This is a genomic window from Streptomyces sp. Qhu_M48, assembly GCF_051305195.1.
GTDB lineage: Bacteria > Actinomycetota > Actinomycetes > Streptomycetales > Streptomycetaceae > Streptomyces.
In genome coordinates this window covers 6,807,053-6,862,923 of sequence record NZ_CP195432.1, presented here as the reverse complement: position 1 = coordinate 6,862,923, position 55,871 = coordinate 6,807,053, and the positions used below count along the sequence as shown (strand labels likewise).

Annotated in this window: 53 protein-coding genes and 1 pseudogene (2 of these 54 running past the window's edge); 34 read left to right on the top strand and 20 right to left on the bottom strand. The window is 71.8% G+C overall.

The annotated features are described in order from the left end of the window. From ACRRSS_RS30660 to ACRRSS_RS30615, 10 genes and pseudogenes are all read left to right on the top strand, one after another. Nucleotides 1-70, top strand: partial view of a TadE/TadG family type IV pilus assembly protein gene (locus ACRRSS_RS30660; protein ID WP_435974291.1) — the 3' portion only. The gene continues 320 nt to the left of window position 1, outside the view; only the last 70 of its 390 coding nucleotides appear in the window; the start codon falls outside the window, past its left edge; its stop codon occupies nucleotides 68-70. Then, nucleotides 67-1,413, top strand: a complete 1,347-nt coding sequence (locus tag ACRRSS_RS30655) for a CpaF family protein (protein ID WP_435974290.1) — start codon at nucleotides 67-69, stop codon at nucleotides 1,411-1,413. Before ACRRSS_RS30660 ends, ACRRSS_RS30655 begins: the two co-directional genes overlap by 4 nt. Beyond that, entirely contained in the window at nucleotides 1,410-2,354 is a 945-nt protein-coding gene (locus ACRRSS_RS30650; RefSeq protein WP_435974289.1) for a type II secretion system F family protein, read from the top strand. The genes ACRRSS_RS30655 and ACRRSS_RS30650 overlap by 4 nt, the downstream gene beginning before the upstream one ends. Before the next feature lie 12 nt (nucleotides 2,355-2,366). Then, the gene (locus ACRRSS_RS30645; protein ID WP_435974288.1) at nucleotides 2,367-3,254 is read left to right on the top strand and encodes a DUF5936 domain-containing protein; all 888 of its coding nucleotides are present in this window, start codon (nucleotides 2,367-2,369) and stop codon (nucleotides 3,252-3,254) included. A 240-nt stretch (nucleotides 3,255-3,494) separates the two neighbouring features. Beyond that, a complete protein-coding gene (locus ACRRSS_RS30640; RefSeq protein WP_435974287.1) occupies nucleotides 3,495-4,193 on the top strand; it encodes a response regulator in 699 nt (232 codons plus the stop codon). A gap of 96 nt (nucleotides 4,194-4,289) precedes the next feature. Next, nucleotides 4,290-4,514 (top strand): Flp family type IVb pilin, encoded by a 225-nt coding sequence (locus ACRRSS_RS30635; protein ID WP_435974286.1) that lies wholly within the window; start codon nucleotides 4,290-4,292, stop codon nucleotides 4,512-4,514. 38 nt (nucleotides 4,515-4,552) lie between these two features. Further along, nucleotides 4,553-4,669 (top strand): annotated as a pseudogene (locus ACRRSS_RS30630) (pilus assembly protein TadG-related protein); the annotation flags it as partial. Nucleotides 4,670-4,717: 48 nt separating this feature from the next. After that, the gene (locus ACRRSS_RS30625; protein ID WP_435975531.1) at nucleotides 4,718-5,140 is read left to right on the top strand and encodes a hypothetical protein; all 423 of its coding nucleotides are present in this window, start codon (nucleotides 4,718-4,720) and stop codon (nucleotides 5,138-5,140) included. Between the two features lie 17 nt (nucleotides 5,141-5,157). Further along, nucleotides 5,158-5,730: a hypothetical protein gene (locus ACRRSS_RS30620; protein WP_435974285.1), complete on the top strand. Its 573-nt coding sequence runs from the start codon at nucleotides 5,158-5,160 to the stop codon at nucleotides 5,728-5,730. A 9-nt stretch (nucleotides 5,731-5,739) separates the two neighbouring features. Next, nucleotides 5,740-6,378 (top strand): OmpA family protein, encoded by a 639-nt coding sequence (locus ACRRSS_RS30615; RefSeq protein ID WP_435974284.1) that lies wholly within the window; start codon nucleotides 5,740-5,742, stop codon nucleotides 6,376-6,378. On the opposite strand, the gene ACRRSS_RS30610 is transcribed toward ACRRSS_RS30615, so the two are convergent. Beyond that, entirely contained in the window at nucleotides 6,375-7,316 is a 942-nt protein-coding gene (locus tag ACRRSS_RS30610) for a hypothetical protein (protein ID WP_435974283.1), read from the bottom strand. The genes ACRRSS_RS30615 and ACRRSS_RS30610 overlap by 4 nt on opposite strands. A gap of 122 nt (nucleotides 7,317-7,438) precedes the next feature. Between ACRRSS_RS30610 and ACRRSS_RS30605 the strand changes: the two genes are divergently transcribed. Continuing rightward, nucleotides 7,439-7,825: a hypothetical protein gene (locus tag ACRRSS_RS30605; protein WP_435974282.1), complete on the top strand. Its 387-nt coding sequence runs from the start codon at nucleotides 7,439-7,441 to the stop codon at nucleotides 7,823-7,825. A gap of 31 nt (nucleotides 7,826-7,856) precedes the next feature. Continuing rightward, on the top strand, nucleotides 7,857-8,993 hold the full coding sequence (locus ACRRSS_RS30600) for a mannosyltransferase family protein (protein ID WP_435974281.1): 1,137 nt from the start codon (nucleotides 7,857-7,859) through the stop codon (nucleotides 8,991-8,993). On the opposite strand, the gene ACRRSS_RS30595 is transcribed toward ACRRSS_RS30600, so the two are convergent. Further along, nucleotides 8,965-9,438, bottom strand: a complete 474-nt coding sequence (locus ACRRSS_RS30595) for a DUF192 domain-containing protein (protein WP_435974280.1) — start codon at nucleotides 9,436-9,438, stop codon at nucleotides 8,965-8,967. The genes ACRRSS_RS30600 and ACRRSS_RS30595 overlap by 29 nt on opposite strands. A 41-nt stretch (nucleotides 9,439-9,479) precedes the next feature. Between ACRRSS_RS30595 and ACRRSS_RS30590 the strand changes: the two genes are divergently transcribed. Then, entirely contained in the window at nucleotides 9,480-10,217 is a 738-nt protein-coding gene (locus ACRRSS_RS30590; protein WP_435974279.1) for a prepilin peptidase, read from the top strand. Between the two features lie 274 nt (nucleotides 10,218-10,491). Here the strand turns inward: ACRRSS_RS30590 and mgrA are convergent, their stop codons facing one another. Beyond that, on the bottom strand, nucleotides 10,492-11,529 hold the full coding sequence (gene mgrA / locus ACRRSS_RS30585) for an L-glyceraldehyde 3-phosphate reductase (protein WP_435974278.1): 1,038 nt from the start codon (nucleotides 11,527-11,529) through the stop codon (nucleotides 10,492-10,494). Between the two features lie 127 nt (nucleotides 11,530-11,656). Here mgrA and ACRRSS_RS30580 point away from each other — a divergent pair, with 127 nt between their 5' ends. The 5 genes from ACRRSS_RS30580 to ACRRSS_RS30560 all read left to right on the top strand — a co-directional run bounded on the left by ACRRSS_RS30580 (nucleotide 11,657) and on the right by ACRRSS_RS30560 (nucleotide 17,486). Continuing rightward, complete coding sequence (locus ACRRSS_RS30580) at nucleotides 11,657-12,418, top strand: isoprenyl transferase (protein ID WP_351899558.1); 762 nt, start codon at nucleotides 11,657-11,659, stop codon at nucleotides 12,416-12,418. Nucleotides 12,419-12,744: 326 nt separating this feature from the next. Next, complete coding sequence (locus ACRRSS_RS30575; protein ID WP_435974277.1) at nucleotides 12,745-14,070, top strand: PhoH family protein; 1,326 nt, start codon at nucleotides 12,745-12,747, stop codon at nucleotides 14,068-14,070. 377 nt (nucleotides 14,071-14,447) lie between these two features. Continuing rightward, a complete protein-coding gene (locus tag ACRRSS_RS30570; RefSeq protein ID WP_435974276.1) occupies nucleotides 14,448-15,161 on the top strand; it encodes a transglycosylase SLT domain-containing protein in 714 nt (237 codons plus the stop codon). Between the two features lie 127 nt (nucleotides 15,162-15,288). Then, entirely contained in the window at nucleotides 15,289-16,809 is a 1,521-nt protein-coding gene (locus ACRRSS_RS30565; protein WP_435974275.1) for an AI-2E family transporter, read from the top strand. After that, nucleotides 16,806-17,486 carry a hypothetical protein gene (locus tag ACRRSS_RS30560; protein WP_435974274.1) on the top strand — a complete coding sequence of 227 codons (681 nt, stop codon included), beginning with the start codon at nucleotides 16,806-16,808 and terminating at the stop codon, nucleotides 17,484-17,486. The genes ACRRSS_RS30565 and ACRRSS_RS30560 overlap by 4 nt, the downstream gene beginning before the upstream one ends. A 67-nt stretch (nucleotides 17,487-17,553) precedes the next feature. On the opposite strand, the gene ACRRSS_RS30555 is transcribed toward ACRRSS_RS30560, so the two are convergent. Then, nucleotides 17,554-18,093 (bottom strand): alkyl hydroperoxide reductase, encoded by a 540-nt coding sequence (locus tag ACRRSS_RS30555; RefSeq protein ID WP_435974273.1) that lies wholly within the window; start codon nucleotides 18,091-18,093, stop codon nucleotides 17,554-17,556. 6 nt (nucleotides 18,094-18,099) lie between these two features. Continuing rightward, nucleotides 18,100-18,654, bottom strand: a complete 555-nt coding sequence (locus tag ACRRSS_RS30550) for a peroxiredoxin (protein ID WP_351899544.1) — start codon at nucleotides 18,652-18,654, stop codon at nucleotides 18,100-18,102. A gap of 132 nt (nucleotides 18,655-18,786) precedes the next feature. Between ACRRSS_RS30550 and ACRRSS_RS30545 the strand changes: the two genes are divergently transcribed. Next, nucleotides 18,787-19,761: a LysR substrate-binding domain-containing protein gene (locus ACRRSS_RS30545; protein WP_435974272.1), complete on the top strand. Its 975-nt coding sequence runs from the start codon at nucleotides 18,787-18,789 to the stop codon at nucleotides 19,759-19,761. 116 nt (nucleotides 19,762-19,877) lie between these two features. On the opposite strand, the gene ACRRSS_RS30540 is transcribed toward ACRRSS_RS30545, so the two are convergent. The 3 genes from ACRRSS_RS30540 to ACRRSS_RS30530 are packed head-to-tail and all read right to left on the bottom strand — an operon-like array spanning nucleotide 19,878 to nucleotide 23,451. After that, a complete protein-coding gene (locus ACRRSS_RS30540) occupies nucleotides 19,878-22,250 on the bottom strand; it encodes an FtsX-like permease family protein (RefSeq protein ID WP_435974271.1) in 2,373 nt (790 codons plus the stop codon). Next, nucleotides 22,247-22,930 carry an ABC transporter ATP-binding protein gene (locus ACRRSS_RS30535; protein WP_435974270.1) on the bottom strand — a complete coding sequence of 228 codons (684 nt, stop codon included), beginning with the start codon at nucleotides 22,928-22,930 and terminating at the stop codon, nucleotides 22,247-22,249. The genes ACRRSS_RS30540 and ACRRSS_RS30535 overlap by 4 nt, the downstream gene beginning before the upstream one ends. After that, nucleotides 22,927-23,451 (bottom strand): PadR family transcriptional regulator, encoded by a 525-nt coding sequence (locus ACRRSS_RS30530; protein WP_435974269.1) that lies wholly within the window; start codon nucleotides 23,449-23,451, stop codon nucleotides 22,927-22,929. Before ACRRSS_RS30530 ends, ACRRSS_RS30535 begins: the two co-directional genes overlap by 4 nt. Before the next feature lie 260 nt (nucleotides 23,452-23,711). Between ACRRSS_RS30530 and ACRRSS_RS30525 the strand changes: the two genes are divergently transcribed. Further along, nucleotides 23,712-25,925, top strand: a complete 2,214-nt coding sequence (locus tag ACRRSS_RS30525) for a transglycosylase domain-containing protein (protein WP_435974268.1) — start codon at nucleotides 23,712-23,714, stop codon at nucleotides 25,923-25,925. 164 nt (nucleotides 25,926-26,089) lie between these two features. Here ACRRSS_RS30525 and ACRRSS_RS30520 read toward each other — a convergent pair whose 3' ends face one another. From ACRRSS_RS30520 to ACRRSS_RS30510, 3 genes are all read right to left on the bottom strand, one after another. After that, entirely contained in the window at nucleotides 26,090-28,054 is a 1,965-nt protein-coding gene (locus tag ACRRSS_RS30520) for a SpoIIE family protein phosphatase (protein ID WP_435974267.1), read from the bottom strand. A 311-nt stretch (nucleotides 28,055-28,365) separates the two neighbouring features. Beyond that, the gene (gene fomD / locus ACRRSS_RS30515; RefSeq protein ID WP_435974266.1) at nucleotides 28,366-29,031 is read right to left on the bottom strand and encodes a cytidylyl-2-hydroxypropylphosphonate hydrolase; all 666 of its coding nucleotides are present in this window, start codon (nucleotides 29,029-29,031) and stop codon (nucleotides 28,366-28,368) included. A 176-nt stretch (nucleotides 29,032-29,207) separates the two neighbouring features. Further along, entirely contained in the window at nucleotides 29,208-30,617 is a 1,410-nt protein-coding gene (locus ACRRSS_RS30510) for a class II fumarate hydratase (RefSeq protein WP_435974265.1), read from the bottom strand. A gap of 141 nt (nucleotides 30,618-30,758) precedes the next feature. Between ACRRSS_RS30510 and ACRRSS_RS30505 the strand changes: the two genes are divergently transcribed. After that, nucleotides 30,759-32,297, top strand: coding sequence for a ricin-type beta-trefoil lectin domain protein (locus tag ACRRSS_RS30505; RefSeq protein WP_435974264.1), 1,539 nt, complete (start codon nucleotides 30,759-30,761; stop codon nucleotides 32,295-32,297). Between the two features lie 121 nt (nucleotides 32,298-32,418). Here the strand turns inward: ACRRSS_RS30505 and ACRRSS_RS30500 are convergent, their stop codons facing one another. The 3 genes from ACRRSS_RS30500 to ACRRSS_RS30490 all read right to left on the bottom strand — a co-directional run bounded on the left by ACRRSS_RS30500 (nucleotide 32,419) and on the right by ACRRSS_RS30490 (nucleotide 35,649). Continuing rightward, nucleotides 32,419-33,075 carry a lipoprotein gene (locus ACRRSS_RS30500; protein ID WP_435974263.1) on the bottom strand — a complete coding sequence of 219 codons (657 nt, stop codon included), beginning with the start codon at nucleotides 33,073-33,075 and terminating at the stop codon, nucleotides 32,419-32,421. A gap of 44 nt (nucleotides 33,076-33,119) precedes the next feature. Further along, on the bottom strand, nucleotides 33,120-33,761 hold the full coding sequence (locus ACRRSS_RS30495; RefSeq protein ID WP_435974262.1) for an HAD family acid phosphatase: 642 nt from the start codon (nucleotides 33,759-33,761) through the stop codon (nucleotides 33,120-33,122). 217 nt (nucleotides 33,762-33,978) lie between these two features. Further along, on the bottom strand, nucleotides 33,979-35,649 hold the full coding sequence (locus ACRRSS_RS30490; RefSeq protein WP_435974261.1) for a fumarate hydratase: 1,671 nt from the start codon (nucleotides 35,647-35,649) through the stop codon (nucleotides 33,979-33,981). A gap of 207 nt (nucleotides 35,650-35,856) precedes the next feature. Here ACRRSS_RS30490 and ACRRSS_RS30485 point away from each other — a divergent pair, with 207 nt between their 5' ends. Both ACRRSS_RS30485 and ACRRSS_RS30480 read left to right on the top strand, forming a co-directional pair. Further along, nucleotides 35,857-36,576 carry a DUF1707 SHOCT-like domain-containing protein gene (locus ACRRSS_RS30485; RefSeq protein ID WP_435974260.1) on the top strand — a complete coding sequence of 240 codons (720 nt, stop codon included), beginning with the start codon at nucleotides 35,857-35,859 and terminating at the stop codon, nucleotides 36,574-36,576. A 331-nt stretch (nucleotides 36,577-36,907) separates the two neighbouring features. Continuing rightward, nucleotides 36,908-37,279 (top strand): WhiB family transcriptional regulator, encoded by a 372-nt coding sequence (locus ACRRSS_RS30480; RefSeq protein WP_435974259.1) that lies wholly within the window; start codon nucleotides 36,908-36,910, stop codon nucleotides 37,277-37,279. Between the two features lie 263 nt (nucleotides 37,280-37,542). On the opposite strand, the gene glpX is transcribed toward ACRRSS_RS30480, so the two are convergent. Beyond that, nucleotides 37,543-38,574 (bottom strand): class II fructose-bisphosphatase, encoded by a 1,032-nt coding sequence (gene glpX / locus ACRRSS_RS30475; protein ID WP_435974258.1) that lies wholly within the window; start codon nucleotides 38,572-38,574, stop codon nucleotides 37,543-37,545. A 119-nt stretch (nucleotides 38,575-38,693) separates the two neighbouring features. Between glpX and ACRRSS_RS30470 the strand changes: the two genes are divergently transcribed. Next, nucleotides 38,694-39,227, top strand: coding sequence for a DUF4245 domain-containing protein (locus ACRRSS_RS30470; protein ID WP_435974257.1), 534 nt, complete (start codon nucleotides 38,694-38,696; stop codon nucleotides 39,225-39,227). Between the two features lie 112 nt (nucleotides 39,228-39,339). Here the strand turns inward: ACRRSS_RS30470 and ACRRSS_RS30465 are convergent, their stop codons facing one another. From ACRRSS_RS30465 to ACRRSS_RS30450, 4 genes are all read right to left on the bottom strand, one after another. Continuing rightward, nucleotides 39,340-39,930 (bottom strand): malonic semialdehyde reductase, encoded by a 591-nt coding sequence (locus tag ACRRSS_RS30465; protein WP_351899509.1) that lies wholly within the window; start codon nucleotides 39,928-39,930, stop codon nucleotides 39,340-39,342. 466 nt (nucleotides 39,931-40,396) lie between these two features. After that, nucleotides 40,397-40,660, bottom strand: a complete 264-nt coding sequence (locus ACRRSS_RS30460) for an exodeoxyribonuclease VII small subunit (RefSeq protein WP_435974256.1) — start codon at nucleotides 40,658-40,660, stop codon at nucleotides 40,397-40,399. A gap of 70 nt (nucleotides 40,661-40,730) precedes the next feature. Next, entirely contained in the window at nucleotides 40,731-41,948 is a 1,218-nt protein-coding gene (gene xseA, locus ACRRSS_RS30455; RefSeq protein ID WP_435974255.1) for an exodeoxyribonuclease VII large subunit, read from the bottom strand. A gap of 253 nt (nucleotides 41,949-42,201) precedes the next feature. Beyond that, nucleotides 42,202-43,563: an APC family permease gene (locus ACRRSS_RS30450; RefSeq protein ID WP_435975458.1), complete on the bottom strand. Its 1,362-nt coding sequence runs from the start codon at nucleotides 43,561-43,563 to the stop codon at nucleotides 42,202-42,204. 54 nt (nucleotides 43,564-43,617) lie between these two features. On the opposite strand from ACRRSS_RS30450, the gene ACRRSS_RS30445 reads away from it, so the two are divergent. Continuing rightward, a complete protein-coding gene (locus ACRRSS_RS30445) occupies nucleotides 43,618-44,670 on the top strand; it encodes a 4-hydroxy-3-methylbut-2-enyl diphosphate reductase (RefSeq protein ID WP_435974254.1) in 1,053 nt (350 codons plus the stop codon). Between the two features lie 29 nt (nucleotides 44,671-44,699). Beyond that, on the top strand, nucleotides 44,700-45,443 hold the full coding sequence (gene ppgK, locus ACRRSS_RS30440; protein WP_435974253.1) for a polyphosphate--glucose phosphotransferase: 744 nt from the start codon (nucleotides 44,700-44,702) through the stop codon (nucleotides 45,441-45,443). Between the two features lie 314 nt (nucleotides 45,444-45,757). On the opposite strand, the gene ACRRSS_RS30435 is transcribed toward ppgK, so the two are convergent. Further along, nucleotides 45,758-46,459, bottom strand: coding sequence for a DUF6542 domain-containing protein (locus tag ACRRSS_RS30435; RefSeq protein WP_435974252.1), 702 nt, complete (start codon nucleotides 46,457-46,459; stop codon nucleotides 45,758-45,760). 161 nt (nucleotides 46,460-46,620) lie between these two features. Here ACRRSS_RS30435 and ychF point away from each other — a divergent pair, with 161 nt between their 5' ends. The 8 genes from ychF to ACRRSS_RS30395 all read left to right on the top strand — a co-directional run. Further along, a complete protein-coding gene (ychF, locus tag ACRRSS_RS30430) occupies nucleotides 46,621-47,709 on the top strand; it encodes a redox-regulated ATPase YchF (protein WP_435974251.1) in 1,089 nt (362 codons plus the stop codon). Between the two features lie 363 nt (nucleotides 47,710-48,072). Continuing rightward, nucleotides 48,073-48,849, top strand: coding sequence for a hypothetical protein (locus tag ACRRSS_RS30425; RefSeq protein WP_435974250.1), 777 nt, complete (start codon nucleotides 48,073-48,075; stop codon nucleotides 48,847-48,849). 338 nt (nucleotides 48,850-49,187) lie between these two features. After that, nucleotides 49,188-50,450: a nucleotide disphospho-sugar-binding domain-containing protein gene (locus tag ACRRSS_RS30420; RefSeq protein WP_435974249.1), complete on the top strand. Its 1,263-nt coding sequence runs from the start codon at nucleotides 49,188-49,190 to the stop codon at nucleotides 50,448-50,450. A gap of 5 nt (nucleotides 50,451-50,455) precedes the next feature. Further along, nucleotides 50,456-51,037 carry a dTDP-4-dehydrorhamnose 3,5-epimerase family protein gene (locus ACRRSS_RS30415; RefSeq protein ID WP_435974248.1) on the top strand — a complete coding sequence of 194 codons (582 nt, stop codon included), beginning with the start codon at nucleotides 50,456-50,458 and terminating at the stop codon, nucleotides 51,035-51,037. 85 nt (nucleotides 51,038-51,122) lie between these two features. Next, nucleotides 51,123-52,748: an MFS transporter gene (locus ACRRSS_RS30410; protein ID WP_435974247.1), complete on the top strand. Its 1,626-nt coding sequence runs from the start codon at nucleotides 51,123-51,125 to the stop codon at nucleotides 52,746-52,748. Between the two features lies 1 nt (nucleotide 52,749). Then, the gene (locus ACRRSS_RS30405) at nucleotides 52,750-54,510 is read left to right on the top strand and encodes an FAD-binding oxidoreductase (RefSeq protein WP_435974246.1); all 1,761 of its coding nucleotides are present in this window, start codon (nucleotides 52,750-52,752) and stop codon (nucleotides 54,508-54,510) included. A gap of 17 nt (nucleotides 54,511-54,527) precedes the next feature. Further along, the gene (locus ACRRSS_RS30400; protein ID WP_435974245.1) at nucleotides 54,528-55,643 is read left to right on the top strand and encodes an acyl-CoA dehydrogenase family protein; all 1,116 of its coding nucleotides are present in this window, start codon (nucleotides 54,528-54,530) and stop codon (nucleotides 55,641-55,643) included. A gap of 11 nt (nucleotides 55,644-55,654) precedes the next feature. Beyond that, nucleotides 55,655-55,871: the 5' portion of an SDR family oxidoreductase gene (locus ACRRSS_RS30395; RefSeq protein WP_435974244.1), read on the top strand. It continues 614 nt past the right edge of the window; only the first 217 of its 831 coding nucleotides appear in the window; it begins with the start codon at nucleotides 55,655-55,657; its stop codon lies beyond the right edge, outside the window.

Here is a 55,871-nt window from a genome sequence, read left to right as displayed (position 1 = left end):
CTGGAGCGGCTTCGGCACCGTCGAGAAGACCGCCACCATGCCGATGCCCGACGAGGAGGACCTGCCATGAGCCTGCGCGCCCGGATCAACGCCCCCGAGGACCACGGCGGCAACGCGGCCGCCCGGGAGGACGGGCACCTCGTCGCGGCCTTCCGCGCCAAGCTCCTGGAGGAGATCGACCTCACGGAGATGTCCGCGCTCGCGGCCGCCGAGCGGCGCGCCCGCCTGGAGCGCGTCCTCGGGCACATCATCAGCCGCGAGGGCCCGGTCCTCTCCACCGCCGAGCGCGCCCAGCTGATCCGCCGGGTCGTCGACGAGGCCCTCGGGCTCGGCGTACTCGAACCGCTCCTCGAAGACGCGTCGATCACCGAGATCATGGTCAACGGCCCCGACCAGATCTTCATCGAGCGCAACGGCCGCGTCGAACTCCTGCCGCTCCGCTTCGCCTCCCACGACCAGCTGATGCAGACCATCGAGCGGATCGTCTCCACCGTCAACCGCCGCGTCGACGAGTCGAACCCCATGGTCGACGCCCGGCTCCCGTCCGGTGAGCGCGTCAACGTCATCATCCCGCCGCTCTCGCTGACCGGGGCGACCCTCACCATCCGCCGGTTCCCCCGCGCGTACACGCTCCACGAGATGCTCGGCCTCGGCTCCCTCGACGAGCAGATGCTGCTCCTGCTCTCCGGGCTCGTGCAGGCCAAGTTCAACCTGATCGTCTCCGGCGCCACCGGCACCGGGAAGACCACCCTGCTCAACGCCCTCTCCGGGCTCGTCCCGGACGGCGAGCGGATCATCACCATCGAGGACTCGGCGGAGCTCCAGCTCCAGCAGTCGCACGTCATCCGCCTGGAGGCCCGCCCGCCGAACATCGAGGGCCGCGGAGCCATCTCCATCCGCGACCTCGTCCGCAACTCCCTGCGCATGCGTCCCGACCGGATCATCGTCGGAGAGGTCCGCGGCGGCGAGACCCTCGACATGCTGCAGGCGATGTCCACCGGCCACGACGGCTCCCTCGCCACCGTCCACGCCAACTCGGCGGAGGACGCCCTCATGCGGCTCCAGACTCTCGCCTCCATGTCGGAGGTGAAGGTGCCGTTCGAGGCGCTCAGGGACCAGATCAACAGCGCGGTCGACGTCCTCGTCCAGCTCACCCGCCACCCCGACGGCACCCGCCGCATCACCGAGATCTCCGTCCTCGCCTCGCACGGACGGGAACGGTTCCTGCTCGCCACGGTCTGCCGGTTCCACGCGCAGCCGCTCGCCGCCGACGGACGGGTCCGCGGGCGGTTCACCTACCACCCGCTGCCCCGGCGGGTCGCCGAACGCCTCTACCTGGCGGGCCAGCCCATCCCGCAGGCTTTCGGCGTGGCCGTGACCGACGCCCACCTGGCCACCCGAGAGGCGGAATGATGACCGACCCCTTCTGGCTGACCGCGGGCGTGACGCTGCTCGCCTGCGTTCTCGGCATCGCAGGTGTCCAGCTGTACGCGAGCGGGGCGCGCCGGCACGCGGCGCTCGTCGCCCGGCTCGACGAGACGGTCGCGCCCGAGACCGCCGGCCGTCGCAGGCGCCGCTTCCGGGGCGTCGACCGGCGGGTGCGTCGGACCGCGCTCGGCCGGAAGCTGGAGCTGCGGATCGCGGCCACCGGCCTCGACGTCACCCCCGGCGAGTTCACCGTGGCCCTCACGGCCACCGTGGCGGTCCTGTGGGTCGTCGGTCAGGCGGCCCTCTCGCCGTTCTTCGGCCCGATCTGCGGACTCCTCGGCATCTGGGTGGCGATGGGCTTCCTCAACTGGCAGCGCCAGAAACGGATCGAGAAGTTCATCAACCAGCTCCCCGAACTCTCCCGCATCCTGGCCAACGCCACCCAGGCCGGGCTCGCCCTCCGCATGGCCCTCAGCCTCGCCGCCGACGAGCTGGAGGCCCCGGCGGGAGACGAACTGGAGAAGGTCGCCCAGCAGCTGGCCGTCGGCACCTCGCTCGACGACGCCCTCGGGGAACTCGCCGAACGGCTGCCCTCCCGCGAACTCGTCGTCCTCGTCACCACCCTCGTCCTCGCCAACCGGGCCGGCGGCACCGTCGTCTCCTCCCTGCGCAACCTCACCGAGACCCTGGAGGAGCGCAAGGAGACCCGGCGCGAGGTCCGCACCCAGCTCTCCCAGGTGAGCATGACCGCGTACTCCGTCCCCGTCATCGGCATCGGCTCGCTCCTCCTCATCGACAACATGCAGCCCGGCGCCCTCGACCGCATGACCGGCTCGGGCATCGGACAGTTCGCCGTCGTCGCCGCGTTCGCCCTGTACGGGATCGGCTTCGTCGCCATCCGCCGCTTCTCGAAGATCGACGTGTAGGGACCCGCCGCCGTGGACCTCCTCCTCGCCCTCCTCGCCGGCCTCGCCGTCGCGGGCATCGCCTACGGACTCCGGCTCTACCGTGCCGACGCCCGGCTCCCCGACGACCTCAGACTCGCCCTGGAGGTCGGTGCCACCCGCACCGGCGCCGTCGACTCCGCCGTCGACCGGCTCGGCATGCGCTGGTCCCCGGCGGTGCTCCGCCTGATGGGCCCCAAACGCGTCAGCGCCGTCCGCCGCCGCATCGACCTCGCCGGAAACCCCGGCGGACTCACCATCGACCGGTACGGGGCCCGCCGGGCCGTCTACGGTTTCCTGGGCGCCCTGGGCGGCCTGCTGATGCTGAGCAAGGGCTCGTACCTGACCGCGCTGCTCCTGCTGGCCTTCGGCGCGTTCTGGACGGAGGTCGGCATCTGGTCGGCGGTCCGCATCCGCAAGGACCAGATCGAACGCACCCTGCCGGACTTCCTCGACGTCCTCGCCGTCGTGGTCTCGGCGGGCCTGGGCTTCCGCCAGGCCCTCGAACGCGTCGCGGAGAAGTACGAGGGCCCCTGGTCCGACGAACTCCGCATCACCCTGCGCCAGATGGACATGGGCGTCAGCCGACGCCAGGCCTTCGACGAACTGCGCCGACGCAACGACTCCGAACAGGTCGCCCAGTTCGTCACCGCCCTCCAGCAGGGCGAGGAACTGGGCGCGCCGATCGTCGACACCCTCATCCAGATCGCCAACGACATGCGCCGCACGGACGCGCAGAACGCCCGGCGCAAGGCGGCCAAGGCGGTCCCGAAGGCGACGATGGTGATCACGACGCTGATGGTCCCGGCCACGATGATCCTGCTCGGCGCGGGCCTCTTCCTGGGCACGGGAACCGACTTCGGCTCGGTGACGGGCGAGTGAGCACCCGATGAGGCGCCGAGCGCGCGGGACGGGCCGCGGGGGTCCGGGCGGGCGGGAGGGCTCGGTGGGCCAGGTCGGCTCGGTGTGCCCGGTCGGCCCGGTGGCCCCGATCGGACCCGTCGCCCCTCCGGACCACCGCCCGGTGGACCGGGCGGCGGGCGTCGGCGCACGGCTCCGCATCGGCCGGGGTGACGCGGCGGCAAGCACGGAGGTCCGCCTCGAAGTCCCGCTGGGGGTGCGATGACGGCGCTCACGATCCTGGTGGCGGACGACAACCCGGTGGTACGCGCGGGCCTGCGGTCCCTGCTCGGCGACCACCCGGACCTGCGGGTCGTGGCGGAGGCGGCGGACGGGCGGGCGGCCCTCCGCGAGACGCTCCGGACCCGGCCGCAGGTCGTCCTCCTCGACGTCCGCATGCCGCCGTGGGACGGCCTGGCGGCCCTGCCGCACCTGGCGCGCCTGGCCCGTGTCCTGATGCTCACGCACAGCCGCGAGCCGGAGACGGTCGAGGAGGCGCTGCGACTGGGCGCGGGCGGCTACCTGGTGCACGGCGAGTTCACGACGGAGGAGCTGGTGCGGGCGGTACGGGAGGTGGGGGAGGGGCGGGCGCGGTTCACGGCGACGGCGTCGGAGGTGCTGCTGAGATCACTCCGTGCGACTGCACATGATTCGGAGAGCCCAATTGTCTCAATGTCGGCGTACTTTGAGAATGCGTCTTCGCGCATGCAACGGAATGTGGAACAGTGGGGACTGAGTGTGAGGGAGGTGGAAGTGATGGATCTGATCGCCACAGGCCTGAACAACCGGCAGATCGCCGCGACCTGCTTCATCGCCGAGAAGACGGTGAAGAACCACATCAACCGCATCTTCGCCAAACTCCACACGGACACCCGCGCCGAGGCCATAGCCTCCTGGCTGGGCACCAGGCCCACCCGATGACCCGGGCCCACAGATGGGCCCAGGGGCCCTGTGCACCGACCCGAGGGTCGGCGTACCGTGCCCATGCGCAGGCGTCCGAACGCGGAGGGGACCACGATGAACGACGCGATGCTGAAGGCCCTGACCAGGGCCCGTATGCAGCTCGGCGACTGGACGGAACGACGATCGAGGGACCGCGGCCAGACGGCGGTGGAGTACCTGGGGATCATTGTGGTGGTGGTGGCGATTGTTATCGCGATCACCGGCACGGATATCGGGCAGTCGATCAAGAATGCAATCTCTACGAAGATCACCGAACTGACCGGTGGTGGTGGAGAGTAGGGGCCGCAGACCGGTCCGGGGATGCGGGCCAAGCATTCCCCGTCTATATCGCTGCGATAGCAGGCCTACTGTTCTTGGCCTTCGTTTACTTCGCCGTGGGGCAGGCCGCATTCACTCGGAATGGTGCCCAGACTGCGGCTGATGCGGCAGCTCTGGCGGCTGCTCAGCATGCCCGCGAGCAGCTCCGAGAGGATTGGCTCGACGTGATCCTGTTCCCCGAGCAGTGGGACGGCTTCCTGCGCGGTGTGGGGTACGACGGTATTGCCGCGTGTGAGCGGGCAGAGGTGTTCGCGAAGCGGAATGAGGCCAAAATGTCCGGAGACGGTTGCGTGCCACCGGCTTCGGCGGCTGACGGGTTCCGTGTCACGGTGGTCACGACGGGAGGTGAGCCGCGCGATGCCACGGCGTCCGCGCGAGCTGTGATCGTGCCCAAGTGCACCTTTGAGCCGCCGGGAGCGGAGGAGCTCGAGCCGGAAACGGAACCAACGGAACCGGGTGGGGAGCCGGAACCGGAACCGATTGCGGGGCTTACCTGCGATGACGAGGCCTGGACGATCGACCCTGACGACCCGGCATTGCCAAGTGCCTCAGATCTCTTCACTGTTCGACTGGCTGGCGACGAGTAAAGGAAGAAGAGCGCTTCATGAACGTTCGGTACGCACGAAGGGGGGTGGCCTCCCTGGCGCTCGCGGCGATTGCTCTTCTTGCGGTCGGTTGCGGGGCCGAAGAGAAGCCGAAGGCGGACAAGTCAACTACGGCGGCGCCGACACCTCAGAACGACGCACCGGCGCAAGGTACGCAGCCGACTGAGGAGCCCACGGAGACTCTGGCCGTTCTCAGGGGACAGAAGGGCCTGGAGCTCACCCTCAACTCGGCAGACCGGGACCGGGGCGGATTCCTCACTGTCAAGGGGAGACTGAAGAACACTTCGGACACGCCCAGCATCATCCCCGCCCAGATGAGCGGGGACGAGACTGAGGTCGTGAAGCACGGGAACTCCCTGGGCGGAGCCAGCCTCGTCGATTCCGTTGGCAAGAAGCGGTACTACGTTCTCAGGGACACAGATGGGCGGCCCCTTACCACCTCCGCGCTCGACAGCCTGGGCCCCGGAAAGTCCACCGCCGTCTTCATGCAATTCCCCGCCCCTCCCCCCTCCACCACCGACGTCTCCTTCCAGCTCCCCACCTTCGAACCCGCCACCCTCAAGCTCTCCTGAGGCGACGCCATGACGACGACATTCCGCCGCCTTGCCGCCCTCGCCATCGTTTCCGTGGCGTTCGGGCCCCTCGCCGTGCCCATGGCCCATGCCGACGATCCGCCCGGGTCCGCCGGCTCCGCCTCCCCGGCGCCCGTCATCGACGCCGACGCGCCCGGGCTGATGTTGCCCGACGGTGCCACCCTCGCCGCCGCCAAGGTCCTCGACATCAAGCAGATCGTCGAGGAGGAGGGCGGTGAGCAGCGGCGGCAGGACACCAACGTGGACGTGACGTTCGCGCTGCAGGCCGAGGTCCTCTTCCCGAAGAACAGCGCCAAGCTCGGGGCCGCCGCCACCGCCCGGATCGCCGCCGTCGCCGCGGAGATCAACAAGTTGGGGTCCGGGCGCGTCCGGGTCTTCGGTTTCACCGACAACCTGGGGACGTACGAGCACGGGCTGAAGCTGTCGAAGCAGCGTGCCGTGGCCGTACAGCAGGTTCTCGCGCGGAGCCTCGACCCGGGGACGACCTTCGACATCCGCGGCTACAGCGAGGACTACCCGATCGCCGACAACGCGAGCGAGGAGGGGCGGAAGAAGAACCGGCGGGTCGAGATCTCCTTCCCCCGGACCTCCCCGCCCTCCGCACCCGCCCCGCCCTCCGCTCCCTAGCGCGAAGCCAGCGTCACCAGTGCCGCCCGGATCGTGGTCGTCATGCGGTCCGGGTGGTGGAAGACCTCCCCCGCCGTGAAGCGCAGGACGCGGCGGATCTCCGGGCAGGACTGCAGTGCGTTGAAGCGGGCGACGTCCCGTTCGTGGGCGCGGCGGGTGCCGTGGAAGGCGTAGCCCTCGACTTCCACGGCCAGGCCCTCCGCCCGGAAGAGGAAGTCGGGGCGGAGGAGCCGGCCGTCTGTCGTCCGCAGGGGCGGCTGGGATTCGGGGAACAGGTCGGCGTCCCGTATCCGGAGCCGGGCGACCGTCTCCGCCGGTGAGCCCGACGACGCCTCCGCGAGCAGCAACCAGGACCTCGCCCGGCGTGCTCCCCGCCGGGGCGCCGCGAGTTCGGCGGTGAGGTCCTCGTACCGGACGAGTGGCTCGCGCCGTACCCCGCCGACCGCTCGTCGCGCGAGCGCCGAGTCCGCGGCCACGACCGCCTCCTCACGGCTCCCGGCGGCCCGTATGAGGTCGCCGACCGTCCGTGCCGGGGTCGTCGTCCGCAGGCCCCGCCGGGTCGAGCGGTCGCGGGCTGTCAGGAAGGTCGTGGCGTGGACGCGTATCCGCTCGCCGTGGGTCGAGCGGGTCGGTGTCGGGGCCGTGAAGTGGAGGTGGTCGAGGGGGTGGGCCGCTCCGGGGGCTCCCAGGCGTTCGATGCGGTGGAGTCCCGCCGCCGTCCCGTGGCTGCACACCAGTTCGGGGCGGAGCAGTTGCAGGGCCGTCGCTCTGACCTGCCAGTCCACGTCCTTTCCCGGGGCCGCCCACGCGCCCCGGCAGATCCGCTGCCAGCCGTCCCGGCGCAGGCGGCCGGCGAGGCGGCCCGGGGACCAGCCCGCCGCGACCGCCCAGACCGTCAGGAGGACCCCGCCCCTGGCGAGGATCGCCAACTCGTACATACGCCCAACGATCCACGGAAGAGGGGTACTTCGCACCCCCTGTGGAAAACCTAGCGAAAGCCGCCGTCAGGAATGTGCGAAAGCGGCGGGACACGGCCGCCGTGCGGGAGCATTCTGGACGGATGACGACGACGCCGAGCGAGAAGCCGGACGAGACGCCGAGTGTGCAGTTGGTCAGTGACCTCGTCACCCGGATCCCCGAGTTCCGGGACGTGTACGAGAGGCACGTCTTCCATCAGGGCGGTGTACAGCCGCACGTGTTCTTCTGGGACGTCGTGCAGGACACCGTCCGGTCCTTCCTCGGCGAGGCTCCGAGCGCGGCCGACTGGCGCCGCACCCTCGCCTTCCTGGAGGAGCAGAGTCGTCGCGGGGTGCTCGGCGTCGACGAGGTCATCGTCACCTCCTTCCTCGGCGACCTGCCCTCCCCGCAGGAACCCGGGCACGCGATCGTCCATCAGCTCGGTCCCGTCATGGCCGCGAAGTTCGTCCGCATAAGGCCTCTCGGCTGACCGTTCCGGCCGCCCCGGGATAATCGGGCGCATGTCCGCGTCCCGACTCACCGCACCCGGCCGTCTCCGTGGCCTCCGCCGGCCCGACCGCCCCACCCTTCTCGCTCTCGGTGGGTACGCCGCCACCCGGCTGATCGGTCTCGCGGTCCTCGCCGTCGCCTCCGCCGCGACCGGCAAGGACGGGATGCACCGGCTCAACGGTCGCTGGGACTCCGTCTGGTACGTACGGATCGCGGAGAACGGCTACGGGTACGAGACCACCCTGCCGAACGGTGACGTCCACTCCGACCTGGCCTTCTTCCCGCTCTTCCCGGCCCTGGAGCGCGGCCTCTCCGCCGTCCTCTCCGTCGACGCGGCCACCGCCGGACTCCTGGTCTCCTGGACCGCCGGGCTGGTCGCCGCCTGGGGCATCCACCGGTGCGGCGCGCAGGCGTTCGGGCCCCGCGCCGGTGTCCTGCTGGCCGTCCTCTGGGGTGTCTACCCGACGGCGTTCGTCCAGTCGATGGCGTACACGGAGACGCTGTTCACCGCCCTCGCGGCCTGGTCGCTCCACGCCGTCCTGCGCGGGCGCTGGCTCCTGGCCGGCGTCCTGTGCGCGGCCGCCGGCCTGACCCGGCCGACGGCCGTCGCGCTGATCGCCGCCCTCGGGATCACGGCGCTCGTCCTGCTCGTACGGGACCGGCGGCTGCCGCCGCGGACGGTCGCCGGAGTCCTGCTCGCGCCGCTCGGCTGGCTCGCGTACATCGTGTACGTCGGTGTCCGCGAGGGGAGTCCGACCGCCTACTTCGAGGTCCAGGCCGCCTGGGGCAACTCCATCGACGGCGGTGTCGCGCTCGCGAGGTTCATCCTGGGGCTGCCCTGGCCCGCCGCCCTCGGCCTCTGCGCGGCGCTCGCGCTGCTCGGCTGGCTCGTCGCCCTCTGCGTACGGCAGCGGCAACCGCTGCCCCTGCTCGTCTACACGATCGGCGTCGTGTCCGTCTCGCTCGTCGGCGCGGCGTACTTCGGCTCGCGGCCCCGTCTGATGATGCCCGCGTTCGGACTGCTGCTCCCGCCGGCGGTGGCCCTCGCGCGGCTGCGGACCCGTACCGTCGTCCCGGTCCTCACCGGACTCGCCCTCGCCTCCGCCGCGTACGGGGCGTTCACCCTGCTCGGTTCGGGCCCGCCGTGACGTCTGCCCGGTCCGGCCCCGACTCGACGTCCACGCGCACGCGTGCCCCCGGCCGCAGGCCCCAGCCCGCCATCGCGCCCGCCTCCGCCTCCAGGACGTGCCGGCCCCGCGGCCGGATCATGCCGAGCCGTCCGGGTCGCATGGTGACGACGGACAGGACCCTGAACGAGCGGTCGAGGTGGGCCACGTCGATCGCGAACCGCATGCCGAAGGTATGCACGCTGTTCGTCCGGACGATGAGCAGCGCCGCACCCGCGATCCCGTCCCGCCCGAGCAGTCCCCGTCGCCGCGCCCGGTACGACGCCGCGACCTCCAGGGGTACGGCGACCTCCGGCGGTACGACGGCCTCCGGCGGTGCGACGACCTCCGGCGGTGTGGCAGTCGCCCCTTCCGGTGCCTGTGCCGGGACCGTCAGCGTCCCCGTCCCGTCCACCCATTTCCCCATGCGCCAGACCGTAGCGGTCCCGCGAGCCTAGGGTCTGGTCCGTGTACGTCACGATGATCGCCCTCGCCGCCCTCTGGGGCGCCGCCGCCGGGCTGCTCGTGCCGCGTGCCGCGTACCGGCTCTCCGTGGGCCCCGAGGAACCGTGGCGGGACCGCTGCCCCGCCGGGCACGCGCTCGCCGGGCCCGCGAGCGGCTGGCTCGGTGGTCCGGGGCGGCGGGACTGCGCGACGACCGGAAGCCCGCTCGCCGCAGCGCTGGTCACCGCCCTCGTCTGCGCCGCGCTCGCCGCCGCCACCGGCGGGCCCCGGCCCGAGCTGGCGGTCTGGCTGCTCGGCGCGCCCTTCGCCGTCCTCCTCGCCAGCGTCGACGCGCGCGTGCGCCGGCTTCCGGACGGTCTCACCCTGCCGCTGGCCGCCGCCGTCCCGCTGTTCCTCGGGGGCGCCGAGCTCCTCCCGTACGACGCGGGCTCCTGGCTCCACGCCGTGCTGGGCGCGCTCGCCCTGGGCGGCGCCTATCTGGTGCTCTTCCTGGTCAACCCGAGCGGTCTCGGCTTCGGCGACGTGAAGCTGGCGGTACCGCTGGGCGCGGCGCTCGGCTGGTACGGCTGGGGAGTCCTCTTCACCGGGGCCTTCGCCGGCTTCCTGCTCGGCGCGGTCTACGGCCTCGGTCTCATGCTCCTGCGCCGGGCCGACCGGTCCTCGGCGATCCCCTTCGGCCCGTTCATGCTGGGCGGCGGGCTGCTCGGTCTGCTCCTCGGCGCGTTCACCGCCCTGCCGTGAGCCGCCGCGCGGCCCCGGGCGTCAACGGGGGCCCGTCCGACCCGTCCCTCTTCGGAGGGACGGAACTCCGCCGCCACGCCGGGGCGCAAACCCGCCACAGGCCCCCACACCCCTTGTCCCGACTGGGATCCGCCGCATTCGGCGAGGTTCGTTCGGCGTGCGTGACGCGCAACACGACTAACGAAGGGTTATGGTGGAAACCCCCCCTCGGGCCGGTCCGTATCCCCCCCCACGGACCGGCCCGTTTTTCTTTTCCCGCGTCCCTCCAAGGACGTCAGCCCCGGCCGGCCCAGATGTTCGCGCCCTGGGTGTCCACGGCGAACGAGTCGATCTCCGTCAGCTCCTCGGCGGTCAGCGGGGCACCCGCGAGGGCCGCCACGTTCTCCTCCAGCTGGGCCACGCTGGACGCGCCGATCAGCGCCGAGGTCATCCGCTCGTCGCGCAGCACCCACGACAGCGCCAGCTGCGCCAGCGACTGCCCGCGCCGGCCCGCGATGTCCGCGAGGCCGTGGAGGCGCCGCAGCACCTCGTCGGAGAGCAGGTTCGGGTCGAGGGACTTGCCCTGGGTGGCCCGCGAGCCCTCCGGGATGCCCTTCAGGTACTTGTCGGTGAGCAGCCCCTGCGCCAGCGGCACGAAGGAGATGCAGCCCATACCCGCTTCCTCGAGGGTGTCGAGGAGACCGTCCTCCTCGGTCCAGCGGTTGATCATCGAGTACGAGGGCTGGTGGATGAGGGCCGGGACGCCCAGCTCCCTCAGGATCCGCGCGGCCTCGGCGGTCTGCTCGCTGGTGTACGAGGAGACACCGACGTACAGCGCCTTGCCCTGCTGGACGGCGGAGGCCAGGGCCCCCATCGTCTCCTCCAGCGGGGTGTGCGGGTCGAAGCGGTGCGAGTAGAAGATGTCGACGTGGTCGAGGCCCATCCGCTTGAGGGAGGCGTCGAGCGAGGACAGCAGGTACTTGCGGGAGCCCCACTCGCCGTACGGGCCGGGGTGCATCTCGTAGCCGGCCTTCGTGGAGACGATCAGCTCGTCCCGGTACGGCGCGAAGTCCTGGGCGAAGAGCTTGCCGAAGTTCAGCTCGGCGGAGCCGGGCGGCGGCCCGTAGTTGTTCGCCAGGTCGAAGTGGGTCACGCCGAGGTCGAAGGCGCGGCGGAGGATCGCCCGCTGGGTGTCGAGGGCGCGGTCGTCGCCGAAGTTGTGCCAGAGGCCGAGGGAGATCGCGGGGAGCTTGAGGCCGCTGCGGCCCGAGCGGCGGTACTCCATGGCGTCGTAGCGGTCCGCGGAGGCGCGGTACACGGGGGAATCAGTCACGTATCTCTGCTTATCACGGACTTGTGACAGTCCCGGGCTGGGAGCCTGTCGCCCGTGCGCAGTAGTGTGGCCGCTTGCGGACCGCCGATGCAGGGCGGACCGCCGCTGCACGGAGGGGTAAAGAACGGTGAACCTGCGCGACCTGGTGTACGGGCTCTACGCACGCCGGGTGGAAGGCCGCCTCGACCATGACCAGGTGCCCAAGCACATCGGGGTCATCCTCGACGGGAACCGCCGCTGGGCCAAGGCGTCCGGCGGGACCCCCGAGCAGGGGCACAAGGCCGGCGCGGACAAGATCCAGGAGCTGCTCGGCTGGTGCGCCGAGACCGACGTCGAGGTCGTCACGCTCTGGATGCTCTCCACGGACAACCTGAGCCGGCCCGAGGAGCAGCTCGTACCGCTGCTCGGCATCATCGAGAACGCCGTGCGCGCGCTGGCCGCCGACGGCCGCTGGCGGGTCCACCACGTCGGCACGATGGACCTGCTGCCCGCGCGGACGCAGTCCGTGCTCAAGGAGGCCGAGCAGGCCACCCACGACAACACGGGGATACTCGTGAACGTGGCGGTGGGCTACGGCGGCCGGCAGGAGATCGCGGACGCGGTCCGCTCGCTGCTCCTCGAGCACGCGGAGCGCGGGACGAGCTTCGAGGAGCTCGCCGAGATCGTCGACGTCGAGCACATCTCGGAGCACCTCTACACGCGCGGCCAGCCCGACCCGGACCTGGTGATCCGCACCAGCGGCGAGCAGCGGCTGTCCGGATTCATGCTCTGGCAGAGCGCCCATTCCGAGTACTACTTCTGTGAAGTGCACTGGCCGGCCTTCCGTAAGGTCGACTTCCTGCGGGCGCTGCGCGACTACGCCGCGCGCCACCGGCGCTACGGGACCTGAGCCGTAGGAACCCGACCCCTCGCCGTCCCCGGAAGACCCCGGGGACGGCGGTCGGAAGCGATCACCTCGTGTTCATGAACCCGTCGTCATATGCCCTGGCATGGCGAGCCCTGATCGAGGGCATATCCCTGGTGAAGTGAGCGGCACGGAGACCGCCACCCGGGAGGCCCCTTGCACCAGGACGACCGTGCGGGACACGTACGGGATAAGCGGAGGGCCGTGGTTCGGCCCGCGCATGGCGGCCTGAGCCCGGTCCCATTCCGCAGCGACACCGGTTCCGTCGCACCCCGACCTCACAGGGGTCTTCCGAGGGGGTCTGTCCTTCCGTGGTGACAAGCACGAAGCGCCGCCTTTCCGACCGGCGCACCTATGTTCTCGACACCAGCGTCCTGCTGGCCGACCCCAACGCCGTCTCCCGGTTCGAGGAGCACGAGGTCGTGCTCCCGATCGTCGTGGTGACGGAGCTGGAGGCCAAGCGGCACCATCCCGAACTCGGTTACTTCGCCCGGCAGGCCCTGCGCCTCCTGGACGACTTCCGGGTCCGGTACGGACGCCTCGACGCCCCGCTCCCCGTCGGGGACCTGGGCGGCACCCTGCGTGTCGAACTCAACCATTCCGACCCCGGCGTCCTGCCCGCCGGCTACAGGTTGGGGGACAACGACTCACGGATCCTCGCGGTCGCGCGGAACCTCCAGGCGGAGGGGTACGACGTCACCGTCGTCTCCAAGGACCTGCCGCTGCGCATCAAGGCCTCCTCGGTCGGTCTCCTCGCCGAGGAGTACCGGGCCGAACTGGCCATCACGGACGCCAACGGCTGGACGGGGATGACCGAGCTCGGGCTCTCCGCCGACCAGGTCGACCTGCTCTACGACCAGGAGACGCTGTACGTGCCGGAGGCCGCCGGGCTCCCGGTCCACACGGGCCTGGTGCTGCAGTCGGAGCGCGGCAAGGCGCTCGGCCGGGTCACCTCCGAGGGGAACGTGAAGCTGGTCCGCGGCGACCGGGAGGCCTTCGGGCTCCGCGGCCGCAGCGCCGAGCAGCGGATCGCGCTCGACCTGCTGCTCGACCCGGACGTCGGCATCATCTCGATGGGCGGGCGGGCCGGCACCGGCAAGTCCGCGCTCGCGCTCTGCGCGGGCCTGGAGGCGGTCCTGGAGCGCCGTCAGCACCAGAAGGTGATGGTCTTCCGTCCGCTGTACGCGGTCGGCGGCCAGGAGCTCGGGTACCTGCCGGGCAGCGAGTCCGAGAAGATGAGCCCGTGGGCCCAGGCGGTCTTCGACACGCTGTCCTCGGTCGCGAGCCGCGAGGTGATCGAGGAGGTGCTCGGCCGGGGGATGCTGGAGGTCCTGCCGCTCACCCACATCCGGGGCCGCTCGCTCCACGACGCCTTCGTCATCGTGGACGAGGCCCAGTCCCTGGAGCGGAACGTCCTGTTGACCGTTCTGTCCCGTATCGGGGCGAATTCGCGGGTCGTGCTGACCCATGACGTCGCCCAACGGGACAACCTCCGGGTCGGCCGGTACGACGGAGTCGTCGCCGTGGTCGAGAAACTGAAGGGACATCCGCTCTTCGCGCACGTCACCCTCACCCGCTCCGAGCGCTCCCAGATCGCCGCGCTCGTGACGGAGATGCTGGAGGACGGTCAGATCTGACCGGTTCGTACACCTCCGTACGTGTAAGGGAGTTGGCGCCGCCCGGCGAAGCGCAGAAGCTTAGCCGGGCGGCGCCTCCATGTCCGCCACATCTCCCAAACGCCTGTCCCAGTAGAGGTGTGAGCTTTCACACGCAACACAGAATTGCCTTGCGGTGTCGCCGTCCGGCAGAGTCTTGCTTCCGTCAGGCCCCGCATACGGCACACGTGCACCCTCAGGGGTGCGCACAGCACCGCACAACTCAACAGCCGTCCGCCGTATGCCGCCCACAGCACCACGGGCCCGTGTCTTCTGTGACCCCGTACGTCGGAGACCAGTGCCAGGGGCACGATTTCGCCCGCGTGGTCACCTGTGCGGGCGTGCTGGAAGGAAACCGTGTGAGCCGGATCTCGGTCCGGGGATTCGCGGTGGCTTCGGCCACTGCGGTCACCACCGTCGGCGCCGTCGTGGGCGTTGCGTCGGGTAACGCCGTTCAGCCCTCGGACGACAACTTCGAGGCCACCGCGGCCGACACCACGCTGCTCGCGGACATTCCCGCGGGCGATCAGGCCCAGGTACAGGTCTCGTCCCTCTCGGAGCAGGCGGACGTCCAGGCCGCCGCTGCCGACTCGGCCGCGAAGAAGTCCGCGGAGGAAGCGGCTCGTCTCCGGGCCGCCCAGGACGCCGAGGCCAAGAAGGAGGCGGCCGACAAGGCGGCCAAGGCCGAGGAGGAGCGCAAGGAGAAGGAGCGGGAGGAGAAGGAGCGCGCCAGCCGTTCCGCGGTCCGCGACGCCTCGTCGTTCTCCGCTCAGGGCTCGTACTCGATCTCCGAGGTCAAGGCGATGGCCCGCCAGATGATCCCGGCCTCGCAGTTCCAGTGCTTCAGCAACATCGTGGACCACGAGTCCGGCTGGAACTACCGCGCGACGAACCCGTCTTCGGGCGCCTACGGCCTCGTGCAGGCGCTGCCGGGCCACAAGATGTCCTCGGCCGGCTCCGACTGGCAGACCAACCCCGCCACCCAGATCAAGTGGGGCCTCAGCTACATGGACGGCCGCTACGGCAGCCCCTGTGGAGCCTGGTCGTTCTGGCAGGCCAACCGCTGGTACTAGGAGCGGCGTCTCAACCTCGGGAAGCCCCTCACCGTCCTACGGTGAGGGGCTTCCTGCGTGTAGTTTCGAATGCCCACGGTATTCGGGGGAAGCGGTGGTGAAAAGCGAGCGGGGGAAGAGGAAAGCGATGTCGAGAGTGCCAGGGTGGCTGGGACGGCTGGGCGAGAGCCTGAGCCGTATGGGTGAGCGTCTCGACGAGCGCAGGGCCGAGGCGGACCGCGACGATCCGATCGGCCCGCCGTACGAGAACACCGAGAAGCGGTCCGGCCGCACCCGCGGGGACGGGTCCGGCCCCGACCGCTCCGACGCGGACCCCGCCGCGCCCCTCTCGGAGACGGACGCCGAGCCGGAACTCTCCGTGCCCGCGCCCCCGTCGTACGCGCCGGCCGTCGCCGCCCGCCCCGACCCCGTTGCCGCGATCCCCTGGGGCATGCGCGTCGCCGCCGAGGCGAGCTGGCGTCTCCTCGTCTTCGCCGGCACCGTCTGGGTACTGATGAAGGTGATCAGCTCCGTCCGGCTGGTCGTCCTCGCCTTCGTCGCCGCGCTCCTCGTCACCGCCCTCCTCCAGCCCACCGTGACCATGCTGCGCAGGAAGGGCCTGCCCCGCGGCCTCGCCACCGCCGTCACCGCCGTCTCCGGCTTCGTCGTGATGGGCCTGGTCGGCTGGTTCGTGGTCTGGCAGGTCATGGACAACATCGACAACCTGTCCGATCAGGTCAAGGGCGGCATCGAGGAGCTCAAGCGCTGGCTTCTCGACAGCCCCTTCCATGTGACCGAGCAGCAGATCAACGGCATCGCGAAGAACCTCAGCGACTCCGTCGGCGCCAACGCCGAACAGATCACCCAGGTCGGGCTCCAGGGCGTCACCGTCGTCGTCGAGACGATGACCGGCATCCTGCTCGCCATGTTCTCGACGCTCTTCCTGCTCTACGACGGGAAGAAGGTCTGGGAGTGGACGCTCAAGCTCGTCCCCGCCCAGGCCCGGCCCGGCGTCGCGGGCGCCGGACCGCGCGCCTGGCGCACGCTGACCGCCTATGTGCGGGGCACGGTGCTCGTCGCCCTCATCGACGCCGTCTTCATCGGCCTCGGTCTCTGGTTCCTCGACGTGCCGATGGCGGTGCCGCTCGCCGTCTTCATCTTCCTGTTCGCCTTCATCCCGCTCGTCGGCGCCGTCATCTCCGGCGCCCTCGCGGTCGTCGTCGCGCTCGTCACCAACGGGGTGTTCACCGCCCTGATGGTGCTCGTGGTGGTCCTCGCCGTGCAGCAGATCGAGGGGCACGTCCTCCAGCCCTTCATCCTCGGCCGGGCCGTCCGGGTCCACCCGCTCGCCGTCGTCCTCGCGGTCGCGGCGGGCGGTCTGACCGCCGGCATCGGCGGCGCCGTGGTCGCGGTCCCGCTGGTCGCCGTCTCCAACACGGTGGTCGGCTACCTGCGCGCGTACAGCAGGGAACAGGCGCTCCGCAGCGCGCCCGAGCCGCGCGGGGCGACCGCGTTCGAAGTGGCGCCGACCCCGGCCCCGGGTTCCCTGGCGGCGCCGACTCCGGCCCCGGGTTCCCCGGCGGCGCCGACCTCGGCCCCGGGCTCCCCGGGAGCGCCGACTCCGACCCCGGCCCCGGGTTCCCCGGTGGTCAAGGGGGACGACGGGTGATATCGGAGCCGGAGTACGTCGGCGGGACGACGTTCGACACCGTCGAGGTACTGACGGAGGAGAAGCCCCCGCGCCCGCCCCGGACCGGCCGCCCCTGGCTGTGGGCGGTCGGTGGCGCGGTGCTGGCCTCCGCGGTGTGGGGCGGCGGGCTCTACGCGTACGAGCGGAAGACGGAGCCGGGCCCGGACCTGGGCGGGTACCGGGAGGTGGAGAGCGTCTGCGAGGCGGCGGAGCTCAAGGCGCTCTCCGGCGTCCTGGGAAAGCGCGGCTCGGACGGCGCGGGGCCGCGGATGAACGACCCGGCCGTGCACGAGGCCTCGTGCTCGCTGTCCTTCGGATCGCCCGACAGCGGTTACGACGCCCAGCTCACCTACACCCTGCACAAGGTGATCGACCCGGGCCCCGAGTTCGCGGCGCGGTCGCGGTACTACAACCTGACCACGACCCTCGACGGCATCGGGGAGATGGCCTTCTTCGACGACCGCGGCGGCGAGGGCGCGGAGATCAGGATCCTCGACGGCCAGGCCGAGCTCGCGCTGAGCCTCTACCGGGGCTACAGCGTCGACGAGGACGGGAACGAGACCGGGAACAAGGACCCCCTCGACCTCTCCGGGATCGAGGTCCCGATGTCCCAGGACATGCTGAGCCTGATGGCGGCGCTCAGGAAGGCGCCGTGACGGCGTGACGGACGCGTGAAGGGCCCCGGGGCAGGAAGCCCCGGGGCCCTTCACGTACCGTGCGGCCCTACTCGGCGGAGGCGAGCACCGCTTCCGCGTCGAGGGTGACGCCGACGGCCTGGATCACCGCGGCGATCTTGACGGCCTCCTGGATCGTGGCGCGGTCGACACCGGCCTGGCGCAGGACCTGCTCGTGCGAGTCCAGGCACTGGCCGCAGCCGTTGATCGCGGAGACGGCCAGCGACCACAGCTCGAAGTCGACCTTCTCGACGCCCGGGTTGCCGATGACGTTCATCCGCAGACCGGCGCGCAGCGTCCCGTACTCGGGGTCCGACAGCAGGTGCCGGGTCCGGTAGAAGACGTTGTTCATCGCCATGATCGCGGCGGCGGACTTGGCCGCCTGGTACGCCTCGGGCTTCAGGTTGGCCTGGGCCTCGGGCTCCAGCTCCTTGAGGACCTTCGGCGAGCGCGAGGCGATCGCGCAGGCCAGGACGGTGCCCCAGAGCTGCTGCTGGGGCAGCTCGCTGTTGCCGATGACCGAACCGAGGTTCAGCTTCAGGTCCTTGGCGAAGTCCGGTATGGCGGACTTCAGTTCGTCGAGAGCCATGTCAGATCACTCGCCCGACAGGAGCGCGGCGGCGTCGAGGGTGCCCTCGCCCTTGTTCCAGTTGCACGGGCACAGCTCGTCGGTCTGCAGGGCGTCCAGCACCCGCAGGACCTCCTTGGGGTTACGGCCGACGGAGCCGGCGGTCACCATGGTGAACTGGATCTCGTTGTTCGGGTCCACGATGAAGACGGCGCGCTGGGCGAAGCCGTCGGCACCCTTGACGCCGCAGTCGCTCATGAGCTCGTGCTTGGAGTCGGCCAGCATCGGGAAGGGCAGGTCACGCAGGTCGGCGTGGTCCTTGCGCCAGGCGTGGTGCACGAACTCGGAGTCGCCGGAGACGCCGAGGATCTGGGCGTCGCGGTCCGCGAACTCGTCGTTCAGCTTGCCGAAGGCGGCGATCTCGGTGGGGCAGACGAAGGTGAAGTCCTTCGGCCAGAAGAACACCACGCGCCACTTGCCCTCGTAGGCCTTGTGGTCGATCTGCTCGAACTCCTTGCCGCTCTCCAGCGACACGCAGGCGGTCAGGTCGTAGGTGGGGAACTTGTCACCGACAGTGAGCACGCGCTCTCCTCGCAAGTGGGAAGGGTCCCTTTTGGGGTCTTCCGTGGGGGTTGGACGGCTCACAGCATGGCACGGAGTGCATTGATCAGTGAAATAGCTAGAGTGGGTCGTGTTGATCGAAGGTGGTTATCAGTGGCGTCCCCGTTCAGTTCCCCGCACGGCCCGAACCGAGGCAAGCAGCCGAGCCTCTCGCAGCTCAGAGCGTTCGTGGCGGTCGCCGAGCATCTGCACTTCCGCGATGCGGCGGCCTCCATCGGCATGAGCCAGCCCGCGCTCTCGGGCGCGGTTTCGGCACTCGAAGAGGCACTCGGTGTCCAGCTCCTTGAGCGTACGACGAGAAAGGTGCTGCTCTCGCCCGCCGGGGAGCGGCTCGCGGCACGCGCGCGTGCCGTCCTCGACGCGGTGTCGGAGCTGATGGAGGAGGCGGAGGCGGCCCAGGCCCCGTTCACCGGGGTCCTGCGGCTCGGCGTGATCCCGACCGTCGCCCCCTACCTGCTGCCGACGGTGCTGCGGCTGGTCCACCGGCGCTACCCCGAGCTCGACCTCCAGGTCCACGAGGAGCAGACCTCCTCCCTCCTGGAGGGGCTCGCCGCCGGGCGGCTCGACCTGCTGCTCCTCGCCGTACCGCTCGGCGTGCCCGGCGTCACCGAACTCCCCCTCTTCGACGAGGACTTCGTCCTGGTCACCCCGGAGGGGCATCCGCTGGCCGGGCGGGACGACATCCCGCGCGAGGCCCTCAAGGAGCTGCGGCTGCTGCTCCTCGACGAAGGGCACTGCCTGCGCGACCAGGCCCTCGACATCTGCCGCGAGGCGGGGCGAACGGGCGGCGCCGAGGTCACCACCACCGCGGCCGGTCTCTCCACGCTGGTCCAGCTGGTGGCCGGCGGGCTCGGGGTGACCCTGCTGCCGCGCACCGCCGTCACGGTCGAGACGGCCCGCAACCACGCGCTGTGGACCGGGCTCTTCACCGAACCGGCCCCCGCCCGGCGGATCGCCCTCGCGATGCGCACGGGGGCGGCCCGGCACGCCGAGTTCGAGGAACTGGCGGAGGCGCTGCGGGGCGCGATGCGGGGGCTTCCGGTACGGGTACTGGACGCGGGGGCCTGAGGCCGTACGCGCGTGGATCTGAGGCCGTACGCGCGCGGGCGCCGGTTCCCGAAACCCCCCGGTGTCAGGAACCGACGCCCACCTCGTACGCGCGTCTCGTACGTACGAGCGACGGGTTACTCGGTGCGCAGCCCGTCCGCACGCATCAGCCGCCACAGCAGCGGCATGCTGAGCAGCGTCACCGCCGCGATCAGCGCGAGCCCGATCCCGACGACCGGCAGGAACACCCACCAGTCCTGGACCCCCTGCCCGGTCATCGCCAGGAGGACGACCCCGAGACCGAGCCCGCCCGCCACGGCGAGTCCGAGCCCGAGGAGCATCGGCACCGCCGTCTGCCACAGCACCGACCAGCTCAGGGTGGAGCGCCGGGTGCCGAAGGCGACGAGCGAGGAGAGCAGCCGCTTGCGGTCCCTGAGCTGCTCCAGGGTGGTCACCAGCAGCGAGGCCGCCACGAGCAGCATCGTCAGGGTGGAGCCGACCAGGATGCCGGTGCGGACGCTGCTGAACTGGGCGTCCTGCTCGGTGTCCGTGAGCGTGCGGACCCAGGACGTCGGATCGATCTCCGCCGCCGTGTTCCGTACGTGCTCGCCTGCGTCGGGCACGGCCGGGTCGAGCCGGACCATCGCCGTCGCGTCGGGCGTGTCGAGCCGGGCGGGGTCGATCGCCGACCGGGTGGCGAGGACCCCGTACTCGTACATGCCGGTCGGGTCCGGCCGGGAGTCCACGAGCCGGGCGTCGGCGGGGATGCGCCACTCGGGCAGCGGCCCCTTCTCGCGGGCCCCGGGGGAGCTCGGGTGGGGGTACGGGTCGCGCAGGACGACCGTGGCGCCCGGCCGGGCGGCCCTGGTGACCCGCTCGTCGGGCGGCGAGCCCTGCGCGCCGTGCGCGAGGACGACGAAGACATCGCCCTCACGGCAGGACGGCAGCGTGGCGAACTCCCGGAGGGAGGCGCAGTCGCCCACCCTGATCGACGCCATCGGGGCGAACTCCTCGCCGTCCTTCAGGGGCCCCGGCCGCCACACGGTCGACTGGACCACGCCGATCACCCCGTCGACGCCCTCGGTGCGCTCGAAGCGGGCGATCATCGCGCGGGCCTCGTCGCCGTTCTCCGCGTGGGTGCCGACGGCTATCTGGGCGCGGGACGAGTCCGAGCCCGTGTCCCGCGTGAACTCGTGCTCCATCGCCTGGAAGAGCATCTGGAGCGCGATCGCCCCGGTCGCCGCGACGACGATGCCGCTGACCGCGCGGGCCGCCGTCCCGCTGCTCAGCTGGAGTCTGCGGACCGCGAGCTGCCAGGCCACGGGACCCGCGTGCAGCCGCTTCACCACCGCTTCGACGAGCCAGGGGAGCAGGGTGGTGAGGCCGATGAGGGCGAGCGTGACGCCGACGCCGATCCGCACGCTGTCGATCCCGGTCCGGGTCATCTCGATCCCGCCGACCACGGAGGCGAGCAGCGCGGCCCCGGCGGCCACGAGCAGCACGCGCCACCACAGCCGGCGACGGCGCGGGGTGGAGGTCCTGACCACGCCGAGCGGCTCGATCGCCACCCCGCGCAGCGCGAAGAGGGTGACGACGACCGACGCGACCGGCACCGTGAGGAGGGCGCACGCGGCGAGCGCGGGGATCGGCACGACGTCGGAGGGGAAGGCGTTGACGTCCCAGATGGTGAAGGTCCCGGCGAACTGGCGCGCCACCGCGAAGAGGCCGAGCCCCACGACGAGTCCGAGGAGCGCGCCCGCGAGGGACTCGCCGGCCGCGATCCGCCGGGTCATGGCGGTGTCGGCGCCGACGAGGCGGAGCGCGGCGAGCCGCCGGTCGCGCTGCTCGCCGCCGAAGCGGACGGCGGTCGCGATGAAGACGAGCACGGGGACGAGCAGGACGACGGAGGCCACGAGGACGAGGAGGATCAGGAAGGCGTTCGTCGGTTCCTCGGGCACCGACCAGCCGTAGCGCACGCCGCGCCCGTCGTAGTTGTCGGTGGTGAGGAAGTCGACGTGGGCGACGTACCGCAGCTCGGCCGGGCCGATGAGTCCGGCCTCGCCGATCGTCCCGCCGACCCGGTAGGGCAGGCGCTTCTTGAGGAGGGCGCCGTCGGGGGAGTCGAGCAGGTCGCGGAGCGCGGGGGAGACGAGCATCTCGCCGCGTGCGGGGAACGCCGAGGCGCCCGGGGGGACCGCGGGCCTGGCGCCCTCCGGCCGTACGAGGAGACCGCTGACGACGTCGCCCCGGTACACCGTGGCCCGTCCGAGGTGGAGGAAGGAGTCCGGCCGGGGGGCGGAGATCGTCTCGCTGCCGTCGACGGCGCGCTGGGACTCCCGTACCTCCCGCTGGAAGAGCATGCTCGGCAGCGCGGCGGCGATCAGCAGCAGGGCCACGCCGAAGCCGACGCCGGTGGCGGTCAGCAGGGTGCGGAGCAGGCCGGGGCGGCCGCCGGTGACGGCGAAGCGGGCACCGAGCGTCAGGTCGCGGGCCCAGGCGCGGAACCTCATGCCGCCCACTCCGCGTCCCGGACCTTGCCGTCGCGTACGACGATCTCGCGGTCGGAGTAGGCGGCGACCCGGGCCTCGTGGGTGACGAGGACGATGGCGGCGCCGGTGTCCCGGGAGGCATCGGTGAACATCCGCATGACCCGCTCGCCGTTGAGGGAGTCGAGGGCGCCGGTCGGCTCGTCGGCGAAGATCACCCGCGGGGCGGTGACGAGGGCGCGGGCGACGGCGACGCGCTGGCCCTGGCCGCCGGAGATCTCGCCGGGGCGCTTGGCCGCGGTGTCGTCGACCTCAAGGCGGGCCAGCCACTCGGCCGCCCTGGCCTCGGCGGCCTTGCGCTTCTCGCCGGCCAGGCGCAGCGGCAGGGCCACGTTCTCGACGCAGGTCAGTTCGGGCACGAGCCGGCCGAACTGGAAGACGAAGCCGAAGTCGGTACGGCGCAGGGAGCTGCGCGCGGTGTCGGAGAGCGCGGTGAGGTCGCGTCCGTCGTAGGTGATGGTGCCCGCGTCGGGGCGGAGGATGCCGGCCAGGCAGTGCAGGAGGGTCGACTTGCCGGAGCCGGAGGGGCCCATGACGGCGACGACCTCGCCGGCGCGGAGCGAGAAGTCGGCGCCCGCGAGCGCGGAGGTGGGGCCGTAGGCCTTGTCGAGGCCGGTGGCCCTCAGGAGCGGTGCGGAGCTCATCGGCGGATCTCCTCGGCGAGCCGGTCGAGGCGGGCGGCCGTCAGTTCCAGCCAGCGCAGGTCCGCCTCCAGGTGGAAGAGGGCGTGGTCGCAGATGAGCTGGTCGGCGAGGTCGCCGTCCTTCTTGCGCCGGGTGAGTTCGCGCATCAGGCGCAGGTGTTCGGAGCGCTGGGTGTCGAGGAGGTCGGCGGCGCCGCGGCCGGTGAGTAGAGCCAGGACGACCTTGGTGTAGAGCGTGGACTGGAGGTACGGCTCCGGCTTCTCGGGCGTGGTGAGCCACTGGGCGACATCGGTGATGCCCGCCTCGGTGATGGCGTACCGCTTCCGTTCCGGGCCGCCGCCGGCCTCGATGCCGTCGACGACGACGAGGCCGTTCTTCAGGAGCCGGGACATGGTCGAGTAGACCTGTCCGTAGTGGAGCGGCCGGTCGTGGCCGAACTTCTCGTCGAAGGCCCGCTTGAGGTCGTAGCCGTGGCGCGGGCCGGACTCCAGGAGTCCCAGGAGGGTGTGACCGATGGACATGCGGATCACTGTACACGGGGTGTATACCTACGATGTATAGCGCTGGGCGGGTAAGCGGAATCGTTCCTTCACGCAACCATCGGCCCCCTCCGAGCGTCGGTTCCTCTGGGAATGGGTGCTGATTCTCACGTCCGGAAAAGACGTGATCGGTTGTCCTTTGTCTGCATCGGCGGTGTTAGCTGGCTAGCTGACCGATCCGGCGCGGGCGGGACACGGACCGAGGCACGCCGGGACACACGACGAGCGGAGCGACAGGACACATGGGCCGACCGGACAAGAGCAAGGCGAAGAAACGGGGCCTGCGCCGCCTCTTCTCCTGGAAGAGGCTCCTGGGCACCTTCTTCGTGTGCTGCCTGCTCGCCATGGGCGCCCTGTACGTCGTCTACCTCATGGTCCCGGTGCCGTCGGCCAACGCCGAGGCGACCATGCAGAGCAACATCTACAAGTACGCCAACGGCAAGATCCTCGCCCGCACCGGCAAGATGAACCGCGAGATCGTCGGCCTGGAGAAGATCCCCGAGCCGGTCCAGAAGGCCTTCGTCGCCGCCGAGAACAAGTCCTTCTACAAGGACAACGGCGTCGACATCAAGGGCACCACCCGCGCCGCCTGGTCCACCCTCACCGGCAAGGGCAAGCAGGGTGGCTCGACCATCACCCAGCAGTACGTCAAGAACTACTACCTGAGCCAGGACCAGACGGCGACGCGCAAGCTCAAGGAAATGGTCATCGCCATCAAGGTGGACCAGAAGGAGAGCAAGAGCGCCATCCTCGCCGGGTACATGAACACGAGCTACTACGGGCGCAGCGCCTACGGCATCCAGGCCGCCGCCCGCTCGTACTACGGCGTCGACGCCACCCAGCTCACCACCGCGCAGGGCGCCTACCTCGCCTCGCTGCTCCAGGCGCCCAACCAGTACGACTGGGCCACCGCGAGCACCACCGGCCGCAAGCTCGTCGAGGAACGCTGGAACTACGTCCTCGACAACATGGTCGGCGAGGACTGGCTCTCGCCCTCCGAGCGGGCCGGCATGAAGTTCCCCGTGCCGCAGAAGCCCAGGCCCGCCCCCGGCATGGAGGGCCAGACCGGCTACATCGTCGAGGCCGCCAACCAGGAGCTGATGCGCCAGGGCGTCAGCGAGGAGGACATCAAGGCCGGCGGCTGGACGATCACCCTCAACATCGACGAGAAGAAGCAGAAGGACCTCGTCAAGGCCGTCGACCGGGAACTGGAGGACAAGCTCGACCGCAAGGGCGACAAGAAGCACGCCACCGTCCAGGCCGGCGCCACCTCCGTCGACCCGAAGACCGGCGCGGTCGTCGCGATGTACGGCGGCGTCGGCGCCACCGAGCACTGGATGTCCAACGCGACCCGCCGCGACTACCAGCCCGCCTCCACCTTCAAGCCGATCGTCCTCGCCTCGGCCCTCGACAACCACGCGGTCACCCAGGACGGGCGGAGGATCGACCTCGCCACGGTCTACGACGGCACCAGCAAGCGCAAGGTCGTCGGCGGCGACATCCCCTTCTCTCCGGAGAACGAGGACGACCGCAGCTACGGCCCCGTCACCGTCCAGAAGGCCACCAACAGCTCCATCAACTCGGTCTTCGCCCAGATGATCGTCGACGTCGGCCCCGACAAGACCAAGCGGACCGCCCTCGCCCTCGGCATGAAGGACGGCGCCGACTTCGGCGAGACCCCCGCCATGTCCCTCGGCACCATGGGCGCCTCCACCCTGGACATGGCCGGCGTGTACGCCACGCTCGACAACCACGGCAAGAAGGTCACCCCGACCCTCGTGAAGGCCGCCTCGCACAAGGACCGCAAGGTCGAGCCCGTGAAGGCGATCGGCGACCAGGTCATCACGCGTACGGCCGCCGACACCGTCACCAAGGCCATGACGGGCGTCGTGCGGACCGGCTCCGGCTTCCGCGCGGCCGGTGACTACGAGGCCGCCGGCAAGACCGGCACCTCCGAGAACAACCGATCCGCCTGGTTCGTGGGCTACACCCCCGAACTCGTCACCGCCGTCGGCCTCTTCGGCGAGGACACCAAGGGCAACCAGGTCACCCTCACCGACACCATCAACCCCGGCCGCGCCAACGGCGGCCGCACCCCGGCCCAGATCTGGGGCGCCTACACCACCAGCGCCCTCGACGGCGGATCCGACGCCTCCTTCGACCTGGACACCGACACCTCCTACCCGATCGAGCCAGACCCGGAGCCCACCCGGACCACCGAGGCGCCCGAGGAGCCGACGGAGGAGCCGACCACGGCGTCCCCGGACCCGTCGGACCCGCCGACCACGCCGGCCACCACGCCGCCGACCCCCACGCGGGACCCGGTCACCACGCCGCCGACCCCGACCGAGGAGCCGCCGCCGGTGACCGAGGAACCGTCCTCGCCGCCGTCGATCGAGCCGCCGAACCCGGACACGGGCCCGGACGGCGACGACACCGGCCGCCCGCAGAGGTAGCGACATGACGGAGGCCGGACCCCTCGGGGTCCGGCCTCCGTCATGTCCGCGCGGCGGGCGGGGGACCGGCCTCGCCGGGACCGGCCGGTCCGCGGGGCGAACGGCGCCGGTCCAGCCCGGTGTCAGCTGCGGGGCGGGGCGAGCGGCGCCGGTCCAGCCCGGTGTCAGCTGCGGGTGGCCAGCTCGAACCAGACCACCTTGCCGCCCGAGAGCCGCGTCGCCCCCCACCGCCTCGCCAGCCGGTTCACCAGGAAGAGACCGCGCCCGCCCTCGTCGGTGTCGCGCGCCCGCCGCTGCCGGGGCAGCTGCGGCGAGTCGTCGCCGACCTCGCAGCGCAGCACGTCCGTGCGCAGCAGCCGCAGCGTCACCGGCCGCTCCGCGTACCGCACGGCGTTCGTCACGACCTCGCTGATCAGCAGCTCGACCGAGTCCGTCAGCTCCTCCAGGTCCCAACGGGCCAGTGCCCGCCGGGCAAGGCGCCGGGCCCGGCCCGGCGCCGCGTCCTCCGGCTCCAGGAACCAGTACGCCACGTCGCTCGGCGCGATCCCGTCGAAACGGGCCGCGAGCAGCGCGATGTCGTCGTCCCGGTCGCCCGGACCCAGCATGTCCAGGACGTCGTCGCAGAGCGCTTCCAGGGGCGGTGAGTGGTCCGGGCCCGTCAGCTGCGCGGTCGCCGCCAGACGCTCCCGCAGCTGCTCGATGCCGGTCCACACGTCCCGCAGCCGGGACTCGACCAGACCGTCCGTGTACAGCAGGAGCGTGGCACCGGCCGGGGCGTCCAGCTCGACCGCCTCGAAGTCCACCCCGCCCACCCCGATCGGGGCGCCCGGCGGCACCCGCAGCACCTCGGCACGGCCGCCGAGGTGGAGCAGTATCGGCGGCGGATGGCCCGCGTTGGCGATCGTGATCCGGTGCGAGACCGGGTCGTACACCGCGTACATACAGGTCGCCATGCGGTTCTCGCCGAGCCGCTGCGCCTGCTCGTCCAGATGGTGCAGAACCTCCTGCGGCGGCAGGTCCAGCCCGGCCAGAGTCTGCGCGGTGGTGCGCAGCTGGCCCATGATCGCCGCCGAGGTCATCGAGTGGCCCATGACGTCGCCGACGACCAGGGCGACCCGGCTTCCGGGCAGCGGGATCGCGTCGTACCAGTCGCCGCCCACCCGGGCCGTCTCGGCCGCCGGCAGGTAGCGCGAGGCGAGCTTGACCCCGGTCGGCTGCGGCAGCGAGTCCGGCAGCATCGTCCGCTGGAGCTCGTCCGCGATGTACGCCTCACGGCCGTACAGCACGGCCTTGTCGATACCGAGCGCGGTGTGCGTGGCCAACTGCGCCGCGACCAGGAGGTCGTTCGGCTCGAAACCGGCCCGCTCGGGACGGCGCAGGAACACGGCGGCGCCGATCACCCGGCGTCGGCCGCGCAGCGGGGCGAGCACCGCCCGCAGCCCGCCGGGCAGCGGATGGTCCGGGCCGAGCAGCTCGGTCAGCGCGGTCTTGGCGGCCGCGGAGTCGCCGAAGACCGGCCGCACCCCGCGCAGCACCTCGGCCAGCGCCCCGCCGGACCGCACCTCGCAGAGTTCGGCCGCGGGGGTCGGATCCGGATCGGGTACGAGGACGAGCTCCTCGCCCTCCAGTTCGCTTAACCGGAGCCGGTCGGTGCGGCGCAGCCGCAGCACGAACGGGGCCACCGGGCGCTCGTCGCCCACCGGCAGCGGGTCGCGGAGGTAGACCAGGATCTCGTCGGAGAAGGTCGGCACGGTGGCCCGGCACAGGCCGAGCACGATCTCGTCCAGGTCGATGCCGCGCGCGATGCGCCGGGTCGCCGCCCCGACGAACCGCAGCCGCTCGCCCTCGCGCCGCGCGGCGGTGTTCTCGCCGCGGGCCGGACCGGGCGGCTGCGGGGAGACGGCGACGGCCACGGCGCCGCCGGGGGAGCCGCCCCCGAGGGGCGCCGCCGGCGCGACGCCGACCCGGGGCGCGTCCGCGCCGGGGGCCGCCGGGCCCGCCGGTCCGCCCGGCTGTGCGGGCACGTCGGAGGGCAGGCCGGCCGCCGCCTCCTGGCGAGGGCGCGCGCGTTCCTGCGGCCGGGCAGCCAGGGGCTGTCGGCCTTCGTGGGAGGTGGGATGCTCCGTCACGCGTGGGATTCCGTCCGTCCGGGCCGGTGGTGCGATGCACTCGCTCTTCTCGCCGATGCCGCGCCTTCGGCAGGGCTAAACCCCTTGTGTGCGGCGGATGTCGAGGCTCCGCGCGTGGCGGCGACGACAGGGGCCGCAACACCCGGGCAGACGTCCGGCACTGCTCTCCCCCTCGTGGATGACTTCTGGTCAGGTCCTGCGCTGTGCTCGGTCGTCGACGTGCTGTCCGATCGGTCTGACGTGGCGTCCGCTCCGCTTCCGCCGTGCGGAGGACGATCCTACGTTTGAACCCCGGGGGCGCATCAAGGGTCTCACGGTGCCGTGTGCGCCGGAGTGCGGTCCCAGTCGACCGGCAGCTCCGGAACCCGCCACGCCGGATCGGGTCTCCACTCCTCCCAGCCGTCCGCGAACGGCGTCCCCCACGCCCTGATCTGCTCGATCGCGAGGCTCCCCGCCTCGTGGACCCGCGCGGCCTGCGCCGGGGACATCAGGCCGGACCGCTGTGCCTGAGCGAACTCGTCCTCGTCCCGCCACAGCCAGCTGCGGTCCGGGTAGACGGAGATGTCGAGGAAGTGGTCCTCGGAGTCGAAGCCGCCGGACCACCGGACCCGCGGCTCCTCCAGGTTCACGTACCAGCTGCGGAAGCGCCAGCCGCGCTCCCAGAACAGCCACACCGACCACGGGTCGCCGGGCCGTGCCAGCTTCAGGACGCCGGTGCCGAACCACCGCGCGCGTTCCGTGGTGCGCGCGGCGGTGTAGCGGGTGGCGAGCGGCTCCTCGTGGACGGGAGTGCCGTCGACGAGCACGGGGCGGACGCACTCGGTGCCGGGCGCCATCCAGACCGCGAGCAGCTCGGGCGTGTCCTGCACGACCGTCACCGGCCGGCAGATGTGCACCTCTCCGGTGCCGTTGCCGCGGTAGCGCCAGAGGATGTGATCCCCGGGCGCCCAGTGCTGGGAGCCGACCGATCCTGTCATGCGCAGATCTTAGGGGCGCGCTCCCGCGACCGCTGCGGCACGGATCACGGATGCGTCGGCTACCGGCCGGTCGCTACCGGCCGGTCACCGGGGCCCGGCCGGCAGCCGCCGGACCCTCGCCCGCGGCCGTGTCACGGGTGGGACGAGGGTGGTGCGAGGGTCTGTCCGCGCCCGCCCTACGGGTGCGTCATGCGGAGTACGTCGAGCGCCTCGTCCAGCTGCTCGACCGTGAGGTCGCCACGCTCCACGTACCCGGAGTCGAGCACCACCTCGCGGATGGTCCTCCGCTCGGCCAGCGACTTCTTCGCGACCTTGGCGGCCTCCTCGTACCCGATGTACTTGTTCAGCGGGGTGACGACGGACGGCGAGGACTCGGCGTACTCGCGGGCCCGTTCGACGTTGGCGGTGATCCCGTCCACCGTGCGGTCCGCGAGCAGCCGGGAGGCGTTGGCGAGCAGCCGTACGGACTCCAGGAGGTTCTTCGCCATGACCGGCAGCATCACGTTGAGCTCGAAGTTCCCGGCCGCGCCCGCCACCGCCACCGTGGTGTCGTTTCCGGTCACCTGCGCGGCGACCATCAGGACCGCCTCGGGGATCACCGGGTTCACCTTGCCCGGCATGATCGACGAGCCGGGCTGGAGGTCGGGGAGGTTGATCTCGGCCAGGCCCGTGCGGGGGCCGCTGGCCATCCAGCGCAGGTCGTTGGAGATCTTGGTGAGGGAGACGGCGATGGTGCGGAGCTGCCCGGACGTCTCCACCAGGGCGTCCCGGGCGCCCTGCGCCTCGAAGTGGTCGCGGGCCTCGGTGAGCGGCAGGCCGGTCGTGCGGGCGACCTCGGCGATGACGGCCGCGGAGAAGCCGGCCGGGGTGTTGATGCCGGTGCCCACCGCCGTACCGCCGAGAGGGAGTTCGGCGAGGCGGGGCAGGGCGGACCGCAGCCGCTCGACGCCGTACCTGACCTGCGCCGCGTAGCCGCCGAACTCCTGGCCGAGGGTGACCGGGGTGGCGTCCATGAGGTGCGTACGGCCCGATTTCACGACCGTCGCGAATTCGGCCGATTTTCGCTCCAGGGCGGCGGCCAGGTGGTCGAGGGCGGGGATCAGGTCGCGGGTGACGGCGCCGGTGGCCGCGATGTGGATGGAGGACGGGAAGACGTCGTTGGAGGACTGCGAGGCGTTCACGTGGTCGTTGGGGTGGACCTCGCGCCCCTCGGGGAGCCGCTCGGTGGCGAGGGTGGCGATCACCTCGTTGGTGTTCATGTTGGACGAGGTGCCCGAACCGGTCTGGAAGACGTCCACCGGGAAGTGCGCGTCCCAGCGCCCGTCGGCGACCTCGGCCGCCGCCGAGACGATGGCCTCCGCGCGGTCCTTGTCGATCACCCCGAGCTCGGCGTTGACCTGGGCGGCGGCGGCCTTGATGCGGGCCAGGGCCTCGATGTGGGCGCGCTCCAGGCGCTGCCCGGAGACGGGGAAGTTCTCCACCGCCCGCTGGGTCTGGGCCCGCCACTTGGCGTGCGCGGGGACCCGCACCTCGCCCATGGAGTCGTGCTCGATCCGGTGGCCCTCGGCCTGGTCTGTCTCGTTCATGTGCTCCAACCTCCCACGCCGTGCCCGTCGGGGGACGCCCCGAACCCCCCGAAAAAGATGAGCACTTGTCTTGTTCGATGTATTCCCATCACGCGTACCGGCCAGTAAAAACCGTGGGTAACCCCACTTCCAGGAGGCGCAATGAGGCGCACCAGGTACAGACTCCGCTGGCCCGTCGCCGCCGTCGCCGCGGCGGCCGCCGCGCTCGGCACGATGACCGCCGCCGCCCCCGCCGGCGCGGCGGTCGGCACCGCCACCGCCACCACGGCGGTGACCGCCGCCGTACCGCTCCCGCCCGAGCTGGAGGCGATCCGCGCCGCCGAGGCCACCAGGATCTACGGCAGCCCCGAGGAGCGCCCGCTCGCGCAGCGCAGGACCGGTCTGATCTCGCTCGGCGACAGTGAGATCTCCGGCGAGGGCGTCGGCACGTACGAGCCCCCCACCAACGGCCCCACCAACTGGTGCCACCGCTCGCCCGACGCCGCCATCCACCGCACCGGGATCCCCGCCGACCTCACGTTCAACGTGTCCTGTTCCGGCGCGTACACCGGCAACATCAGGATCGGCGGCTCCAGGCAGTACGCCGACGAACTCGTCCAGAGCGACAACCTGGCCGTCAAGGCGCGCAACACCCGCATCAAGATGGTCCTGCTCGTCGCCGGCGCCAACGACGACCTGCAGTTCGGTCCCGTCATGACCGACTGCGTCACCCGCTACCTGCTGCTCCAGGGCGCCTGCGAGCCCAAGTACGCCCCCGGCTGGCAGGCCCGTGTCGACGGGCTCGTCCCCAAGGTCGAGCAGACCGTGCGCGACCTCAAGAGCGTCATGCGCGACGCCGGGTACGCCGACGGCGACTACAAGCTCGTCCTCATGGGGTACCCCAGCCCCATCGGCCCCGACTTCCACGACAACCCGAACTTCCCCGGCAAGCTGATCTGCGGCGGACTCGGCTACGACTCCGACACCGTCTGGGGCCGCAACACCGCCGTCCCCGCCTTCGAGCGCGGGATGCGGGCGGCGGCCGCCTCCACCGGCGCCGTCTACCTCGACAACTCGCGGCTCTTCCACGGCCACGAGGTCTGCATGGAGGACTCCTGGGCCCGGGGCCTCTACATCGACCTCTCGAAGCCCGGCACCCCGGACGAGAACTCGGTGCGGCAGTCCTTCCACCCCAACGCGCGCGGGCACGCCGCCTTCGCGTCCTGTCTCACCCAGATCTACAACTCCGGATCGCGTGAGGCGAGTTGCGCCGACGTGAACTCCTCCGGCACACCGACGCTCTTCCCGCTCGCCTGGGACGACGTGTACAGGCCGCTGAAGAACCAGGCGACCGGCGACTGCCTCGACGTCGAGGCGGCCTCCTCGGCCAACGACAGCGGCGTCCTCGGCTGGGACTGCCACGGCGGCCGCAACCAGGGCTGGTGGTACGACTCCACCCGCAGGACCGTCCACACCCAGCTCACCCAGGACCGCTGCCTGGACGTCCCCGCCTCCGGCTACCAGGCCGGCCGGTCCGTCGTCGTCTGGAACTGCCACGGCGGCGCCAATCAGAAGTTCGTCCGTGACGGCGCCACGCTCCGCCCCGCCGAAGCGACGGGGCTCTGCCTCACCCAGGCCGCCGCGAGGCAGCCGGTCCGGCTCCAGAACTGCGACGGATCGGCGAACCAGAAGTTCGCGTAGCCCTCCACGTACGACCGTGGCCGGGGCCAGGCGCCACCGTGGCCGTGTCCACGTACGACCGTGGCCCCCGTCCGATCCGGGACGGGGGCCACGGTCCTGCCCGGGTCCGCCCCGTCGGCCCTCAGAGCACCTTGAGCGTGGTACGGGCCAGTTCGTACGCCGGGAGCATCGCCCGGTGCTCCTCGGTGTCCATCCCGCCGAGGCGCACGATCACGGTCCCCTTCGGGGTGGCGACGGCGAAGGCGCGCGCCTCCTTCGACTCCTCCAGCAGCTCGCTGTAGGTCGTGAACGTCACCTCGGTGACGGGAAGCGTGCCGGTCGCGGTCTCCTTGTAGACGGCCTTCGAGGCGTTCTCCTCGGCCTTCACGAACCCTTCGAGCGCTGCCCGCGCGGACCCCTTCCCGGCCGTCCACACCTGGAGGAAACCGATGTGACCGGCCGGCTTGGCGTCCACCTCGCAGCGCACGGTGGCCGGGCCGCGCCGGGTGAGCTCCGCGAAGTCCGGGTTCTCGGGGTCCTTCACCGCCTTCGGCTCCCACTTCTCCGCGAGCCCGAAGGAGACGGGCAGCGGGCAGGCCGTCCCGGGCCCGCCGAGGGTCGCCTTCGAGGCCGCGGCCGCCGGAGGCGCTTCCGCCCCGGGCGCGGTCGTCGCGGACGGGGCCGAGGGGCGGGCTCCGGTGGCGACCTCGGGCAACGGCTCCGGACCGCCGCAGCCGGCCAGCAGCAGCCCCGCCGTCAGGGCGGCGACCGGGGCCGGGGTCCGTATCGGGTGTCTCATGCGCAGGAGCGTATCCGCGCGCCGGACCCCGGCCCGACGGGCCCCTACGAGAGCTTGCCGCCGTAGTCGGGGAGCTTGAAGGTGCGCTCGGCGTGGCCGCCGACCAGGTCGGTGGTGTTGTTGCCGATGTTCGCGATGATCGTGTAGCCCTTGGCCTCGATCTCCGCGCGCTTCTCCGTCTTGTACGCGCTGACCTCGGCGAACAGGTCGGGCAGGGACCGCACGTACAGACCGTCGACGGGGTACCCGGCCTGCTTCAGGTTCCAGTCGGTGAGGGAGTGGATGATGCCGGGGCGGGCGGTGACGAAGAAGACGTCCACGCCGCGCTCGTGGGCGTCCCGGGCGAGCTCGCGCACGTCCGCGATGGCGGGGGTCGGCAGCTCCCAGAAGGGGTGGAAGTCCGTCTCCAGGGAGCTGTTGTCGATGTCGAGGACGATCGCCTGCTTCTCGCGGCCGGCGTTCTCGGAGCGCTGCTCGATGTACGGCCGGGCCTGGTCGACGACGGCCGCCACGTCACGGAGCCAGGTCCGGTAGTCGACGTCCTTGAAGGCCGCGGTCGAGGTGCTGTGGTGGTCGGGGTCCGAGGCGGAGGCGGTGGGCGCCGGGCCGACGACGAGGAAGGCCGTCAGGGCGAGCGTGGCGGTGGTTCCGGCGGCGGCGCGCCTGCGGAGGGGGGTCACGGGCATGGGGGGCTCCTTGGTCGACCAGCTCAGGACTTTGGCATGCTCGCGCCCAATACTGGACAGTAGGCAACGAGATGGCTACCAGTCGGTAGCGACTTTCTGAGCGGACGTCGACGCCGGAGCCCCGGGCCTACGACGACGCCCCCCGGTCCGGGCGGACCGGGCGCACGACGACGCCCCCCGGTCCGGGCGGACCGAGGGGCGCGAGTCGGCGGTGCGGTTACGCGAGGCCGGGGCCGCGCACCGGGATGTGCGTGAACGTCGGCTCCGGGGCCGGGTTCTGGAAGAAGTCGTTGCCCTTGTCGTCCACGACGATGAACGCCGGGAAGTCCTCGACCTCGATCCGCCAGACCGCCTCCATGCCGAGCTCCTCGTACTCGACGACCTCGACCTTCTTGATGCAGTCCTGCGCGAGACGCGCGGCCGGGCCGCCGATCGAGCCGAGGTAGAAACCGCCGTGGCTGCCGCACGCGTTCGTGACCTGCTGCGAGCGGTTGCCCTTCGCCAGCATCACCTTCGAGCCGCCCGCCGCCTGGAACTGCTCGACGTACGAGTCCATCCGGCCGGCCGTGGTCGGACCGAAGGAACCGGAGGCGTACCCCTCGGGGGTCTTCGCCGGGCCCGCGTAGTAGACCGGGTGGTCCTTCAGGTACTGCGGCATCTCCTCGCCCGCGTCCAGACGCTCCTTGATCTTGGCGTGCGCGATGTCGCGCGCCACGACCAGCGGGCCGTTCAGGGAGAGGCGGGTCTTGACCGGGTACTTGGTCAGCTCGGCGAGGATGTCGTCCATCGGCTGGTTCAGGTCGATGGTGACGACGTCGCTCTCCTCGGAGAGCTGCTCGTCGGTCGTCTCGGGCAGGAAGCGCGCGGGGTCCGTCTCCAGCTGCTCCAGGAAGACGCCCTCGGCGGTGATCTTCGCGACCGCCTGGCGGTCGGCCGAGCAGGAGACGGCGATGGCGACGGGCAGCGAGGCGCCGTGGCGGGGGAGACGGACGACGCGGACGTCGTGGCAGAAGTACTTGCCGCCGAACTGGGCGCCGATGCCGATCTTCTGCGTCAGCTCGAAGACCTTCTCCTCCAGCTCCTTGTCGCGGAAGCCGTGGCCGGTCACGGCCGAGCCCTCGGTGGGCAGCTCGTCCAGGTAGTGCGCGGAGGCGTACTTCGCGGTCTTGAGCGCGAACTCGGCGCTCGTGCCGCCGACGACGATCGCCAGGTGGTACGGCGGGCAGGCGGCCGTGCCGAGCGAACGGATCTTCTCCTCCAGGAACTTCATCATGCTCGCCTCGTTGAGGACGGCCTTCGTCTCCTGGTAGAGGAAGGACTTGTTGGCGGAGCCGCCGCCCTTGGCCATGAAGAGGAACTTGTACGCGCCGCCGTCGGTCGCGTACAGCTCGATCTGCGCGGGCAGGTTCGAGCCGGTGTTCTTCTCCTCCCACATGGTCACCGGGGCCATCTGCGAGTACCGCAGGTTCAGCTTGGTGTAGGCGTCGTAGACGCCCTTCGACAGGGCTTCCTCGTCGCGCCCGGAGGTCAGCACGTTCTGGCCGCGCTTGCCCATGACGATCGCCGTGCCCGTGTCCTGGCACATGGGCAGGACGCCGGCGGCGGCGATGTTCGCGTTCTTGAGGAGGTCGAGCGCGACGAACTTGTCGTTGCTCGACGCCTCCGGGTCGTCGATGATCCGGCGCAGCTGGGCCAGGTGGGCCGGGCGCAGGAAGTGCTGGATGTCGTGGATCGCCTCGGCGGCCAGCGTGCGCAGCGCCTCCGGCTCGACCTTGAGGAACGTACGGCCGTCGGCCTCGAAGGTGGAGACACCTTCGGAGGTCACCAGGCGGTAGGGCGTGGTGTCCTCTCCCAGGGGGAGCAGATCGGAGTACGCAAACTCTGGCATGGGGGCCATTCCTCACTCGGCAAGACGGCGCACCCGCCTCCGTTGGCGAGTGCGCCCTCCAGCGTAGAACGCGGGCGGGGGGCCGGTCCTGTGAGGTAAGGCTCACTTGGGACGGGGACCACGCCGGAGTGGCGTGATCGCGTCTTCGTCCACAGGCACGGCCCCGCCCCCTGGTCGCGATCTATCGCGTTTCGCTAGGCTGGCTCCGTGGACCTCGAAAAGAAGCCCGAACCCGAAGAGCAGCCGCAGCCGCAGCGGTCGGCCCCGCCTGCCGAGAAGGCCTCCGCCGAGACTGTGTTCGCCGACCCGCAGGGCGCGTTGCGGGCCTCGGACGCGGACCGGGACCGGATCGCGGACATCCTCAGGGACGCCCTCGCCGAGGGACGGATCGACCCGGAGGAGCACTCGGACCGGATCGACGCCGTGTACCGGGCGAAGACCGTCGGGGAGCTGGAGCCGATCGTCCGCGACCTGCCGGGCGCGCGGACCCGCCAGGAGCCCGCGCCGGACTACGGGTACGGCCCGGACGACCCCGACGCCACCCCGGAGAACCTCGTCGCGATCTTCTCCAGCACGACCCGCAAGGGCCGCTGGCGGGTGAGCCGCCGGACGAACGCGTTCGCGCTCTTCGGCAACATCGAGATCGACCTGACCGAGGCGATCTTCGCCCAGCGCCTGACCACCATCAACGCGACGTCGATCTTCGGCAACGTGGAGGTCCGCGTCCCGGAGAACATCAGCCTGCGCGGCAACGGCAGCGGGATCTTCGGCAACTTCGAGGTCGTGACCCTGGAGGGCGTCGACCCGCAGGCCCCCGTCGTCGTCATCAACGGCTACTCGGTCTTCGGGAACGTCGAAGCCAGACCCAAGCGCGGCAAGTGGATCACCGACCTTCAGAGCCGGATGAGGAAGCACCTCGGGCACTGAAGGGGGGCGGGTCGGGGATGGACCCGAGGTGGGTCCGGGATGGTCCGGGGCGGGGCCGGGGCGGGGCCGGGGCGGGGCCGGGGCGTGAGGTCCGGGACGGGCCGGTTGGTCCTCGGACGTCGGCTTCGCGCGTCCTGGCCGGATGATCCCGAGGGGTCCGCTCCGTGCGTACGGGCCGGAGATCCTCTGGGGCCCGAGCGGGAACTGACCGGAATTCGTCCTCGGGTATCCGCAGTGCGGAACGGCGCGGTACGCAGTGCATAGGCGCGCGCACAGCGGGTAGGGCTGCTGCATCGCCGCTCGCTCGCGAAGCCGTCGTCAGGAGTAGACCGTGCTGCAACCGCCGCATCAGCCCCTCCAGGTCGCCGCCGTCCCCCCTCAGCGCGCCCCTGCCCGGGAGGACGAGGCCGGTCCATGGCACGCGGAGGCGGTGTGTCGCCGCGACGAGGCCGGACTCTTCTTCGCCCCCTCCAAGGAGCCGACGGCCGCGCGGCTCGCGCGTGAGGCGGCGGCCAAGCGGGTCTGCGGGCGCTGTCCGGTGATGGTCGAGTGCCGGGAGCACGCGCTGCTGCAGCCCGAGCCGTACGGGGTGTGGGGCGGGCTGACCGCGGCGGAGCGCCGCGTCGCCCTGGCCCGGCGCCGGCGGCGCGAGGTGGAGCTGAGGAAGGCCACCGCGACGGAGCGGATCGCCCAGGCGGGCTGATACGGACCGACGGGCGGGCGGACGGACCGACGGACCGACGGACCGACGGACCGGAGAGCGCGGGGAGCCGCGGCGTCGTTCCGCCTCCGCGTTCCGCCGCCGCGTTCCGACGTGCCGTCGTTCCGACCGGCGAGGGCCCCCGTCCCACCCCGTCCCAGCGAGCCGTGTCTTTCCGTTCCCGTACGAGAAGGGGCGCCCCCACCGCACATGGGGGCGCCCCTCTTCGTACCGTCCGACCGGCCGCGTGGGCCGGGGCCGTGGACTCAGTTGGCGCGATCGAAGTCGATCTTGCTGTACGCGCGCAGCTTCGAGAGCCGGTGCGTGGAGTCGATCTGGCGGATCGTGCCGGACTTCGAGCGCATCACCAGCGACGAGGTGGTCGCGGTCTCCGAGCGGTAGCGGACGCCGCGCAGCAGCTCGCCGTCCGTGATGCCGGTGGCGACGAAGAAGACGTTGTCGCCGCTGACCAGGTCGTTCGTGGACAGCACGCGGTCCAGGTCGTGCCCCGCGTCGATCGCCTTCTGGCGCTCGGCCTCGTCCTTGGGCCACAGCTTGCCCTGGATGACACCGCCCAGGCACTTTATGGCGCAGGCCGAGATGATGCCCTCGGGCGTGCCGCCGATGCCGAGGAGCAGGTCCACGCCGGTGCCCTCGCGGACGGCCATGATCGAGCCCGCGACGTCACCGTCCGTGATGAACTTGATGCGGGCGCCGGTCTCGCGGATCTCCTTGACGATGCCCTCGTGACGGGGGCGGTCCAGGATCACGACCGTGACGTCCTCGGGGGCCATGCCCTTGGCCTTGGCGACCCGGCGGATGTTGACCGAGACGGGCGCGTTGATGTCGACGAAGTCGGCGGCCTCGGGGCCGGTCACCAGCTTGTCCATGTAGAAGACCGCGGACGGGTCGAACATGGTGCCGCGGTCGGCGGCGGCCAGGACGGCGATCGCGTTGGGCATGCCCTTGGCGTTGAGCGTGGTGCCGTCGATCGGGTCGACGGCGATGTCGACCTCGGCGCCGGTGCCGTCGCCGACCCGCTCGCCGTTGAACAGCATCGGGGCTTCGTCCTTCTCGCCCTCGCCGATGACGACGACGCCGTTCATCGAGACGGTGGAGATCAGGGTCCGCATCGCGTTGACCGCGGCGCCGTCCGCACCGATCTTGTCGCCGCGGCCGACCCAGCGGCCGGCGGCCATGGCGGCGGCCTCCGTGACGCGGACCAGCTCAAGGGCGAGGTTGCGGTCGGGGGCCTCGGGTGAGACCTCCAGCTCGGACGGCAGGGAGTGCTCGGTCATCGGAGCGCACCTTTCTGTACGGCGACGGCCGGAAGGTAAAGAGGGTGATACGACTCTATCGGTACGTCGACATAATGAGCAGAGGGGCCCACGTATGAGCACGGACCCTTGATGCGACCATGGTGGGCGTGGCAGGTATGCGAGGCAGGCAGACGGTACGCGGGATGATCCAGTCCCTTGGGGTGATCCTGGTCGCCGCGGGAGTGATGTATCTCTTCATCCCGCACGACGAGAGCGCCGAACCGGTCAAGGCGAAGGACTACCGGGTCGAGCTCCTGACGGCTCAGCGGGCGGCGCCGTATCCGGTGATGGCGCCCGAGGGTCTGGGCGAGGGATGGAAGGCGACGGTGGTCTCGTACAAGCGCGAGAAGTCCGACGCCTGGCAGCTCGGTTTCCTCTCCCCGGACACCCAGTACGTGGCGATCCACCAGTCGACGGCGGCGCCGGGCACCTACGTGCCGGACGTGACCCACCGGGCGAAGAACACCGGGAAGACCCAGACGGTGGCGGGCCAGGTCTGGCAGCGCTGGGAGGGCCCCAAGTACGACGCGCTCGTCCGGGTGGACGGCGGCGCGACGACGGTCGTGACCGGCACGGCCTCGTTCGACCAGCTCGCCGAGATGGCGGGCTCGCTCCGGTCGCAGAAGGTCTGAGAATTCGACAGGCGTACGAGAAGGGCCCCGCACTCATGGAGTGCGGGGCCCTTCTCGCGTACGGATCGGATCTCGCCTACGGCCTCGGATCTCGCGTACGGCCTCGGACGGGTCAGACGGTGGTGACGACCTCGTCGAAGGACAGGCGCGGGGAGCGGGGGAACCAGGCGTCCTCGCCGGGCTTGCCGATGTTGACGACCATCAGCGGGGTGTGGTCGGCGTCCAGGAACTCCTTCTGGATGCCGGCGAAGTCCACGCCGGTCATCGGGCCGGCGGCCAGGCCGGCGGCGCGGACGCCGACGATGAAGTAGGCGGCCTGGAGGGCGGCGTTCAGGACGGCGGACTGCTCGCGGACCGGGCGCTCGGCGAAGAACATGTCCTTGGCCTGCGGGAAGTGCGGGAGCAGGGCCGGGAGCTCCTCGTGGAACTCGTTGTCGGCGGAGAGGATCGCGACGAGCGGCGCGGTGGCGGTCTTGGGCCGGTTGCCCTCGGCCATGTGCGCGACCAGGCGCTCGCGGGCCTCGGGGGAGCGGACCAGGGTGATGCGCAGCGGGGTCTGGTTGAAGGCGGTCGGGCCGTACTTCACCAGGTCGTAGATCGCCTGGACCTGCTCGTCGGTCACCGGCTCGTCGGTGAACGTGTTGGCGGTGCGGGCCTCGCGGAAGAGGAGATCCTGAGCGGCGGGGTCAAGGGCGAGAGACATGCTGCGTACCTTCCGGACTGCAAAGGGGGGTCGCTCGTACGGGGTTCAAGCGATGTCTCGACAGTACGGCTCGATTGGTGAAACTTCAACTAATCCATCCGGATAGTGATCCGCTTCACTCGGAAGTCTACGCCAGACCGCCCGCGAACGGGTCGCGGATCGGTGCGGAGGGTGCGCCGGTCACCGTGAACGGGCGGCCGGGCGCCCCTGCGGACGGGTCGCCGGTCCTCTTGGGTAGGGCGCCGGTCCTCACGGGCAGGGCGTCGGTCCTCGCGGACGGGCCGCCGGCCCTCACCGGTGGGTCGGGTCCGCGCGGACGGGTCGCCGGCCCTCACCGGTGGGTCGGGTCCGCGCGGACGGGTCGCCGGCCCTCACCGGTGGGTCGGGTCCGCGCGGACGGGTCGCCGGTCCCCACGGGAGGGTCACCGGTCCTCACCGGCGGGGCGCGTCCCCACGGGCGCGGCGGTTACTCCTCGCTGTCCCCATCCCGCTCGGCGCCACCCGCGCCGTTCTCCTCCGCCGCGCGCTCCGCCGCGAGCGAGGCGTCGAGGCGGGCCCGCGCCCCCTCCAGACGGCGCCGGCAGACCTTCGCCAGCTCCTCGCCCCGCTCCCAGAGCGCCAGGGAATCCTCCAGGGACGTTCCGCCCGCTTCGAGCCGCCGGACGACCTCGATCAGCTCGTCCCGCGCCTGCTCGTAGCCGAGCGCCGCCTCTTCCGTACCGCTTGCCATCTGCCGCTCCACCCTCCGTGTCCGGTTCTCTCGTCTTCTCTCGCGCACGCCTTCGGCGGCCCCGCTCCGCTCAGGCCGGATCGGCCACCCGCCGCACCCCGAACTCGCCCTCCGCGACCCTGGCCCGCAGCTCCTCGCCCTCCGCGACCTCCTCCGGGGAGCGGACCACCGTGCCGTCCGCCCGCTGGAGCACCGCGTACCCCCGCTCCATCGTCGCGGCGGGCGACAGCGCCCGGACCCGCGCCCGCGTGTGGGACAGCTCCGAGTCCGCGCGGTCCAGGAGGTGCCCGAGGACGCGCCGGCTCCGGGCGAGGAGCGCCACCAGCTCGTCCTCGCGGACCTCCACCATCCGCTGCGGATGCTCCATGACGGGGCGCGCGAGCGCGTGCGCGAGGCCGCGCTCCTCCCGGTCGAGGAGGCCCCGTACGGTCCGCAGGGCCCGGTCGCGCAGCCCGCGCACCCGGTCCAGCTCCTCCCCGACGTCCGGGACGACCTTCTTGGCCGCGTCGGTCGGGGTCGAGGCGCGCAGGTCGGCCACCAGGTCGAGCAGGGGAGCGTCGGGTTCGTGCCCGATGGCCGAGACCACCGGCGTACGGCACTCGGCGACGGCCCTGATGAGCTGCTCGTCCGAGAACGGCAGCAGGTCCTCGACGCTGCCGCCGCCCCGGGCGACGATGATCACGTCGACGTCCTCGTGGGCGTCGAGCTCCTTGACCGCCTGCACGACCTGCGGGACCGCCTTCACGCCCTGCACCGCCACGTTCCGCACCTCGAAGGCGACGGCGGGCCAGCGGCGCCGCGCGTTCTCCAGGACGTCCCGCTCCGCCGCCGACGCGCGGCCGCAGACGAGCCCGATCCGGTGCGGCAGGAACGGCAGCGGCTTCTTCCGGTCGAGGGCGAAGAGCCCCTCGGAGGCCAGGCTCCGCTTCAGCTGTTCGAGCCGGGCGAGCAGCTCGCCGATCCCGACCGGCTTGATCTCCACCGCCCGCAGCGACAGCTGCCCGCGCGGCGCGTACCACTCGGGCTTGGCGCGCACGACGACCCGGGCGCCCTCGGACACGACGTCCGCGACGGCGTCGAAGACCTGGCGGTAGCAGGTGACGCCGATGGAGATGTCGTACGAGGGGTCCCGAAGGGTCAGGAAGACGACCCCGGCGCCGGGGCGCCGGGACAGCTGGGTGATCTGCCCCTCGACCCAGATCGGCCCGAGCCGGTCGATCCACCCCCCGATCAGCCGGGAGACCTCACCGACGGGAAGCGGTGCTTCGGCGGACGTAGTCAGAGCCATGGACCGAGCGTAACCGCGCGGTACGACAACGTCAGGGGCGCACGCGGCACCGACCTCGGTGCCGTCCTCCACGACGACGTCGGCGCCCCGCCCCGCGACAGCCCCGGCACCCGGCCGAGCGACAGCCCCGGCACCCGGCCGAGCGACAGCCTCGGCGCCCCGCCCCCCGACAGCCCCGACAACCCCAACACCCCGCCGAGCGACGACCCCAGCTCGCCGACCGGCAACCCCAGCGCCTCACCCCGCGACAAGCTCAGCGCCCCGCCGGGGTCCGCGTCGCGCCCTGGACGGCGAGGACCACCAGGCCCACGCCCAGCCACACCACGCCCACCACCTGCGCCGCCACCGAGGCCTCGACGATGACCGCGATCAGGATCGCCGCCCCGACGACCGGCAGGACGACGTGCTTGAGGAGGTGCGGCGGCCCCTCGGCCCGCCGTACCGCGAACCAGCCCACCACGCTCGCGTGCAGCAGCACGAAGGCCGTCAGCGCGCCGACGTCCACCACCGACACCAGGTGGTCGAGGCCGTCGTCCCGCCGGGCCGCCCACACCGCCGCGATCATCGTCACCGTCGCCGCCACGAGCAGCGCCACCCGCGGTACGCCGCCGTCCGTCCGGGCGAGCAGGTGCGGCAGGCGCCGGTCGCGGCCCATCGCGAAGAGGAGCCGGGCGCCGGCCGCCTGTCCGGCGAGCGCCGCGAAGGCCGCGCCGATCGCCTTCGAGACGGCCACCAGGTCGTGCAGCCAGCCGCCGACCGAGACGTCCACGGCGTCGTAGAAGGCCGAGCCCTGCTTCCCCGGGTCCGCCGCGAGCTCGGCGGAGGAGACCGGTTCGAGGAGCGCGACCAGCCAGGACTGCGCCACGAAGAGGACGCCCGCGAGGGCCAGGCAGAACAGCACCGCCCGCGCCACCTTCGCCGAGCCGCCCGTGACCTCCTCGGCGAAGGAGGCGATGGCGTCGAAGCCCAGGTAGGAGAGGACGGCCACCGACACGGCGCCGAGGACCGCGGTGAGCGAGAAGGAGGCGTCGCCGGTGAGTGGCGACCACCAGTCGCGTTCCGCCCCGTCCCGTACGAGCACCACGACCGCGGAGACGACGAAGACCAGCAGGACGACGATCTCCATCGCGAGCACCGCGAAGCCGACCCGGGCCGCGGCCCGTACGCCCCAGAGGTTGAGCAGCGTGGTCACGACGACGGCGATCCCGGTCCACACCCACCGGTCCACCTCCGGGACGAGCGCCTCCATCGCGATGCCCGCGAAGAGGTAGGCGACGGCCGGGATCAGCAGGTAGTCGAGCATCGCCATCCAGCCGGCGATGAATCCCGGCCCTTCGCCGAGGCCCTTGCGCGCGTACGTGAAGACCGAGCCGGCCTGCGGCGCGACCCGCACCATCTGCGCGTAACTGAACGCCGTGAACGCCATGGCGACGGTGGCCACGACGTACACCAGTGCGACCGCGCCGCCCGACTTGGCGTCGAGCGTGCCGAAGACGCCGACGGGCGCCATGGGCGCGATGAAGAGCAGCCCGTAGACGACGAGGTCACGGAACCCGAGGTTCCGTCGAAGCTCCGTGTGTTCCTCGCGCGCCGCCACCTGCGGTTCCTCGGCCATGGCCACAGTTTCGGCCACGACGCCGATCAAACCGCTCACCGACGCGGCCTTACGATGGGACGCATGACTGCAACGCCCGCGTCGACGCCCGATTCCGCCCCCGCGACGAACCGCCCGAAGCGTGTCCTGCTCGCCGCTCCCCGCGGCTACTGCGCGGGCGTGGACCGTGCCGTGATCGCGGTGGAGAAGGCCCTGGAGCAGTACGGGGCGCCGATCTACGTCCGGCACGAGATCGTCCACAACAAGTACGTCGTCCAGACCCTGGAGCGGAAGGGCGCGATCTTCGTCGATCAGGCGACCGAGGTGCCGCCGGGCAACATCGTGATGTTCTCCGCGCACGGCGTCGCCCCGACCGTCCACGAGGAGGCCCGCCAGGGCCGGCTCGCGACCATCGACGCCACCTGCCCGCTGGTCACCAAGGTCCACAAGGAAGCCGTCCGCTTCGCCAACGACGACTTCGACATCCTCCTCATCGGCCACGAGGGCCACGAGGAGGTCATCGGCACCTCCGGCGAGGCCCCCGACCACATCCAGCTGGTCGACGGCCCCGACGACGTGGCCAAGATCGAGGTCCGCGACCCGTCCCGGGTGGTCTGGCTCTCGCAGACCACGCTCTCGGTCGACGAGACGATGGAGACGGTCGACGCGCTGAAGGAGAAGTTCCCGCAGCTGATCTCCCCCCCGTCCGACGACATCTGCTACGCCACGCAGAACCGCCAGATCGCGATCAAGGAGCTGGCCGGCCAGGCCGAGCTGGTGATCGTCGTCGGCTCCAGGAACTCCTCCAACTCGATCCGCATGGTCGAGGTCGCCAAGCAGGCCGGCGTCCCCGCCGCGTACCTGGTCGACTTCGCGAGCGAGATCGACGAGGCCTGGCTGGAGGGCGTGACCAGCGTCGGCCTCTCCTCCGGCGCCTCCGTTCCGGACATCCTCGTGCAGGAGGTCCTGGAGTGGCTCTCCGAGCGCGGCTACGCGGACGTGGAGATCGTCAAGACGGCCGACGAGTCGCTCACCTTCTCGCTGCCCAAGGAGCTCCGCAACAAGGACCTGCGGGCCGTGGCGGAGAAGCTCGGCGCGGGCGCGCCCGCCCCGTCCGTCACGGAGTAACCGGCCCCACAGCCCTTACCGTGGGTTCCATGAACGTCTTCGGAGTGGACATCGGCGGCTCGGGCATCAAGGGTGCCCCCGTGGACCTGGAGCGCGGGGCGCTCACCGAGGAGCGCCACAAGGTACTGACTCCGCAGCCCGCCACACCCGACGGTGTGGCGGGCTGCGTCGTGGAGGTCGTGGAGCACTTCGGCTGGACCGGACCGGTGGGGGTGACCTTCCCGGGCGTGGTCACGGGCTCCACCATCAGGACGGCGGCGAACGTCGACCCGTCGTGGATCGACGTGGACGCGGGCACGCTCATCAGCGACCGTCTGGGCGGCCGCCCGGTGACCGTCCTGAACGACGCCGACGCGGCCGGCATCGCGGAGATGACCTTCGGCGCGGGCCGGGGCCGCAAGGGCACGGTCATCATGCTGACGCTGGGCACGGGCATCGGCTCGGCCCTCTTCGTCGACGGCCGCCTCGTCCCGAACACGGAGCTGGGCCACCTGGAGCTCAAGGGCCACGACGCGGAGACCAGGGCGTCGACGAAGGCCAAGGAGGACGAGGACCTCAGCTGGGAACACTGGGCCACGCGCCGCGTACGGAAGTACCTCGCGCACGTGGAGATGCTGTTCTCGCCGGAGCTCTTCATCATCGGCGGCGGGGTCAGCCGCAAGGCGGACAAGTTCCTCCCGCTGATCGAGGGCATCCGCGCGGAGATCGTCCCGGCGGAGCTCCAGAACAACGCGGGGATCGTGGGAGCGGGGATGGCGGCGGGGGCGGCGTGAGGCCGGCATGGAGGCGGCGCCGGCACCGCTGACGTACGGGGCGGCGGGCAGGACGGGCGCGGGTACGGGGCCCGGTCACGGGTCCCGTACGGGCCGGGCGGCCGATCTCGTACGGGCCGGGCGCTCGTTCTCGTACGGGGCGGGCGCTCGTTCTCGTACGGGGCGGGTGCCCGTTCTCGTACGGGGCGGGTTACAGGCTCGTCCTTGGCGCGCCGGGCGTTCGGCCCGGCCTTGGCGCGGCCCCCTACGGGTAAGCCCACCGGGCGGCCGTTCGCCCCTACGGGTCCGGCGGCCCACCGGGCGGCCTCTACGGGTCAGCCCACCGGGCGGCGGCGGGGGGTTCCGCCCCTCCCGCCGGCGCCGGGTGCCTCACCGGCCATCGGGGCCGTGGCGCGGGTGTGCTGCCGCCGCCCCATCTCCCGGACCTTCCGCACGCTCGCGATGAGCCCGGCGACGAGGGTGCCGCCGTACAGCCAGCCGGCGTGCACGGCGAGGGCGGTCACGACGGCCATGGCCTGGCCGCCGAAGCCGCCCGAGCCGCCCGCGACGGGGATGACGCCGACGGCGAAGGCGATGGGGACGCCGATCGGGGCGGTGACGAGGTCGGCGGTGCGGACCCAGAGCGCGGTCAGGGCACTGACCGGCAGGAACAGCAGTCCGTAGACGACGGGGGAGCCGTCGAGGAGCAGCAGGTCGAGGAAGCCCAGCGTCAGCATGACGGCGGAGGCGAAGAGCCCGGCGCCGAGCCCGGTGAGCCGGGGCTGGGGGAGCCGCCGGAGGGCGAGGACGACGGGTGGCACGGGCCGGCCGCCGGGTGCCCGCCCGCCGGCCTTGCCAGCGGGTCCCACCGCCCCGGCGCGTTCGACACGGGCGGCGCCCGGGGTCCGCCGGGTGCGGCCCGTCACGCGGTAGACGGCAGCGCCCTCCACGAGCGCGCCGGGGGGTGCGACCGGCGGCGTGGCGGGGGTTTGCGGCCGTCGGCGGCCTTGCGGCTGACTTGTCCTGTGCTGCTCCACCCCACCAACGTAGGTCGGGAAGGGGCGGGAACGGGGTCCGGGACACGCCCTTTGGGTGACCTTGCCCCCGAGAACGACCGAAGGTCGGCGTCACTGGCCGGTTCGGCCCGCCCGTAAACTGGGGGATCGGCCCCCCGTCCACACTTCAGGAAGTCGCCACCGTGTCGCTCACGATCGGAATCGTCGGTCTGCCGAATGTCGGCAAGTCGACCCTGTTCAACGCCCTGACCAAGAACGACGTGCTGGCGGCCAACTACCCGTTCGCCACGATCGAGCCCAACGTCGGCGTCGTCGGTGTCCCCGACGCCCGGCTGACCAAGCTCGCGGAGATCTTCAGCTCCCAGCGCGTCCTCCCGGCGACGGTCGACTTCGTCGACATCGCGGGCATCGTGCGCGGCGCGAGCGAGGGCGAGGGTCTCGGCAACAAGTTCCTGGCGAACATCCGCGAGTCGGACGCGATCTGCCAGGTCATCCGCGCCTTCAAGGACGAGAACGTCGTCCACGTCGACGGCAAGGTCTCGCCGAAGGACGACATCGAGACGATCAACACGGAGCTGATCCTCGCGGACCTCCAGACGATCGAGAAGGTCCTGCCGCGTCTCCAGAAGGAGATGCGGATCAAGAAGGACACGGCGCCGAAGGTCGCGGCGGTCGAGGCCGCCCAGGCGATCCTGGAGAAGGGCGACACCCTCTTCTCGCAGGGCATCGTCCAGGGTTCGGAGAAGGCGGAGCTCCTCCACGACCTGCACCTGCTCACGACGAAGCCGTTCCTCTACGTGTTCAACGTGGACGAGGACGAGCTGACGGACGACGCCTTCAAGGCGGAGCAGAGCGCGCTCGTGGCCCCGGCGGAGGCGATCTTCCTCAACGCCAAGCTGGAGCAGGACCTGGCCGAGCTGGACGAGGAGGACGCCATGGAGCTCCTGCAGTCCGTCGGCGCCGAGGAGCCCGGCCTGGCCACCCTCGCCCGCGTCGGCTTCGCCACCCTCGGCCTCCAGACCTACCTGACGGCCGGCCCGAAGGAATCCCGCGCCTGGACGATCAAGCAGGGCGCGACGGCCCCCGAGGCGGCCGGTGTCATCCACACCGACTTCCAGAAGGGCTTCATCAAGGCCGAGGTCATCTCCTTCGCCGACCTCGTCGAGACCGGCTCGGTCGCCGAGGCCCGCGCGAAGGGCAAGGCCCGCATGGAGGGCAAGGAGTACGTCATGCAGGACGGCGACGTGGTGGAGTTCCGCTTCAACGTCTGACGGTCTGTGACGTCTGTGCCCGATCCGCCGGTCCGCGGGTCGGGCACAGGCGTGTAATGGGACGGGTGCCGGACCGTTTCGGGTGATCGACACAGGTACGACAGCTCCATCAGGGAAAGGGAAGGCCCGCTACAGAGGATTGACAGGGGGTGGGGGACTTCCTTGCCCGGGGTCGAATCCGCGAAATACATTCGTCCCAGTCGAGACGGGGGCAACATGGCACGCGGATACGACACGGTACGAGCGCCCTACGCGGGGGTGGACCTCGTGGAATGCGAGGGGGTCGGGTGCCGTGGGGGGAGTGGGGTGTCCGGGCGGCGTCCCGGAATCGCCGGGGTGGGGAGTCGGCTCTGTGGTGAGTGTGTGCGCGGGCTCACCGGCGGGCTGGCCGCGATGCCCCGCCTGTACGACGAGTGCGGGCTGCTCCTCGGGGGATCCGACCGGCCGCGTGAGCGGACGTCCGGCGGTGGCTCGGCGCCCGGGCTGCCGTTCAACACCGCGGCGGCCGAGGCCCGTTCCATGATCCTCGGCGTGCTGCGTTCCTGGGCCGGGCTCGTCGTGGGGGAGCGGGTCGTCGCCGCGCCCCGGGACACCGTGGCCGGTGTCGTCGGGTTCCTGATCCGGCACGCCGGGTGGCTCGCCGCCCACGAAGCCGCGGGCGAGTTGTCCGCGGAGGTGGCGCGCGCGGTGCGCCGGGCGCGTTGCGTCATCGACCCCGCCCCCGGCCGGGGCATGCGGGTCGGGACGTGCGTCGTCGCCGGCTGCGAGGGTGTGCTGACGGCCGTGGCCCGTGTCGGCCGGGCCGATTCACCGGTCGAGGTGGGCTGCGCCGCGGTCCCCTCCCACCGGTGGTCCGCGCAGGAGTGGATGGCGCTGAGCGGCGGCGCGGCGGCGGAGCGGGGTGAGGGGGCGGCCGGTGCGGTGGGGTCCCCCGCCGGTCCCGAGGTGGCGGTGCCGGCGCCGGTGGTGCGGTGGCTCGGCGCCCGGGACATCGCGCTGTTGTGGGGGGTTCCCTCCGGCAGCGTGTACCGCCATGCCAGTGAGCAGCGGTGGCGGAGGCGTACCGGCAAGGGCCGCACGTTCTACCACGAGGAGGACGTTCTGCGGTGTCTCGGGGCGCGTGCGGGGGGTCGCTCCTGACGGGGCTTCCCGCGAGGAGCGGGAGTGGGCGGGTACGGCGTCGGCGCCGTGCCCGCTTTCGTGTTTCCGTGGGCGGGCGGACCGGCGGGCGGCGTGAATGCCCGGTGTTCTTACCAGGCGCTTAACCGTTCTCTGACTCATTCCTGTCGCGGCTTTGAGAAAGCGCCATTGACATTCTTCGGTCCGTCGAAGAAGCTGTTCACTAACTTCCTCAGTACTGTGTCGATTCGCCGGTCGAGGTAATTGACGGGCCTTTCTGGGTTTTGTTTTCCGGGCTCGGGTCAACGGTTTATTTTATTTTGCGTGCGTCGACATCCACGACAGCCAGAGGCATTCACATGCGGATTCTTTTCGCGGTCGCACCGCTGACCGCCCATCTCTACCCCAGCGTCCCGCTGGCCTGGGCGCTGCAGAGCGCCGGGCACGACGTGCGGGTGGCCGGCAACACCGGTCTGGTCGGGGAGATCACCGCGGCCGGGCTCACGGCGGTCGGGATCGGTGAGCCCGCCTCGCCGCTCGCGCCGATCACCGACGAGGAGCTGGACCGTTTCAGCGACGCCCTCGGGTTCGAGCCCGGTTCCGACTTCGACCGGCTCTGGCGGGCGACCCGCTACTACCTGGTGGCCGCGTACAAGCGGTACCACCCGGACGCGGAGGGCCGGCAGGAGCCCGCCGACAACCTGGTCGAGGCCGCCCGGAGCTGGCGGCCGGACGTGGTGGTCTGGGATCCGGCGTGTCCGGTGGGCGCGGTCGCGGCCAGGGAGTGCGGGGCCGCGTCCGTGCGGATGCTGTGGGGGCCCGACTACTTCGGCTGGATCCGTCGGACCCTGACCGGGAGGAAGGGCGACGCGGTGTCCGCGGAGAGCGATCCGCTGGCCGCGCTCCTGGCGCCGGTGTTCGGGCGGTTCGGTCACGACTTCTCCGACGACCTGCTGTTCGGCGACGTCACCGTGGACCCGATCCCCGCGCAGCTGCCCGGGCCGGAGGGGCTGCGCCGGATCCCGATGCGCTGGGTGCCGTACACCGGGGCGGGGCCGGTGCCCGAGTGGCTGGCGCGGCCGCCGGCGCGGCCGCGGGTCTGTCTCTCGCTGGGCGTCACGGGGCGCACGGTCCACGACGGCCGGGACGAGCGGGTCGCGGCCGTGCTCGAAGCGGTGGCGGACCTGGACGTCGAGGTGGTCGCCACGGTCAACACGGCCCAGCTGGGGCCGGATCCCTCCGTCCCCGACAACGTGAGGATCGTGGACTACCTCCCGCTGACCCAGGTGATGCCGACCTGCTCGGCGGTCGTCCACCACGGCGGCTTCGGCACGTTCTTCGCCGCCGCGGCCCACCGGGTGCCCCAGCTGATCGTGGGGGAGGACCTGGGGAGCGCGCTGAACAGCACCCGCTACCTGGAGTCCAGGGGCGCGGGCGTGACCCTCCACGCCGACGGCCTCTCCGCGGCCCAGGTGGGCGAGCAGCTCTCCAGGCTGTTGACGGAGCCGTCGTTCCAGGAGGGGGCGGCCGCCGTCCACGCGGATCTCACGGCGGCCCCCGGGCCGGGTGAGCTCGTCCCGGTCCTGGAGCGGCTCGCCGCGCGGCGCCGGGACCGGGGCTGACGGCGATGCGGGTGGTCGAGACGCGGGTCCCCGGCGCGTACGTGTTCACCCCGGACCGGATCCCCGACGCGCGGGGCGTGTTCTTCGAGTCCTTCCGTCACGACCTCGTCGAGGACGTGACCGGTCGCCCGTTCAGGCCCGCGCAGATCAACTACTCGACGTCCGTGCGCAACACGCTGCGCGGTATCCACGGGGTGGCGGTGCCGCCCGGGCAGGCCAAGTACGTGTCCTGTGTGCGGGGTGCGGCCCGCGACATCGTGGTCGACCTGCGGGTGGGCTCGCCGACCTTCGGCGAGCACCACGAGACCCTGCTGGACGCCGGCTCGGGGCGGTGCGTGTACGTGCCGGAGGGGGTCGGGCACGGATTCCTGACGCTCACCGACGACGCCTGCGTCAGCTACGTGGTCTCCACCCTGTACGTACCCGGGACCCAGATCGACATCGATCCGCTCGATCCGGAGCTGGCGCTCCCGTGGGGGTTCGACGAGCCGCCGCTGATGTCGGAGAAGGACGCGAAGGCGCCCGGGGTGCGCGAGGCGCTCGCCTCGGGGCTGCTCGCGGAGTGGAGTGACGTACACCGGTCCTGACGGATCACCAGCGCGGCCCTTGACCTCAAGTCGACTTGAGGTTCTACGGTTTTCGCCGTCCAGTGACAACGCAAGGAGATTCCCTTTGAGTACCGACGTGGACACGGGGTTACCGCCCCGGGCGACCCGTAGAGAGTGGCTGGGGCTGGCGGTCCTCGGACTCCCCACGATGCTCATCGCCATGGACCTGACCGTCCTGCACCTGGCCCTGCCCACGCTCACCGCCGACCTGCGGCCCGGCAACACCGAGCTGCTGTGGATCGTGGACGTCTACGGCTTCCTCATCGCCGGCTTCCTCATCCCCATGGGCGCGATCGGCGACAGGATCGGCCGCCGGCGGCTGCTCCTGATCGGCGCGGTCGCCTTCGGCGTGGCCTCGGTGCTGTCGGCCTTCGCCACCAGCCCGACGATGCTCATCGGCGCCCGCGCGCTGCTCGGCATCGCGGGCGCCACGCTGATGCCCTCCACGCTCTCCCTGATCCGGGTCATGTTCCAGGACCCCAAGCAGCAGGGAGCCGCCATCGGGGCGTGGACCGGCTTCTTCGGCCTCGGCACCGTGATCGGCCCGCTGGTCGGCGGAGCCTTCCTGGAGCTCTTCTGGTGGGGCGCGGTCTTCCTGATCGGCGTTCCCGTGATGGCGCTGCTGCTCGTCCTCGGACCGGTCCTGCTCCCCGAGTTCCGCGACCGCTCCGTCGCCCGTCCCGACCTCGTCAGCGCCGTCATGTCCGTCCTCGGCATGCTCGCCCTGATCTTCGGTCTCAAGCGGATCGTCGAGGACGGCCTCGCCCTGGAGTCGGTCCTCCCGATCGTGGCCGGCCTGGCGCTCGCCGTGCTGTTCGTCCACCGCCAGGGCCGTCTGACCCAGCCCCTGGTGGACCTCAGGCTGTTCCACAACAGCCTGTTCGGCACCGCGCTCGGCATGCTGGTCCTCGCCACCCTGCTCTCCGCCGGGCTGCAGTTCCTCGTCATGCAGTACCTGCAGCTCGTACGGGGCCTGGCCCCGGTCCAGGCCGGGCTCTGGTCCCTGCCGATCACCCTCGGCGTCATGGTCGGCGCCATGGGAGGACCGGCGCTCGCCGGGCGGGTGAAGCTCAGCAACCTGCTCGCCGGCGGCCTGGTGGTCTCCGCGTTCGGCATGCTGCTGCTCTCCCGCGTCAGCGGCCCCTCCGACCTGTTCCTCGCGGTGGGCGGCACGGCCGTCCTCGGTCTCGGGCTCGGCCCGATGATCTCGCTCGGCACCGGACTGATCGTGGGAGCGGCCCCGCCCGAGCGCGCCGGTGCCGCGTCCGCGCTCGCCTCGACCGGCCCCGAGCTCGGCAGCGCGCTCGGAGTCGCGCTGATCGGCAGCATCGGCTTCGCCGTCTACCGATCCGACCTGGCCGGTCGGCTCCCCGAGGGGCTGTCCGCACCGGACGCCGACGCGGCGAAGGACACCCTCGGCGGCGCGGTGGACACCGCCCGCGGACTCCCCGCCGACCTCGCCGACAGCCTGCTCGCGGTGGCCCGCGACTCCTTCGTCCAGGGCCTCCGGACGACCGCGGTCGTCGGCGCGGTGCTCGCCCTGCTGCTCGCGGCGGCTGCCGCGGTCCTGCTGCGGAACGCCCGGATGCCCGGACCCCCGCCGGCCGACGAGGCGGACGGGGACGCGGCCGGAGAAGCGGGCGGGGAGGCGGACGGCGAGGCCAAGCCCCTGGAGAAGGTGGACAACTGACATGGCGGGTACACACCCCGCGCCCGAACCGGTCCACACCCCCGTGGGGGTGTGGACCGGTTCGGTGCGTCACGACGAGCGGACCGACCCCTACGTCATCTCCTTCGCGCCCGACGGGACGATCGCGCTGCGCACGCCCGTCACGGTCGGCACCGGGACCTGGACCGAGGGGGAGGCGGGACGGTTCTCGTACGAACTCACCGAGACCTTCACGCCGGCCGCCGGCCACCCGGGGCGGCTGGAGGTCCACGTCGAGGCCCACCTCCGGGGGGACACGCACGAGGGAATCGGCGCCGCCCGGATCCTCACCCCCGACGACGTCCTGGTGCGCACCACCAGGGGCGAGTTCGCCGGTGCCCGCGTCGCCGCGGAACCGGCCGGCTGGCACCACCTGGTGACCCTGGGCGCCACGATCCGCGGCCGCGCACTCCACCCCGGGGACGACGGCTTCGAGGAGGCCACCTCCGGCTGGCTGCTCGACGTCGCACACCGGCCCGCCGCGGTCGTGGTCGCCGCCGACGCCGACGACGTGGCCGCCGCCGTACGGTTCGCCGCCGCGGAGAACCGGCCGGTCGCGGTGGAGTCGACCGGCCACGGCAGATCGGTGCCCGCCGACGGCGCGGTGTTCGTCTCCACCGGGGAACTGCGCGAACTCTCGGTCGATCCCCGGGCCGGAACGGCCCGCGTCGGTGCGGGACTGCGCTGGGGCGAGGTCGTCGCCGCCACCGCCGCACACGGCCTCGCGCCCCTGTGCGGCTCCTCGGCCGACGTCGGCGTGATGGGCTTCCTGACCGGCGGCGGACTGCCGCTGACCTGCCGTACGCACGGCTTCGCCGCGGACCGGGTCCGCTCCCTGGACCTCGTCACCGCCGACGGCCGGGCCCGCACCGTCTCGCCCACCCGGGAACCCGACCTGTTCTGGGCGGTACGGGGCGGCAAGAGCAACTTCGGCGTGGTGACCGCCGCCGAGATCGACCTGGTGCCGCTGCGGTCCGTCTACGCCGGGGAGCTCTACTACCCCGGCGAGGACCCCGCGCACGCGGCGCACGTGGTGCGGTCCTACCTGGCCTGGGCCAAGGACCAGCCGGACGAGATGTCGTCCTCGGTGACCCTCCTCGGGTTCCCGGACGAGCCGCAGGTGGCCGAGGAGTACCGCGGCCGCTCGTTCGTGCTCGTGCACGTCGTCTGCACCCTCGACGAGGAGCGCGGCGGCCGGCTGGTGGAGCCGCTGCGCGCGCTCGCCCCCGAGCGGGACACCTGCGCCACCCTGCCGTACACCCGGCTCAGCGGGATCCACCACGGCCCGAGGCACCCGGTCCACGTGCACTTCCGCAGCGCCCTGCTGGGCGAGCTGGACGACACGGCCGTCGAGACGCTGGTCTCCCTCATCGACCGGGAGCGGCCCGGGGGGCCGGTGCCCGGCATCGAACTGCGCCACCTGGGCGGGGCGGTGAGCCGACCGCCCGAGCGGCCGCACGCGGTGGGCGCCCGGGACGCGGCCTTCCACCTGTGGACGCGGTCGCCCGCCCCCGCCGAGGAGGCGCGCCGGACCCTGGACGAGGTGCTGGAGCGGCTGCGGCCCTGGGACACCGGCGAACTGCTGCCGGGATTCCTGTTCGACCACGACTCCGGCCCCGAGCGGGTCCGGCGGGCCTACGCGGAGCCCGACCACCGGCGGTTGACCCGGCTGAAGGCCGTGTACGACCCGCACAACCTGTTCCGCATCAACCACAACATCCCGCCCGTCCTCGACGGCGCGTGAAAGGGGGAACCACCGGAATGTCACTCTCACCGGAGACACAGGTGACGTTGGCCGAGGTCGCCAAGCTGGCCGGGGCGCAGGCCGCGCAGGCCGACGCCGAACGCCGGGTGAGCCCGGAGGTCGTACGGGCCGTGGTGGACGCCGGCTTCGCCCGGTGGCTGGTTCCGGCCCGCTGGGGCGGGGCCGAGCGCGGCTACACCGAACTGACCGCCGCCGTGGCGAAGCTGGGCGAGGAGTGCTCCTCGACGGCGTGGCTCGCCTGCCTCGCCGCCCACGCCGCCCGGTACGTGGCCTGCCTGCCCGAGCAGGGCCAGGCCGACATCTGGGGGGACGGCCCCGACACGCTGGTGGCGGCCGTCATCAAGCCGCTGGGTTCGGCGGTCACGGTGGAGGGCGGCTTCCGCCTCACCGGCTCCTGGACCTACGTCAGCGGAGTCGAGCACGCCGACTGGGCGCTGCTGACCGGCCCCGCGCCCGGCCCCAAGTCCGGCGGGCAGCCGATGCGGCTCTTCGCGGTGCCGCGCCGGGACTACACCTTCGAGGACACCTGGTCCTCCCTCGGCATGCGGGGCACCGGCAGCCACACGCTCGTCCTGGACGACATGTTCGTGCCCGAGCACAGGGTCTGCCTGCGCGAGGACGCGTTCCGGGGCGCGACGGTGGGCCTGCCGAAGCGCCCCCCGGTGCCGAACCCCGCCGTGAGCGGGCTGACGTTCGTCGCTCCCGTACTGGGTGCCGCGCGGGGCGCGCTCGCGGTCGCCGCGCAGCTCGTGGCGGTCGCCCCGACGGGCCCCCGGGCCGCCGCCGGCCAGGCCTACCAGGTGGAGTTCGCCCGGGCCGCCGGAGAGATCGACGCGGCCGAACTGCTCCTCGGGCGGGCCTCCGCCGTCGTGGACGGCGGCGCGCTGACGCCGGAGCTCGCGCGCCGCAACCGCAGGGACTTCGCGCTGGCGCTGCGGATGCTGGCCGACGCGACCGACCGGCTGCTGGGGATCGGCGGCACCCGGGCCCAGGAGGACGGGCATCCGCTGCAGCGGCACTGGCGGGACGTGCGCTCGGTCGCGAGCCACGCGGTCATGCAGTTCGAGCCCGCCGCGCTCGACTACACCCAGGGCCTCGCCGGTCCGGCCTGAAGGAGACAACGATGATCTTGGTATCCGGAGCCACCGGACACGTCGGCAGGCCGCTCGTGGACGCGTTGCTCGCCGCCGGCCGGAAGGTGCGGGCGCTCAGCCGCGACCCGGCCGGGGCCGACCTGCCCGCCGGCGTCGAGGTGGCCGCCACCGCCGATCTGCCCCTGTCCGGCATCACGTCGGCCTTCTTCGTCATGGCCGCGTTCCCGGGGGGCTCCGCCGAGCCGA

Bases quoted from the DNA above. Each gene is read 5' to 3' on its own strand.
- ACRRSS_RS30655 (WP_435974290.1), top strand. From the start codon at position 67: ATGAGCCTGCGCGCCCGGATCAACGCCCCCGAGGACCACGGCGGCAAC.
- ACRRSS_RS30650 (WP_435974289.1), top strand. From the start codon at position 1,410: ATGATGACCGACCCCTTCTGGCTGACCGCGGGCGTGACGCTGCTCGCC.
- ACRRSS_RS30640 (WP_435974287.1), top strand. From the start codon at position 3,495: ATGACGGCGCTCACGATCCTGGTGGCGGACGACAACCCGGTGGTACGC.
- ACRRSS_RS30635 (WP_435974286.1), top strand. From the start codon at position 4,290: ATGAACGACGCGATGCTGAAGGCCCTGACCAGGGCCCGTATGCAGCTC.
- ACRRSS_RS30620 (WP_435974285.1), top strand. From the start codon at position 5,158: ATGAACGTTCGGTACGCACGAAGGGGGGTGGCCTCCCTGGCGCTCGCG.
- ACRRSS_RS30615 (WP_435974284.1), top strand. From the start codon at position 5,740: ATGACGACGACATTCCGCCGCCTTGCCGCCCTCGCCATCGTTTCCGTG.
- ACRRSS_RS30610 (WP_435974283.1), bottom strand. From the start codon at position 7,316: ATGTACGAGTTGGCGATCCTCGCCAGGGGCGGGGTCCTCCTGACGGTC.
- ACRRSS_RS30605 (WP_435974282.1), top strand. From the start codon at position 7,439: ATGACGACGACGCCGAGCGAGAAGCCGGACGAGACGCCGAGTGTGCAG.
- ACRRSS_RS30600 (WP_435974281.1), top strand. From the start codon at position 7,857: ATGTCCGCGTCCCGACTCACCGCACCCGGCCGTCTCCGTGGCCTCCGC.
- ACRRSS_RS30595 (WP_435974280.1), bottom strand. From the start codon at position 9,438: ATGGGGAAATGGGTGGACGGGACGGGGACGCTGACGGTCCCGGCACAG.
- ACRRSS_RS30565 (WP_435974275.1), top strand. From the start codon at position 15,289: ATGTCGAGAGTGCCAGGGTGGCTGGGACGGCTGGGCGAGAGCCTGAGC.
- ACRRSS_RS30555 (WP_435974273.1), bottom strand. From the start codon at position 18,093: ATGGCTCTCGACGAACTGAAGTCCGCCATACCGGACTTCGCCAAGGAC.
- ACRRSS_RS30540 (WP_435974271.1), bottom strand. From the start codon at position 22,250: ATGAGGTTCCGCGCCTGGGCCCGCGACCTGACGCTCGGTGCCCGCTTC.
- ACRRSS_RS30535 (WP_435974270.1), bottom strand. From the start codon at position 22,930: ATGAGCTCCGCACCGCTCCTGAGGGCCACCGGCCTCGACAAGGCCTAC.
- ACRRSS_RS30530 (WP_435974269.1), bottom strand. From the start codon at position 23,451: ATGTCCATCGGTCACACCCTCCTGGGACTCCTGGAGTCCGGCCCGCGC.
- ACRRSS_RS30525 (WP_435974268.1), top strand. From the start codon at position 23,712: ATGGGCCGACCGGACAAGAGCAAGGCGAAGAAACGGGGCCTGCGCCGC.
- fomD (WP_435974266.1), bottom strand. From the start codon at position 29,031: ATGACAGGATCGGTCGGCTCCCAGCACTGGGCGCCCGGGGATCACATC.
- ACRRSS_RS30510 (WP_435974265.1), bottom strand. From the start codon at position 30,617: ATGAACGAGACAGACCAGGCCGAGGGCCACCGGATCGAGCACGACTCC.
- ACRRSS_RS30505 (WP_435974264.1), top strand. From the start codon at position 30,759: ATGAGGCGCACCAGGTACAGACTCCGCTGGCCCGTCGCCGCCGTCGCC.
- ACRRSS_RS30500 (WP_435974263.1), bottom strand. From the start codon at position 33,075: ATGAGACACCCGATACGGACCCCGGCCCCGGTCGCCGCCCTGACGGCG.
- ACRRSS_RS30495 (WP_435974262.1), bottom strand. From the start codon at position 33,761: ATGCCCGTGACCCCCCTCCGCAGGCGCGCCGCCGCCGGAACCACCGCC.
- ACRRSS_RS30490 (WP_435974261.1), bottom strand. From the start codon at position 35,649: ATGCCAGAGTTTGCGTACTCCGATCTGCTCCCCCTGGGAGAGGACACC.
- glpX (WP_435974258.1), bottom strand. From the start codon at position 38,574: ATGACCGAGCACTCCCTGCCGTCCGAGCTGGAGGTCTCACCCGAGGCC.
- ACRRSS_RS30470 (WP_435974257.1), top strand. From the start codon at position 38,694: ATGGTGGGCGTGGCAGGTATGCGAGGCAGGCAGACGGTACGCGGGATG.
- ACRRSS_RS30465 (WP_351899509.1), bottom strand. From the start codon at position 39,930: ATGTCTCTCGCCCTTGACCCCGCCGCTCAGGATCTCCTCTTCCGCGAG.
- ACRRSS_RS30460 (WP_435974256.1), bottom strand. From the start codon at position 40,660: ATGGCAAGCGGTACGGAAGAGGCGGCGCTCGGCTACGAGCAGGCGCGG.
- xseA (WP_435974255.1), bottom strand. From the start codon at position 41,948: ATGGCTCTGACTACGTCCGCCGAAGCACCGCTTCCCGTCGGTGAGGTC.
- ACRRSS_RS30450 (WP_435975458.1), bottom strand. From the start codon at position 43,563: ATGGCCGAGGAACCGCAGGTGGCGGCGCGCGAGGAACACACGGAGCTT.
- ACRRSS_RS30445 (WP_435974254.1), top strand. From the start codon at position 43,618: ATGGGACGCATGACTGCAACGCCCGCGTCGACGCCCGATTCCGCCCCC.
- ppgK (WP_435974253.1), top strand. From the start codon at position 44,700: ATGAACGTCTTCGGAGTGGACATCGGCGGCTCGGGCATCAAGGGTGCC.
- ACRRSS_RS30420 (WP_435974249.1), top strand. From the start codon at position 49,188: ATGCGGATTCTTTTCGCGGTCGCACCGCTGACCGCCCATCTCTACCCC.
- ACRRSS_RS30415 (WP_435974248.1), top strand. From the start codon at position 50,456: ATGCGGGTGGTCGAGACGCGGGTCCCCGGCGCGTACGTGTTCACCCCG.
- ACRRSS_RS30405 (WP_435974246.1), top strand. From the start codon at position 52,750: ATGGCGGGTACACACCCCGCGCCCGAACCGGTCCACACCCCCGTGGGG.
- ACRRSS_RS30400 (WP_435974245.1), top strand. From the start codon at position 54,528: ATGTCACTCTCACCGGAGACACAGGTGACGTTGGCCGAGGTCGCCAAG.